Raw genomic sequence first — 57,028 nt, forward strand, 5'->3', positions numbered from 1 at the left:
CGGCCGGGGCGCCGCCCCCGCGCGGGGCCCCCGCCGCGGCCCCCGTCCCCGGGGGCGCGGGGCCCGTGGGGGGGGGGGGGTGCGCCGCGGGGGGGGGGGGGGGTTCGCCCCTGCCGCCTGGGCGGGCCCCACCACCGCACTGCCCGATCCCGCCCCTACCTCCCGGCCAGCGGGGCAGCCGCGGCCCGGACCGACAACGGCGCCCTGCGGGGCACCCCGGGCCCCGCAGGTGCGCGCGCCTCGCTTCCCTTCGTGCTCCTGGTCCCCGTCCTGATCCCGCTCGGGCCGTCACGGGTCCGTCGGCTCTCTGCTGCGCCGTTCAGGCCGCTCCGCGGCGGCACCACCTCGAGTGGCGGCTGCGGTGTGCACCTTGCGGCCCTGGGGAGCGCCATGGGTACACGGCCGCTCCGCGGCGGCCTCAGCCGTCCGTTCGCCGCCCCAGGGACCGCCAGCGCGCCCAGGAGCACCTTCGAGCCCCTCTCGTGCCCACACCGCTGCCCCGGGACGTAAGGGCACCGGTAGGTGAGCCGGCCGGCCCCCAGGCGAGACCGCGAACCACCGGGCCCGACACCAGCCCACCATCAGCACCACCCAGCACCCTCGCCGCGCAGCGGCCCGACCCTGCCCGCCGGTCGCCTCCGCCGCGGAGCGGCCCGGCAACCAGCGCGCAGCGCACCACCGCCTCCCAGCCGAGCCCGTCAGGGCGCACGGCGCCCCGCGCCGACCCCGCCAGGCCCGGAGGGCCGCCCTCTCCTCTCCGACACTTCCCTTCAACCCTTACTTCTCTCTGTTCCGACGTCTCGGTGATCGGGACGAACAGCCTCTGACCAGGCTCGTTCGCTTCTTGCCGACGATGTTTTGTCCATCACGAGGTGATGGACCTCCTGATGGAGGGTTGTCCGGTCTGGCCGGTACTTCTCGATCGTGCCCAGAAGGACGAACGGTTGGAGAAAAAGTGCCGAATACAGCGCCATCGACAGTGCAGCCCCTTCCCCCGGGTCTCCCCCCAGCGACGCCGCATCGGCAGGGTGCAATGCGCCGTCGGGCTGCAGCGGCCGGTGCCTCAGGTGGGCTGGGAGTAGTCAGGGGAGATGGATGGCGGAGGACGGTCGCCGACGATCAGCTTCTGGCTGGGGCGACTCGGTTCGGGGTTTTCACGGCCCGTCAAGCAGCCAGGCGCTACTGGCGAGGGGTCCAGAACACAGCGCGACTGCGGATCGGGTGGCTGCGTGAAGCCGGCTTCGTGCTGACGACGATCGTCCCGTCGGGCATCGGCAGCTGTGTGTGGACGACCACCCGAGGAGCTCGAGCGGCGGGCGTCGAGCTGCGGGCCCCGAAGTGGCCAGGGGAGCGTCTGCTTCATCGTCTTGCGGTGGTCGACGCGGCGATCACGTTTGAGCTTGGTGGGGCACGCGTGCTGTCGGAGCGTGAACTCCGACGAGCTGAGGCAACGTCACGGGGCCGCGCCGAGCTCGTTGCAGCCGCATTGGCGTCTCAGCCTGGCTCAGTCCTCGATGGTCGAGGCCGCGAGCGGTTCCTATGCACCCCGGTGGGCGCTGACGGCCGTGTTCACTACCCCGACCTGGTTGTCGGATCGCCTGTCGGCCTGGCGGCGATCGAGGTGGAGGTCACGCGTAAGGCACCCGCAGAGCTGAGGCAGGTGCTGCGGTCGTACCGAGACGCCCGGAACGTCTTTCAACAGGTCGTCTACTTCGCGACGGAACCGGTGATGGCCCTCCTTCACGGCCATGCTCATCCACGCACCGGTGTGTGGACAGATGGGGTGGCTCAGCAGGTCGGGCTACTGCCTCCTGGGCCACCTCAGTACCGGCCCGATAGCCCGTTCCTGGTCCGGCATTTTCAGCCGAAGGACGTCGGGGTCGCGTATCAGCTCGATCTGCGGCAGGTGCCGGAGACCCGGTGGGTGTCCTTCCCGCAGTGGCGAGAGCTGCGAGCTCGGTGGGAGGCCGAGCAGCAAGGCGCGGGGTTCCTCTCCTGGTGGCAGGCACAGCCGTGAGCACGGCGGAGAAAGCAGATCGAGTACAGAGGAAAGCGGGGATGCCGTGGATCAGATGACGGAGATGAGGCGGGCTGAGGACGAGTCCGTAGCTGCGTGGCTGGGTGCGGTTTGGGGGATGGCGTTGCTTGCGGTGTGCGCGCCAGCCATCCCGATCGCGGTCGTGGGACGGCTCGCGGTGCGGGTGGGCAATCAGGCATGGCGAGTCCTGTCGGCGGCCGCTGCCGTCTGTGCCGGCGTGCTGTTCGTTGTGGCGTGGGTGATGGAGGGAACCGTTTCCGGCGCGGTCGACTGGCACGTCGCGGCAGTGGTCGGACTGTGGCAGGACATCGCGGTCGCGGTGGGGTGGAACCTGCCGCACGAGATGTCCGTGACGGCTGCGTTGGGCTGGATGGTGCCGCTGTCGGTCCCGGTGGGACTGGCTTCGGCGGCCGTGTGGATCGCGGTGGCGGACTTCCAGGCGGGGATCGAGCCGCAGTTCGAACTCGACGAGGTCCCCGCGGTGGCGGAACTCAGCAAGGCCGAGCGGCGTGCTGCGGGCAAGACCGCCGCACGGATGCAGACCGGCGCGTACACGGACGCGACGACGGTGCGCCGTGACTTCCTCGGCCGGCGGGTGGAGATACCGGGAACGGTCGGCTTCGGTACCGGTCTGGCCGGTCTGCCGGTCGTCGCTGAGCACGATGGGTTCCTGCGCCCGACGTTCGTCCAGGGCGTGCCCGGCTCGGGTAAGACCGCCGTGACCAACTCGGTCGGCGCGCAGCTCATCGGGCTCGGGTCCGGCTGGGTGGTGGTCGACTTCAAGGGCGGCCGGGACGTGGCCGCGCACTACGCGGAGGTCGCGCAGGTCCACGGGCGACGCTTCCTCCACTTCGATCTGGCCGACCCGAACGGCTCGCCGTACACGCCGGTCGCCCCTGGCGCACCGTCGTCGCCAGCGTTCTACGACCCGCTGGTGCGCGGCAACGCCACGTCGAAGTCGGACATGCTCCTGAACTCGGTGGGGCGCGACGGGGACGCTGCGGTCTACTTCCGCAGCGCGTACGAGTACACGCAGCTGGCGTACCAGGTCGCCGACTGGTCGGGCTACAACGTGGGCAAGGGCGGCTTCGAGTGCCTCGTTGACCTGCTCGACATCGAGTTCCTGCAGAAGGTCGCGGACGGGATCGACATCGACGCGGTCGCCTCTCGGGTACCACCGGCTCAGCACGTCGCGGCCCGCCGGGCGGTGCACGAGGTGCGTGAGCGGGTTGCCACGATGGTGGCGAATTGGCGGCGTGATGAGCTGACGCGGTCTGCGGTCGCGGATACGCAGCGCCTGATCTCGACGTACAGCAACGGTCCGGCGGCCGGGCAGTGGCTACGCCCGGGGCCGGTGGAGCAGACGATCGACTTGCGGCGTGCGGCGCACGAGGGGGACATCGTCGTCTTCTCGCTGAACGTCTCCACGTACGGCTCGCTCGCCAGGACGCTGGGAACGCTGGTGCTGCTGGACATGCAGAACACCACGGACATGCTGCGGCGCGACATCGCGTCGGGCGTGGCCCCGCAGTGGCCGCTGTACATGCAGGTCGAGGAGTTCGGTTCGGCGACCGGCGATGCGGTGCTCGGCCTGTGCAACAAGGCCCGTGACGCCATGGTCCGGCCGATCCTGTCGACGCAGTCGTGGGCGGACCTGGTGGCCGTGGACGGCACTGGAGTGTGGGCGAAGCGGGTGCTGGAGACGTGCGGCAACTTCCTGTGCCTGCGGGTCAACGGGGCCGAGGACGCCCAGGTGCTGTCCGGTCTCACGAGCCAGGTCACGAAGATCTACGCCCGGATGCAGCACCAGCTCGACCGTCACGGCCGCCGTCGCACGAAGCGCGGCGGGCTGATCCAGCGGGATCCTCGCAGGGAGCCGCGGGTGCCAGCTTCCGTCTTCCAGGACCTGCCCGACCACCACATGGTGTGGATCACGAAGCATCCGGGGCTGGCGACCGTGCACACGGTCGAGGAGGGCCCGAACCGGTGGTGGGAGGCAGTCCACACCGTGCTGGTCGACGTCGCCGCGCTGCCGTCGGTCCGGCCACCGGTTGTGGAGTGGAGGCCCGACGGGAGCTGGGGGCGTCCCGGGCAGGAGCCGGTGGCGCTGGTGAAGCTGCCGCCGGCTGCAGTTCCCATGATGCAGGGGAGCGCCGTGTCCGGTCAGCAGGCTTCCGTGGCCGACGGGTGGGGCACGGCTCCGGCTGCTCCCGCTTCAGCGCCCGGTCGTACGGCCGTTGAGGTGCCGGGGCAGCAGGCCCGGCAGGCGGGCCCCGTCAGTAGCGGGTCGGACCACTCAGACGGTGATGCCGACGGTGGTTGGAGCTCCGTCATGTCGCAGTTCGACTGACCCTCCGGCCGACGCACTTCAGCGGGGTTGGCCGGTCGGCCCCTGACACTGCTCGTCGCAGTCATCGCGCTCGCGCCGGGGGTCTACGTCCCGACACCGACCCTGTCCGCTTTCTGTACTTGGAGATCACGTGACCCATCCGCAGCCCCCGTACGAGGGGGCGACTCCTCCCCATCAGCACCCGCCGGTGCAGGACCCCTGGGCGCCGCAACAGGGCCCGGCCATGCCGTCCGGCGGGCCGCCCCCGGCTGGTCCCGGACCGTGGGGTGGGCCCGCTGCCTCGGGACAGGCGCCCTGGCCCGGCCAGCAGGCACCGGCACCTGCCCCGGCAGCACCGGCCGGGTACAACCCGGTGCGCGCAGCCGAAGAGCTGTTCGCCCAGGGGGCCCCACCGCAGGGGCAGCCCCCTCAGTACATGCCGGGCCCTGCGCCGGGTCCGGCGGCGTCCGCGCAGGCAGCGTCGGCTCCGACGGCCAAGGAGAAGAAGAGGCAGGAGAAGGAGGCGAAGCGGAAGGCCAAGGCCGCAGCGAAGGCCAAGCCGGGCAAGTCGAAGGACTCCGCCGCGCCCGCGGCCGCCGGGGAGCGGTTCGATGTTCCACGGCCTGGCGGACGCCTGAGCGGCGGCCGGGCAACCCACGTGGCCGCCCGGATGACGGCCATGGTGACGGTCTCGCTCCTCGCGCTGGGCACGGTCGGTGTGATGGCGTACAACGCCGGGCACCCCGCTCCGGTGGAGACCGGCATCACCGACGAGCAGGTCTCCCAGTACCGGCTGACGCAGTTCCCGGTGGAACGGGCGATCGCCTTCGCGGACCGCTACGCCCGGCTGTGCGCGAACCAGAACCCCGAGCAAGCCGAGCAGCGTCGCCAGGCCATCGCGCGTCTGTCCTCCTCCGGGGTGGACACCACGTGCGGGTGGGACGGCAAGGGCAGCCAGGTCGTGGCGTACTCGGTGTGGTCCGGCTACATGGAGCCGATCGCCGAGTACCCGCAGCACGGCTACTACATCGGCATTCAGGTTCAGCTGACCACGGGGGCGCTGCGGACCTTGTCCGTACCGGTGTGGGTGGAGGACCTGAAGTCAGGCAACGGCATGCGGGTCGTCGGCGATGTGGGCACGCTGCCGCAACCGGACCAGGCCACCGCGCCGGCGGTGAAGGACCCGCTGCAGGTCGACTCCGAGCTCTCGGGGGATCTCCAGGGCAAGCTGTTCGCGGACTTCTTCACCTCCTGGGGCTCCTCGAACGGCACGACGCTGACGCGCTACGTCGCGCCGGGAGCGAGCAACGCAGCCAGGGCGGGCCTTCGCGGTGCGCTGGATTCCCCGAAGGTGTCCGACGTCAAGGTGCTGCTCCCCAAGGGGGTGTCGGCGACGGACGGCCACAAGTGGAAGGTCGACGACGTCACCTGGGCGCGGGTGAGCGTGCAGTGGAAGACCGGGAGCGCCCACGTCACCGAGCGGTACCGGGTCCAGATCGTGCTGACGGATCAAGGCTGGTTCGTGAAGGACATCCGTGCCGGCGTCCCGGACGAGGCGGGCGGCAAGGCCCCCACCTCCTGACGTCCGCAGCTGCCCCCGGCCTCCAGTGAGCCCCGTCTCTTGTCTGCCTGTCCCGGCGTCGAGAGGCGGGGCTTTCGCACGGCGGCCGGGGCCGGCAATCCGCGTCCAGAGGGGGTGTCCGCTTTGCGATCTACAACGTGAGCGTCGGAAATCCGCAGCTCACGCAAGGTGAACGCTCATGTCTCAAGCCCTCTCCACCGTCGCGGCCCTCAGCCCGGCGTCTCTGCACACGCTCGCCGCTCCAACAGTGGGCGGTGTGCTGACCAACCTCGGCACCGAGGTGAAGGTGATCGGCCTGGCACTCGCCGGTCTGATGATCGTGGTCCTCGGCATCAAGGTCATCATCTCGATGAAGGGTGGCCAGAGCCTGCGCGAGGCGATACAGAACCTCGGCGTCCTGGGCCTCGGCGTCGCGATCATCGTCAGCGGCGCGGTGATCCTCACCATCATCCAGGGTCTCGCGACCAACACGCTCAAGTAGCGGCTGCCCCCAGCAAGGCGCAGCCGACTGGGGGCAGCTCCACACCAAGGAGCTTCATGGACTGGCACGACGGCGACGGGATCGTCGCCCACGACTACACGCGGATGAGAGACCGCCCGAAGCGGATGTTCCGGCTGGGTGGTCCGCTGCCGCAGTGGATGCCAGGCATCAACATGCAGGCCTGCGGCGTGGCCTTGCTGGTGGCCCTGTGCTGGGGGCTTCTGCTCGGGCTGATCAGCCTCGTGATCCCGCCGATGCGTGACGCGTGGTGGGTGACCGCCGCGTTGTTCGCGCCTCCTCCCATCCTCGTCGGATGGATGTGGTCCCGGCCCATCCCCGGCAGTCAACTGCGGCCCGGCTCGGAGCTGGTGGTCCGGCTCGACTACGCCTTCCGGCAACCGCGCCGGGTCCAGGGCCTGGGCCGGTCCGAGGAACCGCACCGCCTGCACTGGCAGGTCATTCTCTGGTCCCCACCTGGCGGACCTTCCACCCGCAGTACACGAAAGGAGGTCTCCTGATGGGGGCGCTCATCATCGGATTCGTGGCGATCGTGGCCGTGCTGGCCCTCGCGTGGTTCCTCGTGCCGTCGAAGAAGGACGACCTCGCCGACGAAGCGAAGAAGGACAAGAAGCCCACCAGCGGCACCAGCGTGCAGACGCGTGAGGACGCCCAGCGGCTGCCGTACCGGTACGCCGACGACACGATGTTCATCCACGGGGACTCCGTGTGGACCGCGATCCGGCTGACGACCCACCCGGAGGAGCTGGCGTCACCGGAGGAGCTCACGGCCATGGCCACAGAGCCCGGCCGGGTCTTCGCCGCGCTCGGCCGGTCCGGCCGGCCGGTGGAGTGGCACCTGAAGATCGTGGAGAAGCCGGTCGACGCGGCCGCCGAGACCGCGAAGATCGTCGACGCGGCGTGGCTGCCGACGGCCAACTTCCGTGCCTACGTGGAGCGCATCGCGGAGTACCAGCAGCGGCTCGGTGCCTCCGAGCGTGAGGTCGCGCTGTTCATCAAGCTCGGGTCGCTGGCTCACGGACCGGCGGTGGATCTGGGGGAGACGGCTGCTGAGGCACCGCGCGCCCGCGGTGAGGCCCGGTCGGGGCTGACCGCGCGAGCGGGAGAGTTCGTCACCGGCGTGGCGGAGGAGGACCTGGCCCCGTCCACGATCGAGCGGTGGCAGGCGGTCGCGGCCTCCGTCCACCAGGCGTTCGGCAGGCTCGGTGAGCCGCTTTCGCGCGCCGATCTCGTCTACCACATCCGCAAGCCGCTCTACGGGCACCTGCCGGTCCCCAAGGAGCCGCTGATCCACTCCAGGGCCTGGGGCCGCAGCCAGTTCGACCTGGTCGTCGACTTCCGCGGTGACAACTCGAGGCCGACGCACATCGAGATCGAGCAGGTCGACGAGGAGACCGGGCAGCAGCTCACCTCGTACACGACCACGCTCGTCGTCGCGTCGTGGCCGGAGAACGTGCGCTTCCAGCAGTACCAGGCGTGGGCGCGGCGGGTGGGGGAGCTGGACTTCCCTGTGGACGTCTCCTGGCGCGGCACGCTGCTGCCCGCCGAGCGGTTCACCAAGGAGATCAGCAAGATCCACAACAACCTCAAGGACGAGTACGAGGACATGGTTGCCGGTGGCCGGACACCGGACCAGCAGCTGACCGACCAGGTCGCCGTGTCCAAGGACGCGGTCGACATCGCCGTGGACAACCCGCGTCCCGGGTTCGAGGGCCGGATGCGCTTCACGGTCTCCGCGCCGACGGTGGAGGAACTGAACCGGCGGGCCAGCGAGCTGAAGAAGCACCTGGAGCGGCAGGCCGGGGTGGAGGTGCTGCGTGCCAAGCGGCTGCAGTGGCGCCTGATGCAGGAAGCCCTGCCGGGCGACGACCCGAAGCTGCCGATCGCCCCGTACCAGCGCATCCAGTCCCTGGAGACGTTCGGGATCGGCCTGCCCACGGCCGGGGTCAACATCGGCGACCGCACGAGCCGGGACCGCAGCGGTCACGTCCTCGGCTGGAAGGGCCCGTTCATCGGCTGGTCCGGCCGGTTCCCGGTCCACTACGGCCTGCACGTCGGCCCGGCCCGCAACATGGGCGCCGGTGTCGCCTGCGCCGGTGCGTCCGGCGGCGGCAAGTCGTCGCTGGGCCTGCTGAAGTTCTTCCAGGAGTCCGAGTCGGGCACCGAGTGCGTGGCGATCGACCCCAAGGTCGACTTCGCGCAGATGTGCTACTACCTCGCCTTCGGGGCGCAGGTGAACGACCCCGACTTCGAGCGGGAGGCGGCCGAGGGCACCATCGGCACGGCGTACTCGAAGTTCCAGCCGGTCAATGAGGAGTTCTGGGCCGAGACCCGGGTCATCGACCTGCTGAAGTCCCACGACGGTGTGCTGGACCCGTGGTCGATCACCTCGGACGTCCACGCCGGCCGGCTGGTGGCGGAGACGATGTTCGCCGGGTTCATCGGCCAGCAGATGTGGCAGCGGATCCAGGTGCCGGTCACCGTCGCCATGGAAGCGGTGCTCGACCGGTACGACCAGCGGCTGCAGGCCGCCATGTCGCAGGGCGCGAGTGCCACGCAGGCCTCGGAGACCACACCGCGGCCGACCGCGTGGGAGGTCGTGCAGAACATCGAGGAGCAGCTCGCGGCCGCGCAGGAGGACGCCGCGAGCCGGGCCGACAAGCTCGCCGAGCTCGAGCTGGCCGTCACCGTGCTGCGGTCGCTGCGGAAGATGCCGTACGCACGGCTGGCGTTCGCCAAGGAGCCCCGGCCGTTCGAGACGGTCCGCCGGCGCCGGACGGTGATCACGTTGCGCGGTCTGGAACTGCCGCAGGACGACAACCCGGACAACTGGCAGGCGCCGGACCGGCTCGCGTCGACGATCCTGCAGATGGTCATGCGGATGGCCAGCCAGATGCTGGACGTCAAGCTGGAGCAGCACCCCGTGACGGGGAAGATGGCCACCCGCCCCAAGGCCCTGTTCGTCGACGAGAGCTACGTGGTGACCGCGACCCCGGCGGGCCGGTCGCTGCTGCAGCGCGCCCTGAAGCAGGGCCGGTCGTACGCGATGGTCGTCTACCTGATCACCCAGCAGGTGACCGACCTCATCCGGATCGAGGACGCGGAGTCCCGCGAGGGCGGTACGAACCAGATCCACTCCGCCTTCATGTTCCTGCAGAAGTCGGTGGAGGAGGCCCGCCGGGTCGCGCCGATGCTCAAGCGGGACCCGGACGACCCGCGGGTGATCGCCTCGCTGATGGAGCCGCACCTGGAGACCGGCGTGTGCATGTACCGCGACGCCGACAACCGGGTGGGCACGACCGAGATCGACTTGGTCTTCGCGGAGCTGCTGCGGGCCACCGACACCAACCCGAAGACCAGGCCTGCCCGGCAGGCGGTCGATCCGCCCGCCGACGTGGCGGACTGGTCGTTCCAGAGCGAGATGAACGACCTGGAGGTGGCGGCCTGATGAGCGTCGCACTCACCGCTCGGCTGATACCGCCGAAGCCCCGCCGTGGTTCCGCACGGGCGGGCAAGACGCCCCTCGCCGTCCCCGCCGGCAGCCTCCCCGCGCCCCGGCGCCGCGGACTGCTGGCTCGCGGTGTCCGCCGGACGGGCGCGGCGGCGCGGGCGGGTGTCTTCACCGTGCTGACCGTGCTGGCCGTGGTCCTCGGAACGCCCATGTCCACGGCGCAGGCGGCCCCGTTCGGGCTGGACTGCATCGGTGTGCCGGGCAAGGGCAACTGGGGGCCCGAGTTCTACGCCTCGGCGTCCACCGTGCTGCTGCCGTCGGCTCAGCCGGAGTACGGGCCCGAGCCGACGGCTGACATGAGCAAGAAGACCGTCGCCCGGAACTACACCCTCTACGAGCTGACCAACGGCCGGGGGCTGCTGTGGTCGACGTACAAGAAGAACGTCGACGGTGACGACTCCTGCTCGATCATGGACGTCGCCGGCAACTGGATGGCCCAGACCGTCTTCGAGTTCAGCAAGTCGCTGGGCAGCTTCAGCCTGGCGATCCAGGACCTGGCCATGAACACGGCGCCGTTCCAGGACCTGTACCAGGGCAAGGACGGCACCGCCAACAGCTTGGTGGCGAAGCTGTACGCGACGGTGTGGGCCCCGCTGGGCACCGTCATGATCATTCTCTGTGGCGCGTGGGTGGTGGTGCACAGCCGGACCAAGAGCCGCTCCAAGGTGTGGCAGGGCCTGGGCGGCATGGTCGCGTCCCTGTTCATCAGCGCGCTGCTGCTTCAGGGGTCCTGGTACACGACCGTCACGTCGGAGGCCGACAAGGCCATCAACGGGTTCTCCTCGGCGATGACCGAGGTCATGCTTCCGGAGAACGCCGGCACGAAGACGGCCGACCCCTGCTGGCTCGCGGAGGGCGTCCCGAACCGGGCCAAGCGCATCAGCTCCTGCACCATGTACAAGGCCATGATGTTCACGCCGTGGGCCGCAGGGCAGTTCGGGCAGAACGCCAACACCGTCATCGACAGTGGCTGGAAGGGCGACGCGAGCGGCGGGTGGGACACCGACGACTGCTCTCTCGGTTACCGGTGCACCGACATCCGCACGGCCCAGGTGATGGCGCAGACGTACACGCGCGCCGACAACCTCGACTCCCTGGGCAAGAAGAGCGACTACTTCGAGAAGGTCGCCGACCAGATGGCCAAGGACGACCGGAAGAGCCGGTTCAACGACTGGCGGGGAGCCAACCCGTCGTCCCGGATGCAGGTCGCGCTCGCCTCCGGTGTCTCCAACGTGATCCTCGCGCCGTCGATCGACATCGTCGCCCTGTTCAAGCTGTTCTGGGAGGGGTTCATTCTCATCTTGATCATCGTGCTGCCGATCGTCGGCGCGGTGGCAGCGTTCCCGCCGGCGACGTTCGCAGCCAGGGAATGGGCGAACGCCTTCACCATCTCCTTCGTCCTCAAGGCCATCGCCTGGGTCGCGCTCACCCTGCTGATGGCGATCTACACCCTGATCCTGGGCAGCAACGCCTCCCTGGGCGTCCAAGTGCTGATGATCATCTTGACGGCGGCCGGCTTGTGGCACTTCGCGATCAAGATGGGGAAGGGCGCCAAGCGGAGCGCTGACCAGGCCTTCGAGGCGAAGGCCGCGTACGACGATGTCACCAGCCGTGCGGGGAGCTTCGCGAAGACCCGGGCCCGGTCCGCGGCCCGGCGGGTCATCGGCGACCGCAGGCCCAGCCCGCGAGGAACACGACGGCCGCAGGGACCGAAGGGACCGAGCGAGTCAACTTCTGGACGCGGCGGTTCGGGTCCGTCCCGGCCCGGCACCTCCGGTGGCAGGCGCCCTTCGCCGAGCACCACGGACTCCCCGACGGACACAAGGCGTCCGGAGCCTGTGTCCGGGCGTCGTCCGGATACCGCGAGCGGTGGCAGGTCCCGGGCGGACACACGCGGCGCCGACCCGGATGCCACGGCGAAGACCAGCAAGCGGGCGGACGGAAGCGACAGCAGGGCAGGGGTGGGCGACGACGTCTCCCGTCCGGCCGGAGGGCGGGGCCGGACGCCCGCGCCGACGTCCAGGCCGGACGGGAGCGGAGGCTCCGGTGGGGAGGCAGCGACCACGGCTCCGCCGACGCGGGCGCCGTCCCCCCGGGCGGGTGCGAGCCGTCCGGGGCCGGAGCCGGTGTCCATCTCCGGGCCGGACCGCTCCGATCCCGTCCCTCGCCGGCGTTCACCGCGGCCTGCTCCGGCCCCGGCCACGGAGTCGGGTGAGCTTCCCCGTCGGCCGACGAGCCCCAGGCCGCCGGTCGACGAGACGCCGCCGAGGCCTCCGGCCCCGCGTGAGGACTGAGCGGGACACGTAGGCAGATGAAAGGGGGCTCGGCCACGGATTATCCGTGGCCGAGCCCCCTTTCCCTTGTCCCGGCCGGTGGTTCAGCGGATCGCCATGGCTGTCGCTGCGACGCCGCGCTGCCGCCGGTCTCCGTGCCGGAAGGCAGCGGCTCGTTGGCCTGTGGTCGCCAGCCGGCGCCGCCTCACAGTGAGGTGCTGGAGGTGGCCTGTCGCTTCCGCGGCGGCCAGCAGGGTCACCCGGCGGTCGACGTACCGGTGAGCGGCCTTGTCCCACAGGCCGGCGAGGTCGATGGACACGGACTCGTCAGCAAGACCGGCGTGCGGCGCCGTGACCAGGGTGACGACGTCGGCCGTGTCGATGCTCAGCTCCCGGGCCAGCGCCTGGTCCTCGGCGGCGAACCGGCCCAGAACCTCGGCGAGTTCGTCTGCGGAGCCGTCGAGCGCGTAGGCCTGCACCTTGGCTCCGGGCTCATCCTCGACGCGGGTGAGGGTGACACGACCGGGCGGCAGCTGGTGCACGACTGCCACCACGCCTCCCTGGCCGACGTAGACCTGGCGCTCCTTGGGGCCGGACTGCATCGCCGAGAGCCACAGACGCCCATCGCCGTCGAGGACCTGCTCCGGGGTCCCGGCGACTGCGGACCGGACGCGGCGCAGCCGTGCCCGTACGGCCGCTGGGACGCCGGAACGGATCACGACGACCAAGAGGGTCAGCGCGGCCGCGGTCGACAGTGAGGAGGCGGGAAACACCGCGGCGGTCAGCGCGGTGACACTGATCGCCGCGTGGCACAGCAGCACGGTCACCGCGCGGGAGCCGCGATGGCGGGTCGGCAGCCAGGCGCCGGCCGGTACCGCGAGGGTGAGGGCCCACATCGGAACGACTTCCCATGAGGCGATCGCCTCGGGGACGCCAGCGGCCTCGCCGACCCGGCTGATGACAGCGGGGATCCACATCATCGTCAGACAGGTCGACATCATGGCCGTCGCGACGGTGCGGTTCGCCCTGAGCCACAGGAGGAAACCGCCCAGGGCGCCCACCGCACAGACGACGAGTCCTGCCGTGGGGCTCGCTGCTGCCAGCTGCAGCGCGACGAGAGCGGCACCGAGCGCGCCGACGGTGACGAGTAGACGACGCGAACGCGGTGAGATGCGCGCGGTCTGCGGGATGGTCATGCCGGGGCCGTCCTTCTGCTGCGGGGGTGGAGCCGCCTGGGACGCTAAGGACGGAAGCGGACAGGGTCCCCGAAGACGCATCTTCGGGGACCCTGTGGCCGATCGGTTCAGGAGGTCGTGAGGACCTCGGCATCCAGCAGCTCGTCCGCCCACGGCCCGATCTTCTTCCACTGCTGGTCGGCGGTGAGGATCCAGCCGGTGGCGGTGTCACCGTTCTCGACCTTGGCCACGGCCTGGCCGTCGGAGAAGACCCACAGCTCGGTCTCTTCATCGCTGCTCGCCGCCGCCGGGAGCGCCTTGGGCAGCTCCTCCAGCTTCAGCAGGGACCCCGCGGTGGTGAACCGCCACATCTTCCGCTCGCCCTTGGCCGCGGAGCCGCTGTCGACCAGGCCGGACATGCCGTCCGGGGTCGAGGCGCCGTTGCCGCCGGCGCTGACGCTCAGAGGGAGGGCCGGCTTGCCGTCGCTCCCCTTGACGTAGCTGAAGGTGACCTTCTCACTGCTTGTGCCTGAGGCCGGGTTCGTCCAGCCGGTGTCCACCGTGCCGTTGACGGTGCGGGCGTCGGCCGGACCGCTGGCGACGGGGACCCCCGCACCGTCGACGACCCAGCAGCTCCACGGGGTGAAGCCCTCCTCGCCGGGGTTGCGGGAGAACGCCGTCTGGCACTCCTGGCTCTTCCAGTACGCCTGCACTTCGGCGGGGACCTCGTGCTTGCGCGCCGTGCGCTTGCCCGCCTGCCAGTCCTTGATGTTGACGGACCACAGCGACGTGATCTTGTACTTGTCGGCGGTCGAGCTCGACCAGGTCTCGCTGGCGGGGCTGTCGGCAGCGGTGGTCTGGAACCAGAGCTCCGGGGACTTCGGCGCCCCGGTGAACTGGGTCCCGGACACCGCCCCGGTCACGCCGGCGGCGGTCAGCTGCTCGCGGGTCAGGGTCACGACGGCCTTGTCGCTGCCGGCCGCGGCGAGGTCGGCGACCTTGAGCGCTCCGTCGGGCCCGCTGGCGTTCATGCCGCTCTCGCCCAGCAGGGCGTACTGGAAGGAGCCGTCGAAGACGCGGCTGCGGCTGCCGGTCCCGGCGAGCTGGCCCTGGGCGACCGGCTCGGGAACGGTGACCTGCTTGCGGATCTGCAGCGTCTGTCGGTCCAGCGCGGCGACCGCGACGCCCTGGTGGGCGACGAGGTCCTTCCCGGGACGTATCTCAAGGCCCGGGCCCGGCGCCTGTGAGGGTGTCGCGCTGCTGTCCTTGCCGGGCGTGCTCTTACCGTCGTCCCCGGAGCTGGAGCAACCGGCCGCGAGCAGGACGACGGCCGCGGCCGCCACGGCGCGGGTGGGGAAGCGGTTCATGTACCTCTCCTCGAGCTGGTCCGCCGGCACCTCGGGCGACGGAGTGGTGATCACAAAGTCGCGGCCATTTGACCACTGACTGTCCACGCGGGCGAAACCGGCTGTGCCGGTGACCGGTGAGTTTCCGCAACAACCGGCGAGAGGGCGCTGGCCAGCCGGGCCGACGGGCCAGTCGCCGCGGCGGGGTCATCCGGACAGGATCAGAGCCTGCACCTCCGGAATCGAGAACGCGGTGCTTGCCGCGGTCAAGACAGCCAGGACGGGAACGAGGACGGCCTTCTCGAAGCTGCCTCCGGCGCGTATCCGCAACGCCGCCGGCGGTGCGAACTCCCACCACCTCTTGCCTCGGTGCACCAGCGGCCAGGCCAGTGGGCAGCCCTGCTTGGTGATCATGTCGCCGAGGCAGTGGGTGAGAGACCCGACCGCGACCGCCAGGCCCAGCACCGGATAGCCCCGCCCGGGCGGCAGCCACCAGACTGCACCTGCCGCCGCTGCCGCAGTCACCAGGGTCGTGACCATCCACCCCTGTCGCCTTGCCCAGCGGCCCATCAGGCCCCGGATCGCCAAGCCGAGCATCAGGAACAGCACGGTCACCGCCGCCGGCTTGCCGAGCAGTCCGCACGCCGTACTGACCAGGCCCCCGGCGGCCGCGGCGAACACAGCGGTGTGCGTCAGGGTCCGGTGCCCGCCTGTTCTCGGAGCTTCCCGGGCCGTACGGGTCAGGTTGTAGACCGCCGTCGCGGCTCGGTCGACCCCGTGCGACAACGCCGTGGAGACCGGCCCGAACGTCCTGGCGACGGTCGACGACGGGTGGTCAATGTCTGGCAGCAGGGCCGCCCCTGCGGAGACAGCCGCGCCCACCGCGACCTCAGCCCCTGGAACGGTGACTCCGCACATCTGCAGGCCTGCGGCACCGGCCATCCACACGGCCACGCCCGACAGGGCGTGGGTAGGTCCCATCACCATCGTCAGGCCGCCTGTCCGAAGAGGTCCGACACGAGGTCGGCGAGGAACTCGACGGTGGGGGGCACCCACCGGTAGGTGACATCGGCGATGCCCCCCACGAACGCTGTGACGAGGTCGCGTATGCCGCCCGCTCCGTCATCACGCACATATCTGAGGACGCCGCATACGAGGCCGATGGTCAGCATGGCGGTCAGCAGCCACCGTGCAACACGTATCACCACTGGGAGATCCCTTCGAAGGTCCGTTGACGCGTCATCACCCGACCTGGTCGCCGAGCTGACTGATCAGGTCCTTCATCGACTCCCCGAAGTCCGTGACCGTCTCGGTGGTGCGGTCCAGCCAACCTGGATCCGTGACGTCGCTGCCCTGTCCTGTCCACCGCCAGAAGCCGATGACGACACCTGCGGCTACGAGAGCAACCAGGACGCGCTTCAGAACCCCGACCGGACCACGAGATGGTGATGACATGGTCGGATCGTGCCTTCGAAAGCGGACACCCCAGGGAGCGGCAGGTTGAAGCACCGGAGGATTTCGTCTGTTGGCGCTGCTCTCGCGCGCACGCGCGCGTCCTGTGGTTGCTGTTACTACATCAGGTAGGACGTCAACCACGATGGTGAGCAACCTCAGGTATCAGGGGGCATGGTTCAACGGAAGGCCCCCTAGGGCCTGGAGTGGTGCGCGAAGCGCAGAACCATGACCGGTGGATGGTCCAGCGCATCCAGGGCGCTGGCGCGGGGTGGCCGGGGGCGGCGTTAGCCCCCGGCAGTTGATGAGCCCGCGTAGCGGACGAATCTTTGTCAGGTTGAAGCTACGTGTGGTTGAGCTTCGTCTGGGTTGAGAGTTCGTCTGGTTAAGGCTTCGTATGGTTAGGCGCCAAATTCTGGCATCTGCGGAGGTCAGAATCTGATCCTTCGGAGTGCCAGTGGTTGGTCCTCCGGAGGACCAGAATCTGACCTCTCGGAGGGTCAGAAAATGACCCTCGGGCCAGGCGCTCAGGCCGGAGGGTCAAAAAATGACCCCTGGGGCTGAGCTGTGCTGATGCCAAGCACACTGGAGTAGGGAACGCGAGGGCCCCCGTCGTCGATGACGACGGGGGCCCCGATTGCAGTGCTGTTCAGTCCTCGTCAGCAGCGTTGTAGGCGTCGTAGAGCTCTGCGAGCGAGGCGGCACCTGTGTAGCCGGCTTCCGGTTCTTCGTGGACCACGTACACCGTCTGCGTGCGCAGAGGGTTCCTTGGGTTGCGTCCGGTGCGCCAGTCAGCGGCACCGATGCCGCGGAGCTGCTTGAGGTACTTGCGCAGTGTGGTCTTGGACTTGATGCCGGAGATGTACAGGAGCTTGGCTTGCCCGGGCCAGACCCGTGTGTCGCCGAAGTTGTCCTTGCGCTCCTGATTTACGTGCACGAAGAGAGCCCAGTAGAGCGTCTTCGCGCCAGGGAGGATGTCGGCGAAGAGGACCCAGTCGGGCAGCTGGCTGAACGGGTACCGACGCCGGCGGCCGCGTTCGAAGCTGGCATCCCCTGCGAGATCCTTCGGGAGGCCATCTTCCGCGATCTCCTCCGCGGGGGCACCCCCTGCAGGATCTTGCGTGTCCTTCGGCGGGTTCGTTTCCTTAGCCATGGAGCTTCACCCCCGTAGGAGGGGTGCGGTTGAGGAGGTACCGGTTGGGCAGTCGGTTGCCGTTGTCATCGTGGCGCGGTTCGACTGAGATGGCTCCTGCTTCGCGCAGGGTGCCGATGTTCTTCTGCAGGGTTCGGGTGGAGACTCCAGTGAGGGCTGCAAGCTGGGTCAGAGGGATGTTCACCTCGTCGTCCTTTGCCAGCAGCGACATGTGTCCGTAGAGCCATGCTTCGCTGCGGCACTTCTGGAGCACCCACTCGGGGATGGTGGCAAGCCTGACTCCTGAGCGGTCAGTTGTCCTGCCCAGTTCGACCACCATTTCTTCCGTTTGGTCCTGTTCTGTCACTGCTCGACGTGCTCCTGTCCTTTCGAGAGTGACCCGCTTCATGGGGTAGAGCCCCGCATCCCGCGTTACTCTCGAAGTCGCAACCAGAAACGAACGGTCCCCTGCCGGCCAGCATCGGGGGCCGTTCGTGTTTTTTGATCACCTTACACCCCTGAACGATGCTGCACGTGGTGAACGAGCGTGCATGGGGTGAGCGTGTCGTCCTCTGGTGCAGATCAGGGGGAGCCCTCAGCTCGGAGACCGTCGAGCATGGGCTCGGGGGTGGGGGGCGGAGTCCGTCGTGATCACCAACCCCACTAACCGCAGAGGGGCTGAAGGGGCTGAAGTCTCGGGTCCCGCCTGCTTCGGGCTATTCGGTGGCGGCGACCCCGGCGCGCCGCCAGGACTCTAGACCTCGAAGTTCAGCCCCTTCAGCCCCTGTTGGAACTGGGAGCCCCCTCTGATCTGGGGCAATGCCGACGCAGCTTGAAGGGCTAAAGGGGCTCGTCAGACACAGCGTGGGCCCGGCAACGGGGATTGTTGCCGGGCCCACGCTGTGACGTCCGCCAAGGGCGGGGGGAGGGCTTATGCCCCTGCGGGAGTTATCGCCCGCCCCTGGGAGCGGTTGGTCTTCTCGCCCGTCCGGCGGGCGGCCACAGTAAGTGGGTCAACGGCCTCACCGGGCGACCCCGTCCGATAGTCGCCCCCAGGTGCAGAATCACGGTCGTGGGGAACGAGGTAGAAGACCCGCCGATGAAACAAACTCGTCTCAGGATCTCGCTGCACGTTGGGAGCGAGTTCCGCGTAACCCACCAGGCGTCCGAGGCCGTCGAAGGGGGGCTTGCCAACTCGGTAGGGGGTGCCGTGGACAGCCTGGCGCACGTACTCCAAAGTCGTGATGTCCTCCAGCCACACGATCGTGGCCTCCCCGGTGACGTCCGTGTCAGTGAGTAGTGAGCTCATGGTGTCCGCACCCCTTTCTGCTCTCGGTTTCCTCGGTCGGTTGCTCAAGCCTCACGCCCGCGTCCACCGTCCCCCTCTAGTTTAGTGGGGTGTGGCGGCACCGCGTAGTGGCCGCTCACTGCCCCAGCGCACATTTCCCCACAAAGTTCCGTGACTACTCGTCCTCAGTCCGCAGCGCCAGGCCCGGGTAGAACCGGACACCGTTCGATTTGATCATCTCCTCTGCGGACTTCAGCCCGAGCTCCTTCCGGACTCGATCGGCGAAAGCACGACCAGTGGCCGGCTTCTCTTCCTCTCCTTGGCACCAGAGCTTGTAGAGCTTGTAGAGCTGAGATTGCAGCACCTTCGCGCTCGGGTGCTTCTCTGTGGCCTCGCCGAGGAACCGGCCGATGTGGTCTTCGGTGGCCGCATAGCCTGCCGTCGCCGTACGGACCCTCTCGGGGCCGTCAAGATTGTCTCGATCGGCCCCAGGGGCTCGAGTCGCGAGGAAGCGACGTGCTCCCTCGATGAGCCACGCAAGGATCCCCGGTCCTTCTTCTTCAACCAGGATTCGGGCCAGGTTGTCGATCTTCTTGGCGTCGGGGACCTTGCGCTCGAACGGGATCAGTCGCAGTCGACGCCAGAAGGCGTGACCACCCGTGGCAACCTCGGGATAGTGGTTGCCCAGGAGCCAGAGGTGATGGGTCGGCGCGAAGGTGAAGTAGTCCTGCCTCATGCGGCGTGCAGTCACCGGCTCGCCACCGGTGAGTTGTTTCATGCGCACCTCGTTGAACTTGTCCGTGGCCTTCAACTCGCTACATACCACGAGGCGGCGACCGTACAGCTCGGTCAGTTCCGTCGAGTGCTCGTTGTAGCCGCCACGGTCCATGAGGAAGCCAGGGGGTGCCGCATGTGCGTAATCGCCGAGGATCTGCACGACCAGGTCGAGGAGCACACTCTTGCCGTTGGCGCCGTCGCCGTGGCAGAAGGGCAGGACCTGTGCGCCAACGTCGCCAGTAATTGAGTACCCAAGCAGGATGTGGAGGTACTCGATCATCTCCTTGCCGTCAGCATCGTCACCGAAAGTATCGGCGAGGAAGGCGAAGAAGCGCGGGGTTTCCATCTGCGTAAGAGGGGCTACCCGGGTGCAGCGGGAGTTGAAATCGTGGAACGGATCGGCTGTCCGGACCTCGCCTGTCTTGAGGTCGACCACGCCGGACGGCGTGCAGAGCGTATACGGATCGCCATCAAGCTGGGTGGCGTCCAGTGACAGGGCAGGTGATGCCTTCGCCTGGTGCAGCATCGCCTTCATGCCGCTGGTCGACGATGAGTAGCGGCGGTGGCGTACCACATCCTGCTGGGAGAACACACCAGTCGGGTCGACGGTGGGCATCTGAGCGGCCATGTCCCCAGCGGCCCAGATCGCAGCGCCCTCGCCACCGCGCAGCTTCCATCGGCCAGCCTCCCAGACGTACCAGCCGTTGCCGTCCACGTAGCGGAACTTCCCGCTGTACATGGAGGCGAACAGTTCCGCATTTGCTCGGTCAGTGAGATCGTGCGGAAGGACCCCTGCCGACCGCCGGCTCGGCGGAGGGCTGGTGGGCCCGCTGACTTCGAGGCTCGCTTTCTGCACCGGCAAGTTGGGCCGGTCAGCTCCGACGACCGGTGTGTCGAGGTCAAGCATCTGCTGAGCGACGGCTTCTGGATCGAAGCCAACCTGAGTGCGGTCGCTGGGGATACTCATGAGCGTCCTTCGAGATGAAGCGGGCGCATGGCCCCCGCCGTGAGTCCGTCGCTGATGATCCGGGCGATCTTGACCCGCTGCTGGGGTCGAGCTGCTTCCGCGGCGTACGTCAGACGATCGACTGCTTCGGTCCTTGAGAGGCGGCCGGCCGCTACTAGACCTCCGGCGGTGAAAGCGGCCTTGTTGAGTTTTCCGGTGAAACCGGTCCCCTCGTCTGCTGCAGCACAAGCTTCGATGTCCTCAAGCAGCCTTCTGAGCCCGTCAACGGGTCCTTCGGTCCGACGAATCAGAGGGCGAATCGTCTGGCTTGAGGTAGCTGGCGAGGAGGCTATACCGTGACCGGTCCGAATCAGCTCTTTCGCCAGCCACTGAGGGAGCGGTGCTGGAACCCGAACTGCGCCCACCGGCATGTAGGTGCCCTTCGATGTACATGTGAAGGGTGCGACGACGTAACCCTTATCCGCGCGCACGTCCACCTGCCAGGCCAATGCCGTCGTAGCGTCCGCTCCCCGGGAGGACCTCAGCCTCAGGTCTTTCGGCAGCGAGTACCAGATGTGCATGCCTCCAGACGCCGTCTCCACCCGGAGGGTCGTGTCGTCATGGCAGGGGTCCTGCTGTCGACGGTAAGCGGCCAGCAGTGCGAGCGTGTGGAACCCGTTCCCCAGGCCCGTCAGGTCAATTGACGGATGAATGGGGATACCTGGGAGAAGTCGGTCACGTTGCGGTTGCTTGCTCGCGTGCGCGTCCACGTCGAGTACTACTACGTTTGCCGGGCCGCACGACACTGCTACCCCGAAGCGAGGTTGGGCGCCCCACCATGCTCGGATGCGGTCGAGGTCGGTCGTAGCAGCGTGAAAGCCGTGGCACCATCGGCCGGCTTGGAGGCACGGACAGTCTGCGGGAGCGTGATCTTGCTTCTCGCGACAGTGGGAGCAGTTGGCAGCCGGGATCTTGCGTCCAGGCACCAGTGGATGTACTGGCCAGCCCCTCTGTGCGCACCAGATCGCCGTATCCACCGGAGACGGCCCTGGCGGTACCACAGAGGAATCTGGAGGACAGGACATTCTTGCTGATCCTTGCTGAGGGTCTGTACGCATCGCACGTGTCATCGGTGAATACGCAGGTCAGGGCTGCTTCGATGGAACGGGCAGGGGCTATAGGGGCTGAAGTCTCACGTCTGCTGCCGCGAGCCTAGCGCAGCGTGGGCAAGGCTTTGGGACGCGCGCGCTAGAAGTTTGCGCAATGCCTCATGTTCAGCCCCTTCCGCCCCTGTCGGTACCGAGAGCTGCGAGGCGTCTGAACCCAACCGGCAGGCCTCAGATCGAAGTTACCGCCTACAATGCGCCTTTTATTGCTCTATTGGCTGATTTGCGAGGGATCGTAGGAGCTCGATTTCCGGCATGCGTCGGCGGCCGCATGCGGCTGGGCACTGTGGTACGCAGCGACTGACTGGAAGCTCGTTCCATGAAGCTGTTTGGCGCCCTCGAGGAGTCCGTCCGCGACCAACCAGGGTCCTCTGTGTAAGGCAGGGGCTGTCCTTTAGCCCCTCAGGGTCTAAGCGCAGCCCTTGAGCAACTTGGCATTTGTGCAGGTCAAACTGCCTCTAACTCCTCTAGCAGTGGCTGAAGGGGCTGAACTTCCCAGTTATCACGCTCCGGAGCATCTCACGTACGCGCGCGGGCATGTATGTCTGCGCGCGCCCGCGCGCGCATCTATGTCCGTACACCAGACCCTTCAGCACTTACGCGCGGGCGCGCATACGCCTGCCCGCAAGTTCCTTCATAACCTGGAAGTTCAGCCCCTTCAGCCACTCTGAGGATAGGGAAAACGCTCTGACCTGCTCTTTTGCATAGGGTCAGACGGGCTCATACAGGGGCCCAGGCGGCCGCCCCCGCCCCCCAGGCTCGTTTGAGCCCCTGCGCAGACGAAGCCGGTGGACGAAGTTGCAGCGGTCTGCTGCCGCCCGTCCCGGCAGGGCGGCGAGCCTCTGTGGTTGCCCTGGCCGTGTGCGCGGGAGCGATCTGCAGAGAGAGTCCGGCGAGGGCGCCGCCCGCCTGGCAGGCTGAGACCCGAACTCTTACGGAGAGAAGGGCGATCGATGCCACACGAGGACGCCCAGCTCCTGGACCAGGCTCTGGGGCAGTACTCCCGTGACTCGGTGCTGACGCTGCTGCGTGCCGCGTTGGACTCGCCGGGATGCGCCCGACTGCATGAGCATCTGCTGTTCGCTTGGACCCGGGCCTTGACCAGCCCCGCTGCGGAAGAGCAGCAGGCGGGCGCTGGTGACCTCCCTGGCGTTCTCCATGCCGCTCTGCGAGCGGGCCCCGCGCGCGGCATCACCACCGGCTGGATACCCAACGACCCGGCGGATGCGGTGAGGTTCACGCTTGGGGAGAGGTCCTACCTGATTCACCCTGGCGAGCTCGACCATCCGCTCATGGTTCTACGGGCACTCCGTGACACCGCCGATGCCGCGGATGGGCACTTGGTGGGCGTGCGCGGATTCGGTATCCAGGACGTCCTTGAACTCTCGCTGCGTCACACTGACCACACCGTCAGGCACCTGTCGCCGACGTGGCCTCCGGCGACTGACCTGGAATTGGTACCCGAGCAGATCACGTGCGAGGTCACGGCCGCCGAGGTGACCGCTGCGGGCGAGATCGGGACCGACCATGTGACCGGAGCTGACCCCATGAAGGAGCCGGACCGGACATCAGCTGCGCTCGCCTACCTGACCCGCGACATTACCGAGCTGCCTCTCGCCTACGCACCCGGTCTCCCCCTGCTCGGTCCGACTCTGCTTGTGAGGAGCGTGGACGGCCGTGCAGAACCGGTTCCTGCCTCGACTGCCCTGGAGGCTGCGGCCGCGGCAGCAGGTGATCTGCTGCAGGGGCACCCGATTCCGGATGATGCCCAGTCGTTCCTGCGCCTTCGCGCCGTCACACGCGTCGCACGACTCCTCGGCCTTCGGGAGGCACCCACCCAGCCCGACGAGGTATGCCGGATCAGCTCACCGTCGCACCGCCTGGAGATCGCCGTCGTCGCCAGCCTCGCTGACGATCTGGCGGTACTCGTAGAGAAGGCGCGCGCCGAGCTCTTGAGGGCACCGTCCGGGACGGGCCGGCTGGTCGTCTATGCGGGGCCGCGCTTCCTTGGCCGGGAGGTGGTCACCGACACGGTCTACGTCCACGTGGAGGAGCTCACCGAGATCTTCGCTGCGGCCAGTGGCGACCTGGCCCTGGTTGCGTTGTGGGTCCTGGAGCTCACCCAGCACCCTGGGGCGGACGCCGTCGCGTACTACGACGTGCTGGACGCCTGGAGTACTTGGCACGCCCAGGCGACTCTCCTGCCTCCTGGCCCGTCACAAGAGGGCGTGGCCCTGGTGGAACCGTACGGCCGGGACGTGTCGTGGGAGCGCGCTGCGCTGTGGGCCACGACGGACACACTCCTGGACTCGGCCGGGCTCCCACAGGCGGTCGACTGGGAGGGCTCTCGCCTGATAGTGGCGCAGCAGGGCGAAGGACGGTGGGCTGACCTGGCACAGAACCCTCCAGGTCGAAGGGTGCGAGTCTGCGTCAGCAGTCACCCGCCGCTGATCATCGTCACCACCATCAATCCCGAGCCAGGTGCGCTGCTTGACGAGACCGCGTTCACGGGCCTCGCCGACGGGATCCGCGGCACCCTCGCCGGCCACGCCGACCTCACACGCCACTTCACCTTGCCTGAACGTCGACCTGTTACCTTGCACCTCACCGAGACCATCGCCCCTCACGATCCGCCTGCGGGCCGCCCCACGGACGTCCCAGCCGACGCGCTGGCTGTAAGAGTCGGCGTGGACGAACAGGCCGCCCGAATCGACCTGGTGCTCGACCCCGCCCTTCTGGAGCGGTTCGCCGAGGACGGTCACCACATCCTCGGCCGGATCCTGCACCAGACCATCAGCCGGATCCGCACCTCCCACGGCGCTGACAGTGGTCTGGCAGCCGACGCGTTCAGCACAGCTTGGGACACAGCCGTCCCGGTGATCACCTGGTACGGCAACGACCCGTTCGCTCCACCTGCCGCGCCGGCCCACTACCTGCCGAGCACACCGCATGTCCGAGCTCGGGCACTGCGCATGGCCGCTGAAGCCGTGCGGGACGCAGGTGTACTGGCAGGCACGTTCACCGGGGCCGAAGCGTTGCGCCGGGGAGGCCCGGCCGAGCAGCTGTTGCATGCCCTGGAGGGCGCACTCGACAGACATCTCCGTGCCTACCGTCCGGCCTTGGTCCCGACCCTGACCCGACACCTCAACGCTGCCCTCTCCGCACGGAGCCGCGGCCAGCAGGAGGCCATTCCTGGAATCGTCCGCGCTGAGGGGAGCACCTGGGAAGAGGAGGCGCGCCGACGGGAGACCGATGGCGCCGCAATCACCACCGCCCTCCAGGTCCTCCTTCAACAGGCCCTCGCCACACCGCCCGCAGGCGATCAGGCTGCCGACCTCATCGCCGTCGCTGATCTCGTCGCCTTCACCGAGCTTCTCCTGCGCACCGCGCTGGTGGCCGTCCCAGCAAGCCGGAAACTGCACTCCGTAAAGCTCACTGTCGACACCACAGGCGTCTTCACCTTCGAGATCCCCACCGCCGCGGCCAAGATGAACCCGGCTGAGGCCACCGAGGCTGGGCACCTCGGCTTTGACACGCTCGCCTTCCGCCAGGCACAGGAACAGGCGTGGCTCGCCCGCGCCCGGTCCTCCGACCCGCAACCCATCACCGCGCAGGAGCTGTTCGCGGCCCGGCGCGCCCTTCGCACTCCGACCGAGTTCACGAGTCTCAATCCGCCGGCCAGCAGCACCCTCGCCCGCGCCGACCGGGAGCTGACCACGCAGTGGGGCTGCGGGCTCGACGCCCTGGCCGCCGTCCTCGCCACCGCCTCTGACTGGCCCGTCGAGGCTGACGGTATTGCCGCGACCAGCAGGGAGGACATAGCCCGCGAGGCCGCCGCCTGGTCCCAGTTGCCAGAAGGCCAAATCCTGGCCGCCGTCGACCAGCTCCTCCTCCACAGCGGCAACGCCACCGCGACGCACGCACATGCCTACGCCGAGGTCGAACGGCGAATCCGGCCCACGACCCACCCTCTGATCGCTCATGCCAACGGCATCCTGATCGCGCCCTGGCTCGTCCACACCGCTCAGCAGCTCTACGCCGCTTCCTTGAGCGACAGCCGACTGCCCCGGCCCGACACACCGCCGAAGGTGGCCGACCTTCTGGACCGTTACCGCCAGCAGCAGAACAACCAGCTCGAGACGGACCTGGCCGATGCGGCAGCGCGTGCCGGCCTGCCGCATCGGCCCCGCTTCGATGTCGGACCGGCAGCACGCGCCGGCATCCCCGGACTGCCGGGTGAGATTGACCTGCTGGTCGCCGATCCGGCCCGGGGACGGCTCTGGGTGGTCGAGGCGAAGAACCCTCACAGGGCGATCAGCAGCCACAGCGTCGCCCAGCATCTCGACCGGTTCGTCCGCTACCGCAAGAAGCTCCTGGCGAAGGCCCAGGTCCTCTCCGCCCATACGGAGGCAGCAGCGCGGGCATGCGGAGTGGACACTCCACAGGACTGGAAGCTCGTCCCGATCTTCGTCACCCGCAACATCGACCCGGCCGCCTTCACCGCCGACCCGGGTGTCGCGTTCACCAGCATCAGCCACCTCACCGCGGTACTGGGCAGCACCACGGAGCCGGACATCGGGTGGAACCCCGGCCCCAGCAGGTGAGAACCGTTGACCTGCCCGGCGTGGCGTTCCTCCCGGAGCACCGAAGCCCCTCGTGTCCGCCCGCCGCGCGGTCCTACGCGGCCGCGCGGCGGGCCCGCGACCCGGCGAGCCCTCAGGAAGTTGCGGCGCCAGGCGCCTGAGCGAACGTCGAGAACAGGGCCCCAGCGGTCAGCTTGTGGTGGGCCAACTGCTCGGCGACAGCGTGCGGGTTACCCCAGCGGTGCTGGCCGTGCGTGAGTGCCTCTGCCCAGCTGCGCACCGCGGTCGCCAACGCTTCCCACCGCTCCAGGGTGACGACCCGCATCCCTTCGACGGTGATCGCCTGGAAGTGCGGCGTGCGACTGGGGTGGACGATCACGGGGAGCTGCTGGGTGACCTCGGGGTACGCCTGCTTGTCCCAGCGGACGCTTCCGCCCAGCTGGTCCAGGTCGTGCTTATCGATCGTCTCGGCGACACAACCCGTCTTCAGCTCGATCACCGCGTGCCGGCCGCCGCCGAGTACCCACAGGTTGTCCGGCCCGGTGTCGTACATCTTCTCCGGGCGGGAGCTGGCGAATCCCAGATGGCGCCCCAGGGCTTCCCACGCGCGCTCGGCGTCGTCAGAACGCTCCGGGTCTCCCCACACCACTTCCTCAAGCAGCGCCTGCACGCCCAGGAGCAGCGCGGTGCCGTCGGCGTACGTCTCGGACAGGAACGCTGCCGCTGCCTCCGCCTGTACAGCCGCGGGGCGGAGCTGGGCGGGGGTGACTCCGCCGGCGGGGCGGAGGACGAACGGGTTGTCGTCCAGGGCCTTGGAGAGCAGCTTCTGCGCGGCCGCGGGTTCGACGTGGTGCAGGTACGCGGCACGCTGTTCGATCAGCCAGCCTCGTACCGCGCGGTCGCTGACCATGCCGATGGCCTTCTGCAGCCGGTCACTCGCGTCGATGTAGCGGCCGGTCGCCGCGAGGTTGAACGCCTCGCGTACGCCGATGGCTTCGTCCCGGACGGTACCGGTGGGGGCGTAGTGGACGGCAGCGAGTGCTTCACGGCTCAGTGCCCGCCACTGCGGGTCCCGGCTCAGGCACAGGCCGATCGCTTCCCGGATTCCGTCCAGCCCCTTGCCGGTGAGCTGCTCGGCGAGGCTGCTGCTCAGGTCGATCTGGGCGCGGGTCGCCGGTGAGAACAGGGCCCGCTGCCTCGGGTCGTGCAGAGCGACGGCGAGTTGGCTGCCCAGGAGCAGTACAGCGCAGTGGTCCTCGCTGTCGCGTACGCCGCGTCCCATGCCCTGCTCGATGCGCTGGATCTGCCGGGCCAGCAAGGTGGGGCTGCCCGACAGGAGCGCGGCCTCCCGGCGTTCGGTCGGGTCCATCGGGCGCGGTACGCCGTCGAGGATCAGCAGTTCGCAGGCTTCCCGGGGGAGGTCGACGCCGTCGTACTTGTTCACCATGACGACGAGTCCGACCCGCCCGCCCTTGAGAGCGCGCACAGTGCTCGGCAGCTCTCCGGCGTGCACGACCACGTCCGCGTACGACCGCCACGGCGCGGCCGCCCGGGTACTGGGAACCAGGACCACCACGTTGACCGGTTGCGCTTCTGCCGTGCCGTCGCCGTCCCGGTCACCGTCGGCGAACTGCCGGGCCAGCTGGCGGACGGCTTCCTCGTCGAGCTGAGGGTTCAGGGCGATGGGCGCGAGAATCATCCGGTCGCCGAGGTCCGCCGCGCTACCCGGAGTCACCGGCTGCTGCACGTCCTTCGGTCCGGCGTCGAGGTCGGTGACGAGCACGCTGTCGTCCGCGAGCGTGGCCGTGAGGTAGACGCGCCGACGCGCTCCCGCGAACGCGGGGATCATCGCGATCGGCGGACACGGGGGACTGACCTGGATCTCCTGGCTCGTCACGGTCGCCGAGCACAGGTGCAGCACATCCGCGATCAGCGGCCAGGTGAACTTAAAGCCCTCCTCCCCGGCGTGCGGGTGGAGGATGTCCATGATCCGTTGCTGCTGGCCGATCCACGACCAGAACGGCACGGGCACCGAGGCGGTGTGGTCGTACGCCCGGATGTCCGCCCAGCCCTTGGGGGACTGCGCCTGGAGCTCGGAGGCGAACAGAGCACTCAGCGCCTCGTACGCGGCATGGCCGGCGGGCACGGTGAGACGGAACTGCGCCTCCGTCGTGGTCAGCGCAGCGTGCGCGTCGTCCACGATGACGATGCCGACGTCCAGCTTCTCCCGGCTGTCACCGACCACGCCGAACACCGACTGCCCGTTGACCAGCTTCTGGAAGGTGGTCACCAAGATGGACTGCCCGGCCCGGAACGCCAGGTCGTCGACGCGGTCGGTGACGGCCAGCCCCATCGACTCGGCCTCTGCCCGGACCTGCGCGGCGAGATAGCGGTCCGGCGCGAGGTAGACCGCGGCTCCTACTCCCTCGTTGAGGGTGCTACGCGCGATCAGCAGCCCGACCGCCGTCTTCCCGCCGCCGGTGTTCTGCTTGATCACCACGTCGCGGCGTTCGCGTCGCCCGAACCACTTCTCCAGTACCTCGCCCTGCTCATGCCGCAGGTACGGCCACGGCCGGCGAGGCAGTGCGGCGTAGATGTCCCGGGGCCGCAGAAGCGGTTCGCTGCGCCCGGTTCCTACGCGGCTCAGGTCCAGTGGCATGGTCCGTTCCCCCTCCACGCGGCGCAGCCCGGGAAGTGGCTGCTGCCACCGGACATCTTCCACCGCGCCGTCGGCCGGTCGCGGCGTTTTCGAGGAGGCGGACCCGGACTGGCGAAGGCGCCCCCGGAAGCTGCTGTGCGCTGGTGCTCCGCCTGGCGGCTCGGGGGCCGGGCGGCAGCCGGCGTATCAGTCCTCGGAGGTGGTGCTCGTGTGGACGAGTGCTTGCACGGCGAGCTGATGCCAGGAGACGGGCACGAAGGCAACGACCTCGTACCGGTCCACCTTGATCACGATGTGATGGCCGTGCTCTGCCACGTCCGTGAGGATGCGCGTCAGTTCGGTCCGAGCGTTGTCCGAGCTGAAGAGCTGGACCTCCGGCGCAGCGCCCAGAGCGTTGCGCGCTTGTCCGTACCAGCCGGTCGAAACGATCACTGCAGCGGGCCTGTTGTGGCGGGAGACGAGCTGAGGTCTGGGGCCGGTGAGGGTGTCGTTGCAGGACAGCGCCAGAACGTCTCCCCACTCTCCGCGTAGGCGGCCGACGGCGAGCTCCCGCTCGTAGGTGGGCATCGTCGGCGGCTCCATTGTCATGGCGCGCATCGTCGCAGCGTATCGCGTCACCCTGCAAATCTCACGACAGCGTTAGAAACTAACGATGTCGTGTTGCGACGTCGTTAGTTTCTGCGCTACGTTCCATGACGGCAGAGATCAACTGCCGGGCCTCAGAGCCACGTTGCTTCCGAACTGCACAGAGCGCATACGAACGGCCCGCTCATCGGCGGGCCGCTGAACTGAACGGATTCAGTCCCGCGCATGCCACCACGGATGTGCGGGAGCTGCGCCCGTTCAGGGCACACAAAGGGCCCTCCGCCCCCAGCGATTGCAGCGCTGGACGAAGGGCCCTCCAGCCCCGGGAGCAGACCCCGGGGACCGTCCGCACACCTCAGTCAGCGAGGAGCACGGAACATGCAGCACTCTACGGCCACCGAAGGCGACCGGTACGCCGCCTTCGAACACCCGGCCCACCCCGACGACGAGAAGCCCAGGCTCCTCACCCGTGCCGAGCAGCGCCGCGCCGCTGAGATCCGCCGGGCCGAGTTCAGCCGCCGAAGGGACCGCATCGGTCTCGGTCTGGGCCTCGGTGGCGCCTGATGGCCGCCGATCCGATCACGACTCTGAGCCGTCGCACCCTCAAGGCCGTCCGCACGGTCCCGCGTTCCGACGCAGGACGCGCGGCCTGCGCCAGCAGGGTCGACTTGTTCGAGCGGCTCGGCGGGAGCGGCACTCCGAAGTCCGCCGACAAGATGGCGGCCGCCAAGGTCTGCGCCGCTTGCGTCCTCGGCGAGACCTGCGCCTTCCGCGTGAAGGGCGGTGGCCGCCGATGACGTACGCCGAGCAGAAGCGGCGCGCGGACGAGGCGCGCCAGGCCGCCGAAGCGGCGGAGCGGCAGACCGGCCGCCTCACCGGAAGGGGCGCGTGATGGCTCCGCTGAACTTCAGCTTCTCCGACCCGGGCCGACACGGATCCTCCGGCGGCAGCACCTTCCGCGGCCGAGCACCGAGGAACGCAAGGGCAGCCTCCGACGCGGGTGCCCGCTGGGAGGCGTCCGAGCGTGGCCGGGAGACCGGGCGCCGCGAGCCGGACCCGGGCCGTCGTGGGCTCCGTGGCTGGAGGCGCGGCTGATGGATTGGGACCGGTACTTCAACCCGGGCCCCCGACGGTCCTCCGCCAACATCACCACCACCCGAACCGCTGCCGTCCGCAGTGAAGCCTCCAAGGCCGCCAGCCGCATCGGCGTCCTGCGCAAGCTCGACGAGCCCAGCAGGCGAGGCAAGCGCACCTGAACACCCGACAAGGGGCGGGGCCTTGATGGCCCCGCCCCAAGGAGATGACCACCGATGACCACCCATGGCGGCGAACACACTCCAGACCGCCTGCTCGACCTCGCTCGCCGAGCGCACTCCCTCGCGCTCGACTCCATCACGAACGGCGACTTCCCGGAGGCGACGGCGTGGGCCTCGGTCGGCCGGCTGCGCATGGAGATGTACCGCGCCGCCCTCGCCACCCACTGCCCGGACTGTGAAGGGCGCGGAGTGGTCGCCGTGCCGTGCACGAACGCCCACTGCACCGAAGACCACGGCGACCTCGACAACCACCGCCAGCACTGGGGCCCCTGCCCGAACCGGGTGACCCACCCCTGGATCCCCGACCCGGCGGCGGACACCGCTCCGGCCCCATGAGCACACCCCACGCACACCAGTAAAGGAGCACGCCGGTGTCCGGCATCAACCTGACCAGCCTCGCCACGTCCCCCGTGGTTCTTGTGGCGGTCGTCATCCTCGGACTCGGTGCGGTCATCGGCATCTCCAAAGTCCTCACCCGCGACAAGACCAACACCCCTGGCCCCCTCGACGAAAGCGAGGACCAGCGCAGAAAACGCGAAGAGCGAGAAAGGACTCTTCGCGTTCACCGGGCGAGGCGAGTAGCCGATATCGGCACCTATATCTTCGCCAGCATCGCCACCTTCGCCGCGCTCCTCGGAATGTGGCCGATCGCCCAGAACAGCGTGAAACTCGCCGGAGTTCCCACCGACTGGGTCAACCTCGGCGCACTCATCGCGGTTGGAATGGTCGAGGGCACCATCATCATCTCCGGGATCCGGGCCCGGGCGAACATCCTGGCCGGCGAACCCTCTGGAGCCGACGGGATCGCCATGTGGGTCGCGGTCACCGTCTCCGCGATCCTCGCCTCGATCGAAGTGGCCGTCGCCGACCACAACGGTCTGAGCGCAGGCGAAGTCTTCGTTGCGGTGCTGGCACGTCTGGCAGCACCCGTCATCGCGGGCTTCCTCTGGGAACGTGGCCTCGCTCCGGAACGGCGTGCGACCGGCGTCGAGAAGGTTCACTCGCTCATCACCCTGCGGCGGCTCCTCGTGCGCCTCGGGCTGGCCGCTCCGCACACCGCCGACCTCGGCGCCCTGGACCGCGACTTCCGCCTCGCGAAGGTCGCCCGGCACATCGCCAACGCCAAGCGCCGGCGGCACGGCAGTGTCACCGGAAGCCGGGCCAACCGCCGCAACCCGCGCCGGCGCCGTGGCCCTTCCACCCGCTGGTCCGAGTGGCGCGCCCGCACCACCCTCATCACTGCCGTCCGGTACGGGGCGATCCAGCCGCCAGACGGAATGAGCCTCGGGGATCACGTCGGACTGCACGCGCTCACGGAGGCGCTCATCGAGGGCGAAGCCGCGGTGCCTCTCCACCTCGCAACCGCACGCCCCCGATCGGGCACCCCGACAGGCGTCCACCCCGACGACGATTCACTGCCCCCGACTCGGCACCCCGATCACGCCCCCCAACCGGCCGGCCCGATCATCGGGGCCGACGCCCAAACCCGATCATCGGGCCGAACCGATCCCCGCCCGATGATCGGGCCGACGCCCGACCCCGACGCCGCCCCGACGACCGGGGCGACGCCGAACCCCGACTTCGCTGCGTCGGCCCCGACGCCCGACCCCACCCCCGATCTCACCCCGATCATCGGGCCGACACCCGACCCCGACGCTGACCCGATGATCGGGCCGACGCCGCTGCCCAGCTTTGCTGCGTCGGCCCCGATGCCCGAACCCGACCACGCCCGCCCCGACCCGAATGCCACCCCCGACGACGTACCGATCGGGCACCCCGATCAGACCCCGATCAGCGGTCTCACCAGCGGAAACGAAACCGATCGGGGGGAGGAGCCGTCGCCCCCGACGCAGCCCGCTGGCAACCCCGATCCGCTGGAACTGCGTCGGCCGACCAGCTCGGCCCGCCACCCGATCAACGCCGCAAGCGACGGCACCCGATCGGCCCGCACCGACGTGCCGGCCACCCCCGACGCCACGTCGGGCACCCCGACTGCACCCGCGTCGGCCCCGACGGAAGACGCCGAGCAGACTCCCCGATCGGGGCCGACACCCGACGCCGTCAAAGGCAAGTCGGGGGGCCGACGCACCCGCGAGGAACTGATCGCGGCGGTTGAGGCGCTCGACCCCGACCAGCCCACCCTCAGCCCGAACTACGTAGCCAACGCCATCAACTGCTCCTGGAAGCGGGCCAAGGAACTGCTCCAGGAGACCGGCCGGCTCCCCGACCCCGAACCGGCCGAAGGGGAGTAGCCACCCCTGCTCACTCCTCCGAACGTATGTACGATCACGGATGAAGTGAGCCGCCTCGGCCGCCACCTCATCCAGCGCCCCGCGTTCGCCGCCCACCGGCACGCCTTGGCGCTTCGCCCGGCCCCCGGGCCCCCCACTACCTGCCGCCGCCAGTGGGTCTAGTTGTGCCAACAGGCTCCCCAGACCCGCTCCCTCCTTACCGCTTGGAGGCACGCACCCATGCCCATCCGTATCCCACTGCCTCGAGCGGCCCGCCGTTCGGAACCCACTCCCTCCCGGCCCTCCCCGCTCAGCGCACTTTCCCAGCAGCGCCACCTGACGGTCGTTCCCGACCTCGGCGTCTGGGACCCCAACGAAGAGCACATCCGCCAACGGCTGATCGCCTGCGGGGTGTGCCTGTGACCAGCAAAAACGCGCCGGAAGACGAGCGGGGGACCAACTGGCGCTCCGTCGGCGACGGAGTGATGCGCGCCTACGACGAGACACGCGACGAGCTGGCCGACGTCTACACCGAAGCTCGCACCGCTACCGAAATCGCCGTCCGGCAGCGAGCCACCGCATGGGGCTGGAAGACCCACATCCCGCTGAACTTCCAGTGGATGCGGCTACCGCTCAACGTCCCCGCCTTGCTCATCGCCGGCGTCACCACCGCGATGGACGACGACCCCTGGTACCTCCTCGGCCGGGCCCTTCCCGCCCTGGTCATCGGCCTGATCCTCGCGAAGACCACCCTGGGCGGAATCGTCCGGCTCGCATGGAGAACACCGGGTCTCGGCTACCTGCTACGCGTAGCCGCCACCAGCACTCTCTGGTTCCTCCTCATCGCCCTCGTCATCGGCTACCACCGTCCCGCCCTTCATTACCTATTCGGAGTCTGACCAGCATGAACACCACCGGAGCAGCACTCGGCGGGACCGGCACCGTCATCATCGGCATCGCCCTGCTGGCCTACCAGGTGGGCCGGTGGAAGGGCGGCGACCCCACCCCCAAGATTCACTACTTCCTCGGCCTGACCATCGGCGTCCTGCTGTTCCTCGGCGGCGGAATCCTCGGCGCCATGGGCGGAGCCGCAGCAGCCCTCGGTGACGGGGTCGGGTCGTACGTCCTCGCGGGAGCGGCCGAGATCGACGTGACCGGCCAGAAGCCGGCAGCCACCGGCGCCGAGAAGGTCGGCCTCGGCGGTGTCGTCACAGGCATCGTCCTCGTCTGCTTCTACGCCGGACTGATCAAGTCGGGCCGTGCAGACGTCACCGGCTCCCTTGTCCGAGGCGCACTCACCGGCGTGTTCCTCGGGCTCGGCGGCGGCCTGATCGGCAGTGCCATCGGCCTGATCACCACGAGCGGCAACACGGTCGGAGACCTCCTCCTCAACTCGGCCTGAGCTCCAAGGACCTGTCTGGGGCCTGGAATCGGCCTGTCTGGCACCTGCACCCGGCCAGGTGCCAGACAGGCCCTAGAACGGGCTCTGACCTGCTGAAACGGGTCAGACAGGGCCGCAGGTACACCCCCACCTGAATCACCGAGAACGGCAGAAAACCACGATGACCCGCCCCGCTGACGAAAACGAGATAGTCGACGCCGAACTCCTTGAAGATGACCATCCCGGCCCGGGCGCCATCCAGGACGACGAGGACCCGGACACCACTCCGTACGTCCGCATGCTGCTGCACCTGGCTCGACGGCTGACCGCCCGCGAGGCCAAGGTGCTCGCCACGGGCGCCCGCCACACGGCCGGTGAGTTCAGGCGCTGGCGAACCACCGAGGACCTCACCGACGCGCACGTCGCCCGTGACCTCCTCAACACCCAGTACCGCCTGTGGCAGACGGCCCAGCGGAAGAAGACCGGCCTCGCCCGGGCTCAGATCAGCCGCCTGGAAGCGCACAACAAGCGCCAGATGCAGCTGATGCTGCAAGGCCGCGGCCCGGGGCCCACGCCGGCCACCGCGAACGCGATCGAGAAGTGGGCCAAGTTCCAAGCGAAGGCCGAGATGGTGGAGTTCGAGCCCGCCATGCCGACACCCGTAGCCGTCACGGTGGGGCGCGGGCAGATACGCCGACGGCGCGCCCGCCGCTTTCACGCCACGGCCGTGGGTCTCACCGTGGTGGACGGTCTCGGGCTCACGCTGTTCACCGGCCCGGTCGTGGTCACGGATCTCGTCCTGGCGGCGGCCACCGCCACCGTCCTGTGGGCACAGGGACGCGTCCGCACGACGCTGGCCCCCGCGCTGCCGCGCCTGCTGTTTCCTTACGCAGAACTTCCCGGGGAAATCGATCCTGCAGAGGTACCGGCTGCCGAGGACGAAGGAAAGCCGTTCCCGATTCGGCAGGCCGAGAATGCGGAACAGGTCGAGGACTGCCTTTTCCGCGCTCTTTCTGTCGATGCCGATATCGCACAGGTCACGGACGCTTCACGCCTCGCATACGGCTGGCAGGCCATTGCCGTTCTCAACTCCGGTACCCCGGCGGACATCGTCCGCCTGCTGCCGAAACTCGACGTTGCGCTGCGCGTCGGGCAGGGCCGCACCATGGCCCAGGGGGGATACAACCCCAACGACAGCGCAGAGGTGATGGTCCGGGTCCTTACCGAAGACCCGTTCGCCAACCCGCCGGCCTTCCCGCTGCGGAACCCGTTGTCGTGCTCGATCCTCAAGCCCGTCTCCATCGGCATCAGCATCGACGGCGAGCCCACGGACGTCATCCTCGCCGGCCAGCACGTCCTTATCGTGGCCAAGTCCGGCGGCGGCAAGTCAGCGATGGTCCGCACCCTCGCCGAGTACGCCACCGCCTGCTCCGACGCCGTGGTCTGGGACCTCGACCCGACTGGCCGCGGACTCGGACCCCTCCGGGGCCTGGCGGACCGGACCGCCTATACCGAGGAGGAGATCGAGGCCGCGCTGGCCGACCTGGTCCGCTACGCCGAGAACCGTATCGCCGCCCTCGACGAAGGCGAGGACAACTGGGTCGTCACCGACGAAGAGCCCGCCCTGATCGCCTTCCTCGACGAGTACTCCAAGCTGTCGAAGAAGGCCAAGGAGCACGCCCTCGCCCTCATCAGGATCGGCCGGAAGGCCCGGATCACCCTGGTGATCTGCACCCAGGACGCGACCAGCGACATCATGGGCGATGCCGTCGCTGACTCCTTCGGCATCCGCGTGATGCTGCCCTGCCGCATGGACGACGTGCCGATCGTCGTCGGGGACAGGAGCGCGATCTCCGCAGGCTGGCTGCCGCACCTCCTGGTGCCCAGTCCGGGGGAGTGGGACATCGCCGACGCGGGACGCTTCTACTGCCTGACTCCCAGGCACCGGGCTCCGATCCTCCGCTACTGCCCCCACCTCGACGCCGGCACGGCACTCCTGCGGGCCAAGGAGCGCCTCAACGTCGGGCTCCCCTCGCTGAACGCCGTCACGACAGGCGAGGCGACCCGCAGGCCCGTCCCCCGCATCGCCCAGCTGCTGCTGGACGCCTTCGAAAGCGAGGGATGGCCTGCGCAGATGACCGTCGACGAACTCCACGGCCACCTGCGGGCCGCCGACGTCGCCACGTGGGGACGCTGGGATGACCGGACCGACCGGCTGGCCATGGTGGGCCGCACCCTGCAGGCCGAGCTGAAGAAGGCAGCGCTCACGATCCCGACCGTGCGACTCACCGACCGCCCGAACAAGCCCACCGCATACCGATTCCAGGACATCGAGGAGGAGATCAAGAGATCGCGTCAGTGACCACCACGCAAGCGCCGGGATCGGCAGGATGCCGGTATGACAACCCACAATCCCACCATCCACCTGCGCCAGTCGGCGGACGCTCTCGAGCGTCTGGTCCGCGAACTGACCAGCGGAACAGCCGGATGGCAGCACACCCGCCTCGCGGTGACCAGCGCGCATGAGCTCGGGCGGATCGCTGCTGCTCTGCCTGCTGTCACCGAGCTTCTCGGCGCGGCCCTGCACGCCCACGCAGGGCCGCGCGCGGACACCGCCACGGGAGCTCTCTCACAGGCGACCACCACAGCTCGGGAACTCACCGGGCACCTACAACGCGCACGAACGCACGCGCAAGCACTGCGCTGACCCGTCCACTTGGGGGACCACCTTGGAATCGATGCACGACGCCGGGCAAGCCGCCATCGCTCTGACAGCCCTTGTCGGCTTAGGGCTGCTGAGGCTGGTCGGCTGGCGACAACGACGGATCTCCGCCCTGCGCCACGAGATCGAACGCCGATCCGAGATGGTCCGTTCCTACGACAAGGACAGCGAGGCCTACCGGCTCTACCGCGACGAGACCGACGAGATGGCAACCGAGATCCGGCGCCTGAAAGCCGGGACCGGCCCCCTCACCGTCACCATCGCCGTGATCGCTACACTCTGCGGCCTCGGCGCGGCAGGATACGGCGCCGTGGCCGGATCGCCCCTGGTCCTGCTCCTCGGCGGAGTGTCAGTGATCACCGGGTTCCTCCTGCTCCTCAGCTGACCGGACCGCACACCGCCCCGCTACGGTGACCTCGCGTTTCCGACGCTGTACCTCTGTGACAAGGGCGCCCTCTTGAAGAGGGCGCCCTTTCGTCGTTCGGGCCGCTCCCCGACGCCAGCAGTGCGGTAGCCTCCCGGAGCGGCGTGCACGTACGCCGGAGCTCCCAGGAGAGGCGGCCCACGCCCGGTCTCCGAAGGGCGGAGCAAGGTTCGAGGAATCGCGTGCTCCTGGTCGATGCCGTCCTGCACAGAACTCCAGTGCGGCGTATGCGTGGGAAGCGCCGCGGCACGGAGCTGAGCATGACGAAGGACCGCACCCGCAAGTTGAAGATCCGCGCGGTGATGGCGGCATCGGGGCGTACGTACGGCGAGGCCGCGGCCGCGCTGGAGCAGTGGACCGTGCCCGACGCCGGCCGGCGGCCCCCCGCCGGTGTGCCGATGGCACCCGACCCGCTGGGGCAGGCGGACAGCGGGGAGCTGTTCACGGCTCCGCTGATGGTGGTGGCCATGCTGCCGCGTGGCCAGGCCGGTCTTGACGCGGCGCAACTGATCGCCGACGCCTGCGATTACCTGATCTCCCACGACGGCTGGTACCGAGCCAGGGCCGAGGTGTACGGCCCGCGGCCGACGCGCGAAACGGGCATGCCTCCGCTGGCCGGCCACACGCCAGCGATGCTCCTTGCGCGGGTCTCCGCCCGCCGACGCTGGAGCGCCGACACGCTGCACGCCTTCCTCCGAGACGCCAGCACCGCGATCCTGACCGCCCTCGTGAACAAGCACCCACGGATCACCGAGCGGCACGTCTCCGTCCAGGCCCTGCCCCAGGAGACGGGACAGCAGATCGTGGCCGTACAACAGGGAAAGCCCGACGCGCTGACCACTGAAGCCCACCCCAGCCTGACCGAGCTTCATCCTCTCGACGGTGAACTGGAGGAGGCGAAGGAGTACCCGTTCCGAGTCGTCGACAACCAGGACGTCGGCTGGTTCGCGGTCGGACCCGCCACCTACATCAACACCCTCCTGCAGAGCAACGGAGGGGAACCTCAGAGCCTTGGCGCCCTGGATGCCGAACGGGGCCCGCTGCGCACCGTCGTACCGGTTCCGCAGGAGGACCTCGAGCGACTGCGCGACGCGCTCACCGCGGCCGGCACCAGGGCGACGGCTTCCTTGCTCGTGGCGCTCTACCGCCTCGCCCGACAGCACGCTGACCAGGAGTACGAACGGTCCGAGCGGCGCCAGAGCAGCCGTCTGTACGCCGGAGGAGATGACACCTGGGAGACCCAGGCCATGCGCAGCCTCATCTGGGGCCTGGGCGTGGACCTGGCGGACAAGGACCGGCGCCTCGACGAGCAGGCGATGCAGGAGGTGATGGCCATCGTCGGCCAGTGGGTCACGCCCGAGGCCGACCTGTACGTCGAAGTCGCCGGCAGTGTGGCCCGCGCCTTCCAGGCCGCGGCCGCGCACGCCGGAGGCTGGGGAGCACTGGCCGACCGTCACTTCCAGCCCGGCGACCGGTTCGCGCACTCCCCGAACGCGGTAGAGGGCGCCTACGCATGGCTGATGGGCGAGCCCATGCCATCCACGAGCCGGAAGATGCTCAGCGACTGAAGCGACTCACGGATCCGGGATGAGCGCGGGACTTGGATGTCCAAGCCCCGCGCCCGGAGCAACGTCCTAGCCGCGGCCGCGCAGCGCGATGACGGAGACGGCCGCCCAGGCCAGCGTGGCCACACCCACGGCCACCGAGCGGGCATCCTGCGGAGTGCCGGCCGAGACCATCGCTATCGACCAGACACCCCAGCAGCACCAGAGCAGACGCGCGGGCCATGACCGCAGGAGAGCGCTCGTCAGGAAGGCCCCGGCACCCAAGCCCATCCACCAGTCGACGAGGTCACCGGCCGCCATCGGCAGCCCCGTGCTGTTCGACCGCAGGTACGCGACCACAGGCTGGTGAACCGTCTCGGCGAGCCCACTGCGCCGGGCGTACTCCCACGCCCAACAGGCCGCTCCGTAGACGAGCCCCACCTTGAGCAGAAAGAGGAAGATCCGGGTCGGCGACAGGTCGATGGGCACGTGCGGTTCAACGCCCCACCGGCATGCCCGCTCCTCCTGGTCAAGCGGCTCGGTGACATGCGTAGCCATACGGGTCCCTCTCTACGTCCGGAGCAAGCTGCTGCGGCAGACGGCATGTCGGCATCCGGCCGGGTGCCGTCAACGCGTGTCCGCAGCAGTGCACTCTGACCGGAAGACCGGACACCGCCCAGGACAGGCCCGGCTCGGGAGCTCTAGCGCCGGCGTACGGCCGGTGGCTCCCCGGACCTCTACCGTTCGCTCATGACCACAGCGATCACCCGGTATGCCGCTCGCGACCAACCAGAGGTCGTCCGACACGCAGCCTGGCTGCTGTGCCGCTGGCTGACCGAACACCTAGACGGCGCGGCGCTGGCCGAGATCAAGGCCGACCCGTACTTCCGTGAACGCGTCGATCACGCAACGGGCGAGGACGTCACAGCAGATGTCATCCAAACTGCCGCCCGGGTTCTCGTCGAGGAGCGCCGAGTCGTTACGGAGGGCGGGGTCTACCGGCTGCAGCCCGCGCTCCGCACCCCGCTGGATGTGACCACCTTGGAGTGGAAGGGGGCTGTCGTCCCCGGATTCAAGCGGAAGCGGTACACGATGAGGCTGTCGCTGTGCCCCTCGGGCTGGCCGCTGCCTCCGGAGCGGGCCGGCTTTCCCGGTCACGAGATCTGCGGGTCGGTCTTCGACCGTGTCCGTGACCCGAGTGGATTCTGTGACGCCCTGCCGATCTGGCGCATCACCCGGGGCAACGGACGGATGACTGGCACGCAGTACTGGTGCGACGGGGAGCTACCAGTCGACCTCCGGGACGCCGCTGTGGCGCTGGAGAACCAGCCCGAGACCGGCTCCGTATAGCTCTAACCCGGCGCCGGGGCGCCGGGTCCCAGTCCTTCGCGGCACGGCTCAGGGCGCGGCCGCCCGCCGCTACCCCTCGGTGCCCCATGAGATGTGCACGAGGTATGGGCGCTGCTCCGGAAGCACCTCGAAGGTCCACTCCAGCCCCGCCGAGTCGGTGACGCGGGACTCGCCTTCCTGGGTGGGCAGCGAGATACCCGCCCGGGCCATGTAATCCTGCACCTGCTCGATCACCTCGGCGGCGTTGTTCTCGGTCATCTCGAACCCGAGCTCCAGGCGCGCGAAGAGCCGCGCGGTCATCACGCCCATGCCGAAGGGCAGCTCAGTCTGCAAGGCCAGGAACCACTTCTTCCTCTCGCGACGGTGAGGAGACGCCACCCGGCTGGGGACGCCAGCCTTGATCTGGGCGTAGGTCCGATCCACGTGACGGGCCTTGTAACCGGTGACGACGGAGGCGTCTCTGCTGAGGGTGACCGAGAACTTGTCCCGCTGGGTACGGAGCCGCCACCGGCCGGTCTCGGGATGCCGCAGCGCCGGGCGGGCGTCGGCGGCGAGTAGATCTTCGAGCAGCGAGCGTATCTGCGCCTCTGCCGCCCGGCGATCCCCTCCGTGCGCGGTGATGAAGTGGTTGAGGGCCGCGTTGGAGACGCCGACCTCGTACGCCTCGTCGGACTCGAGCGGACGCGCACTGGCCTCCCGCCAGCGTGTCTCCTGCCGCAGGTCGGGCTGTGCCTTCGGCTGGGCAGCTTGCGGGCGGCCGAACCCGTCGCAGGACCGGCACCAGCCGTCAGCCATCGAGGTCTTCCCGGCACAGCGTGAGCCGTCCTTGTTGTATCGGGTGCACTGCCTGGTGGGCGGCTGGGGGATCGCGGCCATCGTGAAGTCCCTGGGCGTAATGGGGAGGGAGCAGGCGGAGAAGCTCCTGACCTGCGTGTTGACGCCCTGACTGTGTGGCGGACCCCGCCCGATCGCCGCATGCGCGCGAATCCCGCTGCCCTCGTGCCCTACCGGCCGTCTCTTTCGCCCCACTCGCCGGTGGACAGCCCGCTCCCGCCTGAAGCCTCGGCGCCCCCGCGGCCGCTGTTCCTCAGCAGGAGAATGGGGTGCTCCGCCCCAGGGCCCGGCGGATCGTCAGGTGGTGCCGCGCCCGCAGGCGCTGGAGCTCCCACACCGACAGCAACGTGACGGACACCGGCGGGCCGGCCACGAACAGTGCATGGACCGCCGGAGGGGCAGCCACCGGCGGGCCGTCCAAGGCCTGGACGACGAACAGGGACCACACCAGCACGGGCGACAGCAGGGGCGGCAGGACCTCGGAGACGTCACCGACGCGGAAGGTGTAGTGCACGCTCAGCACCACAGCCGCGGCGCCGAAGGGAACGCCGAACAGTACGCCCGCCGTGGAGACGAGCGCGCCGATGATCGGCATGCCGCCGAGCGCCTGGGTCACCTGCACAGCGCCGCCCAGGAGCAGGAACCACAGCCCGACTGCCGACCCGAGCAGCGCAGCGAACCCCGCGGCCGGCCCGGCAAGACGCCGACAGTAGACGGCGCGCACGGACGGCCGCGCGGACAGCACGAAGCAGGCCAGAGCGATGGGGCCCGCGACGAGCAGGACACCAGCGCTGAGGAACAACTCGAGCACCTGGTCCGCCGCGACATCGGCCGCCGACTCCTGGAGGGGGTAGGACCGGATCAGCCACAGTGTGGCCGCTCCGCCGACAGCCGTCCGCGCGACCTGCGCGGCCGTGATGGCCGGGTCCGATATCCGGTCCTGGCGGCTCGGGCGGAACAGCCGGTAGGCCGTCCGGAACGGGAGAGTGAGCAGCCGGAGGCACCCAGCGGTCCGGGTGCCCCCGGTGTACCGGGTGCGTGCAGCGATGCTCATCGTGTGATTCCTCGTGGAAGCGGTTGGTCGGGTCTGGACGTGCTCGTAGGCCTCGGGCAACCGGCGGCGAATGGCTGCTCAAGAGAGAAGTGCTGAACTTATGAGCAGATGTGATGAATAGCGATGGTTGGCGAGGATTGCCGGTGCGATGGCATCGGGAGGGCTCAAGGGCTGGGGAGATCGGCGTAACAGCCGGACAGCGTGCAGGTGAGAACGCTTCTGATCGCAGGTGCCTGCTGCTGCCCCCTCGGTCCACCGAGGGGGCAGCAGCAGCGAGAGCTGTTCAGGGGCAGAGCGCTTCGCCGGTCGTAGGCCGGAGGGCAGTGCGGCGACAGCCGGTCACATCCAGAACGGGATGAGTCGCTGGTGCTCATGGGCCTGAGGAACCGGGTGATGGCTGCGGCGGGATCTCGCCCGGGCACTCCGGCATCCGGCAGCCCGAGCGCGGTGACCACCACGGCGCGCAGAGACGGGTCCAGGAGCGGTGCGTCCCAGAGAAGGCCGGTCACCGTTCGGGTGGAGGCATGGACGTCTTCTTCGATGTCGGCGATCTGGGGGTGGAGGGACCCAGGAATGGCGTACCGCTGCCCCACGCAGACGCGGTCGGCGTCCTCGATCAGCCGCGCGACGGTCTCACGTGCTTCCCCCAGCTGCTCGTCCAGCGCGACCAGCCTCGTCCACATGTCGGGGCTGTCCACGGGGACGCCGAAGAGGTCGGTGGCGCTCTGGCGGCCGGCCCTCCACAGGAAGAGCGCATCGTCCGGCAGGGGGTACAGATACGTGTGCTTCATGATCGTCCTTCTTGGTCGGAGTGCCTGGTCTCGTCGGCGGTCGCGGACGCCCAGAGCCTCCTGTGCGCGTGGGCCTGCTGACGGGCACAGGAGTGGCCGTCTGGGGCTGCGGCAGCCCGCACGTCAGGCCCCGCCCGGCGCAGCAGAGGGCCGGAGCGGGAAGGAGACGCGGAGCCCGCCCTCAGTGAGAGCGGGCTCCGCTGGATGTACGGCCGATCGGGTCAGCTGGTGAACTGGGCGACCAGGATGGCGAACGCCTCCTCGTTCATCACCTCGATCTTGTACTTCTCGGCCTTGGCGAGCTTGCCTCCGGCCCGCTCCCCGACGACCAGCAGGTGGGTCTTGGAGGTCACGTCGCGGCCGGGCTTGCCGCCCGCGTCCTTGATCAGCTGGTTCATCGCGACGCGGTCGTAGGCAGCCAGCGGCCCCGTCATCGTGCCGGTGACGACGACCGTCTTGCCTGCGAGCGGGCCGCTCACGGGGGCGGACTGAAGATCGGCCGCCAGCTTCACGCCTGCCGTGACGAGCTTCTTGACCACCGCAGCGACCTGGGGAAGCTGCCGGGCGATCAGCTCGGCCTTCTTGACTCCGATGCCGTCCACCTCCATGAGCACCTGGGCGTCGGCCGTGACGAATGCGTCCATCGACCGGAAGTGAGCGGCGAGCCGCTCGGAGAGTTCCACTCCGGTACCCGCGATGCCCAGCGCTGCCAGCACCTTCTCCAGCGGGCGGCCCTTCGCCGCCGTGATCTGCTCCAGCAGGTTCGACGCCTCACCGCTGCCCCGGGTCGCCTCGGTGAGCTGATCCAGGGTGAGGTGGAACAGGTCGCCAACATCGCGCACCAGACCAGCCTCGACGAGGTTGCCGATCACCGCCGGGCCGAGACCGTCGATGTCGAACTGCTCGCGTCCTGCGGCGTACAGCAGGGCAGCGGGCAGCCCGCAGGAGCCGCCATTGTTCGCCGTCTCATCGCAGGTCCAGCGACCCTTGTCGGTGTTGATCTTCCCGCCGCACACCGGGCAGGACGCGGGGAAGGTGATCGTCTCCTCGGTCCCGGTGCGCAGGTGGGTCACCGGCCCGACCACCTGCGGGATGATGTCGTTGGCCTTCCGGACGTAGACCGTATCGCCCTTCATGAGCCCAATTCGGGTGATTTCCGAAGGGTTGTGCAGGGTGGCGGAGGTGACCATGCTGCCGTCGATCTCGACCTCCTCCAGCACGGCCCGGGGGGCGAGGATGCCGGTCTTGCCCACGGCCCAGACCACGTCGAGGAGCTTGGTCATTCGCTCCAGACTGGGCAGCTTGTAGGCGACGCTGTGGTGGGGGTGCCGCGAGCCGGTACCTGCGGTGGTCTGCTCGGCGCGGCTGTTCGCGCGGATGACCACGCCGTCGATGTCGAACGGCAGGCTGGGACGCATCGCAGCGATCGCCGCGACCTGCTTCTGCACCTCGGCCATCGTCGCGACGACGTGGGCCTTCGGCGGGGTGGCCTCCGTGGTCTGTATGCCGGTGTCGGCGACCCACTTCATCAGGTCGGCGTGCGAGGTGTGGGCGAACACATCGCCGCCCGGCAGCTCGACGGCCTGGAAGGCGAAGAACGTCATCTCCAGGGTGTAGGCCCTGTTCCTCGCCCGGATGGTGCCAGCGGCGGCGTTGCGGGCGTTGGCGAACGCGTCCCCGCCGTGCTGGGCGCGCACTTCCTTGGCCCGTTCGAACTGCTTGTGGGTGAAGAGGATCTCTCCCCTGACCTCGAAGGTCAGTGGCCGGTCCAGCTGCTGGGGAAGGCCGGTGATCGTGCCGATGGCATGGCTCCAGTCCTCGCCCTGACGGCCGTCGCCTCGTCCGACGAGCTTGACCAGGCGACCGCTCTGGTACCGCGCGGCGACCGCGAAGCCGTCCAGCTTCACGTCCACGACATAGCCGCCGGTGACCGGGCCGCCCAGACGCCGCTGGAGCGACGCCTCCCACGCCAGCAGCTTGGCGGGCGTGTTCACCTTGTCCAGGGACTGCATGGGCACCGTGTGCGGGACCTCGCCCGCAGGGACCGCCCCGTCGGCGACCTTGCCGGAGGGGGAGTTCGTAGCCACGTCCTCCGGGTGGGTCTCCTCCCATGCGACCAGCTGGTCCCGCAGCCGGTCGAAGGTGGCGTCGTCCAGCGGGCTCTCGCCGGTCGCGTAGGCACGCGATGCCTTCTGGATGGTGGCCAGGGCCTGGTGGTAGGCGGCGGTGCTGCTGATCGTGGTCTCGATGACCGACATGGGCACGGACCTTTCTGGACGCGGTGCAGGACCCGTCCGGCAGTGCGGGGCCAGCGCCGCACGGATTGTCTGTGCGGCGCTGGCGGGTGGGGTTGACGGGCTGAGCCTGCGTCCCGGAACCGCGATGGCCTGCACGCTCGCGAATTTCGGCCCGCAGGCCCGCACCGCCACGGCCCACACGCGGCTGCCGGCGTTCTCGCCTGCTTCAGACGGGACAGCGCGTCAACGGCCGGCCCGGCGTCGCGCATCGCTGAGGATCTCGTCCCGCGCTGGATGCGCGTCCACCGCCGCCCGCAGCGCGGCCCACCAGGTGCTCGCATACCTTTCCCGCTCCGCGGCTTCCGCCAGGCGTTCTTCGGCCCTGGTCAGGCGGGAGGCGAGGGTTCTGCAGGTGCAGGCGGCGTCGGGGTCGTTGATCCGGGCTAGACACCCCGGTAGCAGGCACAGGGCCCCGTCCGGGTCGGTCCACCAGTAACAGCCCTGCGGAATCTGCTCAGCAGGAACAGCGATGGGCGCCTCTCGATCTCCGGGTCTGCTCATCGCGGTGGGGTGGCGCGGTCCAGGGCGGCAGCCAGTATCGGTGGGAGCATGCTTGACCTTCCATGTGGCAGAGAGGCTTCCACCGGCCGACGGAGATCCATGGTGGGCCCGGTGGCGGACAGTCCCGCTGCAGAGCCGATTCGTGGCGCCGAGGGTTGTGGTCCGGGAGCGGTGTTCCCGCCCTACGCAAGGAACCGCACAGCCGGGGTGGAGGCCGGCCAGGGGCCCGTCGCGTCCCAGGGTCGACAAGAGCGTCATCCTCCGCCGCGCGGGCCCTGGCTGCTCCGGCAGTCCGGAGCCCGGCACGGAGGGTGTGTTCTACACGGGCTCGCTGATCTCGTCGAAGAACGTGGCGGCGCGCTCCAGCACGTCCTTCTGAGTTTCGCTCAGTTCGTCGTTGACGTCGCCGTGCGTGCTGAACAGCTCCACGGCGGTGTGGGCGAGAGCAGCCAGGTCCCAGCCGTTGAACGTCCCCAGAAGGGACGCCAGAACGTCCTCTCCGCCCTGAGGACGGGAGGCCCGTGCGCGCGTGGCTTGGCGGGTGCAGGGCTGCCCGGTGCGGGCCTGGGCGCACTCCTCGGCATCCCCATGCGGCAGGCAGTCGGCGCAGGCCAGTGTGAAGGAGCCACAGACCACGTGTTCACCGCTGCGGCGCGCCGAGTGCCGCCACTGCGGCAGATGGCAACGGGTGCACCGGCGCTGACCGAGGCGGCCAAAGCCGTCTCGGAGCGCGGCGAGGACCTGGGCCATCTCGTCGATGCTCAGCTCGAAGAACCTCACGTCCGCTGTGCCGTCGTCCCGGATGACCAGCGAGTCCTCGTCTGAGGTGTCGGTGTACGAGCCCGGCGCGGCGGCTCGGGGCTCTTCGACATCACTGCCATCGGCGTCGACCAGGACGAAGTGCTCACCGCCGTGCAGGGCAGAAATGGCCGCGCTCCACAGTTCCCAGTGCAGGCCGTGGGCGCGAAGGGTGGCCCGCTCGGAGTCGGTGGTCACGAACACGCTCCCGCAGCCGGCACGCTCGAACGTCAGGCCGGGCTGTTCCGCCGGGCCGCCAGAGCGACTGACTTCAAGATCAGAAAAGGTGGTGGTCAGGTAGCGGGCGGCGTACTCCTCGGCCCGTGAGAGTGAAGCTGCCCATGCCTGCCGTGCAGCGGTCTCCGGGCAGTGGGAAGCGAAGGTGATGGGGTGCGGCATTGTGCGCTCCGGCGTGGTCGGGAAGTGGGACGCCGGAAGACTGCTGCCGGACCACGACGGAACCTCATCCGTCGCGAATCTCCGTGACGATCGCGCCAGGTACACGAGGCTGATGGCCAGCCAACTGAACTACTGCGTGACCTGCCACTGTTGGAGGAAGAACGGGTCCGAAGGGGCAGCGTCCCTCAGCGGATGACCATCGGCCGAGAGCTCGTCCCGGGAGACCAGCATCGGGAGGGCGCGGGTGTCGCCACTGGACAAGTGAGGGCAGAACTCCAGCGCCAAGTCCTTGCACTTGGCGTGCAGCGCGGCTTGGAGCACCTGGCCCTCAGGGGTTGCCAGGACCCACGCCTCCTCGGGCAGCTCATCGCCACACACCTGGCAGAGCCACCGGTTGTGCGCGAGCGCGCAGCGTGCCGCATCGAGGGCGAGCCAGAAGACGTAGCCCGCGGTCCGGGGAGCGACCCAGGGCACCGGCAGGCCCTTGTGGACCGGGCGGGGCAGCCCGGGCGGGTCCGAAGCAGCGAGCCCGGACTGTTGCAAAGCGCGCCAGATAGGGACTTCCATACCCAGCGCTGAGCACTGGAGGTTGCCGCAGACGAAGCGGCGTATCTCCACGTCGTACTGAAGCGGTTCGACGCACTCTGCGCAGGGTGGTGCAGGGAAGCTCACAACCCCATCCTCTCCGAAGGGACCAGCGGGCGTCCCCATGGGCCCCGAGCGGGTCCACGGCTGACGATCACGGATTCTGGGATGGGACGCAGCAGATCTGTGAGTGCCCGCGAGGCCTGCGAAGCCCGGCGAAGGCGGAGGGCGATACCGCAGGGCACAGGCCCCCTGGCCGTTGGACAGGCCAACGGCCAGGGGGTACACCGCCGCCCGCCTGGCGGTGACGGGCGGCAGAGGATCTCAGTCCAGGGTCTCCAGCCAGGCAATCAGCCCACGCTCGTACCGGTCACGGGCCGCGTCGGCGACGGCCCGTAGTGCGGCCAGGCCCGGCACATGGGCGTCCACGGCATCGCGCATGAAGTCCGGCATTACGGCGGCAAGCTGCTCCTTGGTCCGGCCGGCTGCCAGCCCGGGGCCCCGCCGCTGGGCGCTGACGGCGAGCTCAGTGAGCTGCTCCGCAGTCATCGAGGTCTGCACCGTGCTGGCCGTGCTGGCCGTGTAGCCCGGGTCCTTGTTCAGGACCTCGAGTGCGTGCGCCTGCCACAGCGTGACGCCGTGGCCCCGGAACTGCACCTTGCCGGACTCCCACCCACAGGCACAGAACAGACGAGTGTCGTCGTCGCTGTGGTGGTGCCAGTTCGGGATATGCCTGCCCGATGTCCAAAGAGCCTGCGCATGCTCGGGGCACGCGTGACCGCTCAGCGGCCGGTGCTGGAGCCAGCCATCACTTGACCAGTCCTCGCGTTCTGGAGGTGCACCGGAGAGGGAGGCGATCATGTCGAACTGGCGGAGGCAGCCAGGTACCAAGCACGAGCGCAGGGATACTCCACTGCGCTCCCAGTCCTGGTGAGCGAGCAGCATCTCCTGCGCGAGTACGTCAACGACGGCGGTAGCGACCATGTCGGCCTCACCCCCGGATAGGCGGATCGGCTGCTGTGCTGATGCCATCGCGAGAGCGTTGGGGCCGAGCCTGATGGTGATCGCGCGGGCGGCTGCCGCGACGCGAGCGCGCAGTTCGTCGACGCGCTCCGGTTCGATGTGAGGCATCTGGTCTCCATTCGGGGGGCGGGCTGCATAGTGGCCGGTGAACCGGCCACGCTCTGCGGGGCATCGGTGGGGCGTCGGGTTCATGACGTGCCGTGGCCCACCGCGGCTGGGGTATCGGTGGGAGTGGCGCGAGGTGGTCACCAGCCAGGTGGGGGCGGCGGCTCCCACACCGAGGGGAACTCCTCCTCGCGGGTGTAGCTGGGATCGATGGCACCCAACTGGCAGTCAGGGTCGCAGCACTGGCCGACTGCGGCGCGGCAGTAACTGCATTCCTCATCGAGGAGTAGGGCCATCTCGGCGTTGTCGAAGTGGCGTTCGGTGTGAGACATGGGGTTGGGCCTCCCGACCTCTCGATGGCCCGGGCAGACACTGTCGGTGCGGCGCCGCCGCCGCGTGCTACGTCCGCAGGCACAACCCGGGGCCGATACGGATCAGGACGGGGTGACGTCCGGCTGCGGATGGTCGGCGTCGGGACCCGAGCAGGCGTCGACGGTGCACCAGTGCGAGCCGGCGAAGGTGACACCACCGTGTGTGACGATCGCGGCGGCTGCCAGCCCCCTCGCGAGCGCGTTGAACGCTTCGGCTGCCGCCCCTCGCTTCGGAGAGTGGAACTGGAGAACGTCGCCCTTGGAGCCGACGACGCTGGCCGACCGGCTGGCGATGGCCACGAGCACGTCAGTGGGACGGTCGCGGAGCTCGGCGATATGGAGGGGCACTGCAAGCCGCAGTGTCTCGACGAGAACGACGTTTCCCGCGGCAGCGTTCTGGGTCGACTCGGAGCGGCGGACCGGACGAATGGACATCGGCTTCCTCGGTCTGGGGGGCGTCAAGGAGGCCGATGTTGCGTTCAGAAGGCTGGATCCATCGCACCGTCGCGAATTCCGGGACCGTTACGTCGTCAGGCGCCAACTGACAGTGCAAGGGGCGGGGTTGAAACACGGCGGCTGTCAGTGGTGCCCCATAGGGTCGAGACACCGCGACTCTCTCCTGCTTCCCTCACCTTTTCGAAGGACAGCGATGAGCCTTATGTCGCGCCTGCGGTGAATACCCTCGGCCTGCCATTCGGAGCCCGGCCGCGGTCATTCGCCACCGCGAGGATGCATCCGCTCTCTCAGCACCCAGGAAGATCATGCTCACCGCCTTCGGACCACCCATCGACCTCAGCGACTTGTCGAACTACATACAGGTGGACACGCGACCGCGCCGGTCGGCCTTCGTCGGCCGGGTCTCCACCAAGGATCATCAGAACCCGTCCTCGTCCATACCCCGGCAAGTGACCCTTGCCGCCCAACGCCTGGAACCCGGCGAGGAGTTCGCCCAGTACTACTGGGACGTCGAATCAGGGATGCTTCCCCCGGAAGCCCGGGGTCTCGGCCCGCGCGAGATGTACGAAGCGCTGCGCGTCCCTACCCCCCGAGACGGCGGTCTCCAGGATCTCCTCGCACACGCCGAGCTGATGGGGATTACCCACGTCCTGGCCGAACGCTCCGACCGGGTCGCGCGGGCCATGCTGACCAGCCTGACCGTGGAGCATGAGCTCCAGAAGGCCGGCGTGGAGGTGGTGTACGCCAACGAACCGACCGGCGGCACCGAGTCCGGCCGACTGCGCACCCGCCGCTACGGCCAGGTCGACGCGGAGCTCTACAAGATCGCCATGAACGAAATGTCCATGGGTGGGCAGGTCCAGCATGCCGTCGGCGGCTGGAACCATGGCATCCCGCCGTACCCCTACGTCGCGGTCGTCGATGAGAACGCGCCGCCACCGACCCGGGGCCGGTTCGGCGAAGCGCGACCGAAGAAGAAGCTCGTCCCGCACCCGGACGTGCGACGCTTCGACGCGACCCGGGAGCTGTGCCGCCTGCGACGGGAGGAATACCTGAAGGCGGCGGACATCATCGCGATCCTGTCGGCCGACCCCGAGCGGTACCCGATCGAGGGCCAGTGGACGCACAACCGGGTCGAGGGCCTGATCGGGAACCCCAAGCTCACCGGCTACCAGGTCTACAACCGGAAGGCGTCGAGGACCGGGCGGCCGGGCTACTCGCGGTGGAACCCGATCTCGAAGTGGGTGTGGTCACCAGGCCCTGTGCACGAAGCTGTGGTGAGCCTGGAGCAGTGGAAGCAGGCCCAGGAGGTGACCGCCATGCTTCAGGCAGGCACGGAGGGCGGCCCGCTGCTGCGCATTCAGGCTGCCGCCGGCCGACGAGGGTTGACGGTCACGCTGGTCGACAGCACCGGTAGCCACACGCGGTACCGGATCGGCGCCCAGCAGGTAGTCCTGCCCACCCCCATCCCGGACGCGGTCGCCCAGCAGATCATCGAGAACCTGGAGTGTGCGGCGTGAGCGAGGTCATTGAGTGCCGGGCCACCCGCCGCGGCCGGCTGTGGGTGGCGCACGAGCCCGAGCACGGCGTGTACGGGAGTGGGCGGACGCTGCGGCTGGTCCGCGAGAGTGTCGAGGATGGCCTCGCACTCGTAGGCGTGACTGCCGAGGTGGAGATCATCCCCGTGACGCCGGAGCTGGAGACACTGCGTGCTGCTGAGGATGCCCGTACGACGGCCTTGGCCGAGGCCGTGGAGGCCCTGGCTCTGCGACGGGCATCCAGGAGTGACATCGCCCTGGCGACCGGAGCGTCAGTCAAGCAGGTGAAGCTGCTGCTCGCCAGACCAGCCGAGGATCCGAGGACCCAGGCGGACCCCGACTCCACTTCGACGGGAATCCGCTCGTCGACTGCCCTGCCGTGATGTGAGGGAAGCATGTCGTGGGCGATCGGTCCTTCCCAGCGAAGCACGCTAGCCGACTGACCGGTCGGCGATGCTGTTCTTGCTGCGTGAGGGGCCGAGCGCCCAGCTTGCCTATGGCCGCCGGCTCTGAGACTTCCTGTGACCGAGGGCTACTCCAGAGGAACCGTATGGGTCGGGCGCCCCTGGCGCAGCTGGATGGTCGCAGCCGTCGCCAGGGCGGAGCTGACGAGCTTGGCGTGGCCGCCGATGGTGATCCGTGCGTCGTCCAGGGTCGCCAGCCGGGCGTCGATCAGAGTCCGGCGGCTGACCAGTTCCACAGTGAACCTGCCGGGACTGTACTGCCGGGCCACGTAACTTTCGGCACCGATGGTGCACTCCCAGGTTCCAGCCTCGGTCTCGGCCATGTCGACGAGAGTGCGGACCTGGTCCAGCGGACTCTCGACTGCCGGGTGGTTCTCGTCGACATGTTCCTCGAACCCTCGCCGTGCCAGCAGCGCGAACCGGTACCGGCCGACCTCGCCGCACAGCGGACACTCGAGCTTGTACCTGTCCGGGGCAGTGTTCTCATCCTCGGTGATCTTCGGCTGGAGGCCGTTCACCGAGGGCTCGGGTGCTCTCTGCTTACGAGGTCGTGGGCTCACCGGCTCATCCCTGGTGTTCTCGGTGTTGATGGCATTCGCATTCTGCCTATGAGGGAGGCGCCGCCGGACAGTTTCGACCCGCTGGTCTGGATGCCGGCCGGGGTGTGCACTGCTTTGCCAGCAGGTCGCTTACCTGGACGGTGCTGAGCTTCCGCTCGAACAGGTGAGGCCGCGGGGCGGCCCGGCGACCTCGCCTTGTAGGCCTACGTGTCACTCCACGCTGGACCACCCAGGAAGAGCTTCCAGGCGGCGGCGCCGCTCGGCGGGCTGCTCGCCCTCGCGGACGAGGGCCTTCTGCTTCAGCAGCCAGCGGTAGAGGCCAACGCCGTTGATCGCTTCGTCGAAGGGGACCTTCAGGTGGCCGTGGGCGGCGGCCCAGTCGGCCAGCACCTCGAAGCTCGCCTCCCAGGCGGCAGCGTGGCCGTCCCACATCCATTCGGGCCGCTGTTCCAGAGTCTCCGCCTGACCGGCGGGTAGCGTCCCCCTGCGGTAAGCCGTCCGCTTCCGCGAAACGGCGTTACCGAGGGCGAACTGGATGCCGTCCTTGTCCACCTTGTACGGCTGTGGAACCCGCGCATGCCCGTGCTCGCTGATGAAGTCGTCGAGGTGCTTGAGAAGGAGCTCGAACTTCGCGTCGTGTACGTGCCACATCCAGCCGGGCAGGGCTTCGTAGTACGCGATCTCATCGGCGTCCATCAGCTTGTCGCGGTATCGGTTGCGAGCCAGCGTGACGAAGTTGTCCAACCGGTAGCCCGTGGGGGAGACGAAGCCCCGTGGCACCCTGGCGTGACCCCTGACTGCGACGAACGCTTCCAGCTCCGTTCGCCCCTGCTCGCGCTTGGTGTCGGCAAGGTTCCACGTCCATCCAGGCTGCCCCGACAGCAGCTCCTCCCGCCGGGGCAGGAGCTTGCCAGCCGTGCGCAGGGACCTTTGACGAGCCGCCCAGGCCCCGAGGCTCCCGGCCTCGGTGGAGAAGGGCACAGTGGCGTGTCCGTGCTGTGCGACGTAACGCTCCAGCAGGCCGAGCCACCGGTACCAGTCCTCGGTGGTGTTCTCCAGGACGTGGACGCCCAGGGCCTGCACGAAGCGGGCCCCCACCGTCGCGCTGCCGTAGATCTTGACCTTCTCGGGCAGTATCGCCCGGGCGTCGATGCCGTCCGCCGACGGCTCACTGCTCAACCGACGGCGAGCGGCAGTGAGGGCAGCGTCCATACGCTCGTCCTGATCGCGGAGCGTGGCCAGGACCCGCCAGACATGCTGGAAGGCGCTGGCTTCCAGGACCGCCTGCGGATTCTCGCCCGGCGCGACGTAGACCGGGAGGAGGATCGTCGCCGGACGGTCGTGCTCGGGATGGAGCCTCAGCGCCCGGCCGACAGCCTGCACGATGTCTGTCTGGGAGGACTTCGGGTCCACCAGGCAGACGCCGTCGACGCTGGTGACGTCTACCCCCTCGGTCAGGGTACGGACGTTATTGAGGACGACCCGTTCACCCCCGGCGGGCGCGGCCAGCATGGCCAGTTGCTCAGCGCGTTTCCCTGCCGGGGTGGCGGCGTCCATGTGCAGAGAGGTGATCGACACGCCTGCTGCTGTGCTGATCGAGCCGAGGGAGGCAGAGAAGCGCTTGGAGCGAGCTACCCGGCTGTGGAAGGCGATCACGCTGCGCAGCTCACGTTCGCGCATGGCCCGCGCAAGGGCGATCTGAGCGGCCACCGTCGAGGAGTCCCCGGGGCCGGTCCGGGACGTCGCCTCCTTCTGCAGTGCGGCGTGCACGTCCTCGTCGGAGACCAGGACGATGGCAACCTCGTAGTCGGCCAGCAGGTTCCGCTGGATGGCGGCGCCGAACGTCAGCTCGTGAACCCGAGTGCCGTACTGCGCCTCGTCATTCATCGAAATGACATCCGCCGTGCCGTCCGCGCCCTCGTGAATACGACTCGTGGCCGTAAGCGACAGACGGAACGCCGCCGGAATCCGGTCATTGTCGAGCACGACTGCATAGGACTTTCCCGACGGCCCAGCGGTGTGGTGGGCCTCGTCCAGAACGATGAGGTCCAGTGGCGAGAGGGAACGTCCCGCGTACGCCTCGGCTATCCGCCCCACCGACTGATAGGTCGAGATCACCAGCCGTATCCGCCCGGCCTCCGCCGTAGCGAGGAACGCGGCGACCCGCTCGGGGTCGACGGTCACCGGCACGTCCGCCCCGCCCACCGCGGAGTCCGAGCAGACGATGAGTGTGTCCAGAGTTCCGGGGAAGTCAGATGCCCACCCGCGATGCACTTGCTCGGCGAGTGCGAGGGTCGGCACCGCGACGAGTACCGAAGAGGCCGCCCGCCTTCGGGCCGTTTCACGTCCCACAAGGGACTTGCCCGTCCCGCACGCCATCACCACCAGTGCGCGGTCCCCAGCGGTCCGCATGATGTCGTGCAGCGCCTCCTCCTGATGAGGGCGTGGGGTGAAGCGGAATGCACTTCCAGCAGAGGAAGCGCGGGACCGGCTGGCATACATGCGGGCTCCGTGGGCGAGGTGATCTGAGTAAGGGAGCCGATGGTGCGCCGGGTGCATGAAGCGGCCAGAGTTTCCGCGAATTCCGGCCGAGCAGGGCCGCCAGATGAGCAAGTGAACTGAAGACGTTGTCCCACGTGGCGACGGACAAGGGGCCAGCCGCGCAGTATGGTGTTCATGGGTGCAGGTTCGTCTCAGCCCTTCTACCGTTGGCCTCATGAATGGGAACGTCGAGCCGTTCGGGGATTCCGGACCCTCGCTGAACACCGTGGAAGTTGAGACCGCCGACGGAATATGGATGCTGATCTACGGCGACGGCCCCGACTTCACCACCATGGACACCGCGTTCGTTCCAGCCGCGCTGATTGAGCGGCGCGGGGACGTGAACTAGCGGCTGGCGTCAGTAGCCGACCAGCCGCACAGGGCAGCGGAACCTGCACTCGCCTTCCATGAACGGCCGGCACGTCCTGGCCACAGCCCGCAGGGCCCAGGAGCGTGTCCTGGGCCCTGCCGGTGAATGACGGATCAGCACCCAGCTCGCAGCGGCGTGAAAGCGAGCTTGTCGCCCTCCGCAGCGGCGGCCGCCTTGGTGTACGTCGCGGAGTCCACCTCGTACCAGACGTCGTCCCTGCCTGTGTTGCCGTCGACGTCGTCGAGTTCGACGCACCACCGGGGCCGCCGGACGACCCGGTCAAAGGTCTCCGTGCCCTGCTGCACCTTCCGGCAGGTCCGGGTCGGTTCGGTCGTGTACCAGGTGCGCGTCTTCCCCTTTGTCGTAGAGGTGTGCTTGACCTGCTTGGTGCCGGTAGTGCACTGCTCGACCATCCGGGGGCGAGTGTCGGTCACGGTCTTCTTCGTGACGATCCGAAGGTCATCGCGGGCACCGGAGACAGAGCCGTCCCCGGAGCCACCGCAGGCACTGAGCGCGCAGGCGAGAAGAGCGACGCCGGTTGCCATCCGAGCGGCCATGCGGACGGAACGAGACATCGGCTTCGACTTCCCGGTGGTAGCGGTAGAGGAACGGATTGATATGGGCACGAACAACTGCTCCTGTCTCCACAAGGGGTGGGGGTGCGCTGCACTTGGCTGGCGCTTACGGAGCAGAGGGTCCTCGACGAATGCGGTGGTACCGAGTTCTGGCGAATCCCCCTCGGCACCATGAGCTCGGAGCCATGCCAACCACCTACCGGGCGGACAGGAACGCCTCGGAGCCCAGAACAAGCGTGACCCGTGGACCTTGCTCATGCGCACTGCTGAACCGAGTTGCCCGGCACCCGGTTCTCGTCGGATTGGACGCTGGAGCCGCACGTCCCATAGCCGAGCCTCATGGCGCCGCACCTGCAGGAAGGTGAGACCTCGTCCAGTGAGGGTGGGAAGAAGTCGGCCCAAGCCAGCATCGAGGCAGTCCACCGGTGCTGGAGTAGCGCCAAGGCTTCGCCCTTGGTAGCTGGACGTCCTTCGTGCCTTCCGGTGACGACGTACGCCAGCCCCTGGCGGGCGACATCCACGAGCATCTCGCGCTGCTGGCAGGACCGGCCAGGGGGAATGTCTGCGGCCAAGCTCAGACTTCGGTACCCCTCCATGAGGTAGGGGCGCTCCGCAACCTCGCATGAGTCCAGTGCGGCAAGCAGGTCGTCGGCGAGCTGGTTGATGTGCATGGTGGTGAACGAGCCGGCGGCGCCCGCGGTGTGCGTCGCGCGAGCGTCGAAGATCAGGCAGGCCCGCTTCAGGAGATCGTTGAGTGCCTCATCGTCTGTCACGCCGCGAACTTAGGCATGGAAGCGGACAGTCGTAGTTGCCGACCCCTACCGCTGGGTGCCCAGAATGCTGACTGCATTGCTCGGCAGAAAGGTACGGCCCAGCAGGGGAGGAGAGGGCCGGTTCCTAACCGGGGCAATACCATCGGCGCCGGCAGGGTGCTGGAGGCCAGCTCAGACGGAACGCCCGAGGCGCCTGGTGGCTGGGCAAGCCACCAGGCGCCTCGATAACGCGTTCCACCCGAGGGCGGAGCACGCCGCGAGCAGCGTGCTCTGCTCCCTCAACGGTGGCTGGGGGATGCTACTTGTACGCGTTACGCGGCCCCGCGTCCATGTCGATGGCTACCACCTCGGCCTTCTTCATCAGGCCTCGGCGCACGAGGCTGACGAGCGGCCGGTTCTCGGACCTCGGCTTGGAGTAGTGCTCCAGGGCGTGGACGTTCACCCCGCCCGGGGTGTTCTCCAGCATGCCCGGCACGCACGTGTAGATGCGGCTGTTGTTGTTGGCGTTCTCCGCCGTGATGACGACCCGGTCGCCGAGGCCGTTGTCGAGTTCCATGGAGACGCGGTACTCGAAGAAGGACCCGGTGCCGTTCGACTGAGCGGAGTAGGCGACTGGGATCACGGCGCGTATCGAGTCGTCCAGGGCGATCTCGATGATCTCCTCGGCAACTCCGACCGTCTGGC

The 57,028-nt window shown here is 68.8% G+C and carries 51 protein-coding genes (1 of these 51 cut by a window edge); 24 read left to right on the forward strand and 27 right to left on the reverse strand.

The annotated features are described in order from the left end of the window. Nucleotides 1-1,243: 1,243 nt before the first annotated feature. From ACIP93_RS31260 to ACIP93_RS31290, 7 genes are all read left to right on the forward strand, one after another. The gene (locus ACIP93_RS31260) at nucleotides 1,244-2,017 is read left to right on the forward strand and encodes a hypothetical protein (protein WP_358250438.1); all 774 of its coding nucleotides are present in this window, start codon (nucleotides 1,244-1,246) and stop codon (nucleotides 2,015-2,017) included. Between the two features lie 118 nt (nucleotides 2,018-2,135). Then, complete coding sequence (locus ACIP93_RS31265) at nucleotides 2,136-4,388, forward strand: hypothetical protein (RefSeq protein WP_401764256.1); 2,253 nt, start codon at nucleotides 2,136-2,138, stop codon at nucleotides 4,386-4,388. A gap of 352 nt (nucleotides 4,389-4,740) precedes the next feature. After that, nucleotides 4,741-5,949 (forward strand): conjugal transfer protein, encoded by a 1,209-nt coding sequence (locus tag ACIP93_RS31270; RefSeq protein ID WP_401764258.1) that lies wholly within the window; start codon nucleotides 4,741-4,743, stop codon nucleotides 5,947-5,949. Nucleotides 5,950-6,127: 178 nt separating this feature from the next. Further along, nucleotides 6,128-6,430 (forward strand): hypothetical protein, encoded by a 303-nt coding sequence (locus ACIP93_RS31275; RefSeq protein ID WP_325750560.1) that lies wholly within the window; start codon nucleotides 6,128-6,130, stop codon nucleotides 6,428-6,430. Nucleotides 6,431-6,486: 56 nt separating this feature from the next. After that, on the forward strand, nucleotides 6,487-6,948 hold the full coding sequence (locus ACIP93_RS31280; RefSeq protein WP_325750559.1) for a hypothetical protein: 462 nt from the start codon (nucleotides 6,487-6,489) through the stop codon (nucleotides 6,946-6,948). Beyond that, complete coding sequence (locus ACIP93_RS31285) at nucleotides 6,948-9,896, forward strand: ATP-binding protein (RefSeq protein ID WP_401764261.1); 2,949 nt, start codon at nucleotides 6,948-6,950, stop codon at nucleotides 9,894-9,896. The genes ACIP93_RS31280 and ACIP93_RS31285 overlap by 1 nt, the downstream gene beginning before the upstream one ends. Continuing rightward, on the forward strand, nucleotides 9,896-12,253 hold the full coding sequence (locus ACIP93_RS31290; protein WP_401764264.1) for a hypothetical protein: 2,358 nt from the start codon (nucleotides 9,896-9,898) through the stop codon (nucleotides 12,251-12,253). Before ACIP93_RS31285 ends, ACIP93_RS31290 begins: the two co-directional genes overlap by 1 nt. An 83-nt stretch (nucleotides 12,254-12,336) precedes the next feature. Here ACIP93_RS31290 and ACIP93_RS31295 read toward each other — a convergent pair whose 3' ends face one another. The 10 genes from ACIP93_RS31295 to ACIP93_RS31340 form a co-directional block, all read right to left on the reverse strand. Then, a complete protein-coding gene (locus ACIP93_RS31295) occupies nucleotides 12,337-13,428 on the reverse strand; it encodes a hypothetical protein (protein WP_401764267.1) in 1,092 nt (363 codons plus the stop codon). Nucleotides 13,429-13,535: 107 nt separating this feature from the next. Then, nucleotides 13,536-14,774, reverse strand: a complete 1,239-nt coding sequence (locus ACIP93_RS31300; RefSeq protein ID WP_401764270.1) for a hypothetical protein — start codon at nucleotides 14,772-14,774, stop codon at nucleotides 13,536-13,538. Nucleotides 14,775-14,960: 186 nt separating this feature from the next. Further along, on the reverse strand, nucleotides 14,961-15,734 hold the full coding sequence (locus ACIP93_RS31305) for a metal-dependent hydrolase (protein WP_401764273.1): 774 nt from the start codon (nucleotides 15,732-15,734) through the stop codon (nucleotides 14,961-14,963). An 8-nt stretch (nucleotides 15,735-15,742) separates the two neighbouring features. Continuing rightward, on the reverse strand, nucleotides 15,743-15,961 hold the full coding sequence (locus ACIP93_RS31310) for a hypothetical protein (RefSeq protein WP_325750553.1): 219 nt from the start codon (nucleotides 15,959-15,961) through the stop codon (nucleotides 15,743-15,745). Between the two features lie 34 nt (nucleotides 15,962-15,995). Next, nucleotides 15,996-16,208, reverse strand: a complete 213-nt coding sequence (locus tag ACIP93_RS31315; protein WP_325750552.1) for a hypothetical protein — start codon at nucleotides 16,206-16,208, stop codon at nucleotides 15,996-15,998. 646 nt (nucleotides 16,209-16,854) lie between these two features. Further along, nucleotides 16,855-17,358, reverse strand: a complete 504-nt coding sequence (locus ACIP93_RS31320) for a hypothetical protein (RefSeq protein WP_401764276.1) — start codon at nucleotides 17,356-17,358, stop codon at nucleotides 16,855-16,857. Then, a complete protein-coding gene (locus tag ACIP93_RS31325; RefSeq protein WP_401764279.1) occupies nucleotides 17,351-17,704 on the reverse strand; it encodes a hypothetical protein in 354 nt (117 codons plus the stop codon). The genes ACIP93_RS31320 and ACIP93_RS31325 overlap by 8 nt, the downstream gene beginning before the upstream one ends. 564 nt (nucleotides 17,705-18,268) lie before the next feature. Continuing rightward, nucleotides 18,269-18,646, reverse strand: a complete 378-nt coding sequence (locus ACIP93_RS31330) for a DUF6009 family protein (protein WP_325750549.1) — start codon at nucleotides 18,644-18,646, stop codon at nucleotides 18,269-18,271. A gap of 154 nt (nucleotides 18,647-18,800) precedes the next feature. Then, the gene (locus ACIP93_RS31335; protein ID WP_401764282.1) at nucleotides 18,801-20,369 is read right to left on the reverse strand and encodes a phage/plasmid primase, P4 family; all 1,569 of its coding nucleotides are present in this window, start codon (nucleotides 20,367-20,369) and stop codon (nucleotides 18,801-18,803) included. Further along, nucleotides 20,366-21,478 carry a bifunctional DNA primase/polymerase gene (locus ACIP93_RS31340; RefSeq protein WP_401764284.1) on the reverse strand — a complete coding sequence of 371 codons (1,113 nt, stop codon included), beginning with the start codon at nucleotides 21,476-21,478 and terminating at the stop codon, nucleotides 20,366-20,368. Before ACIP93_RS31340 ends, ACIP93_RS31335 begins: the two co-directional genes overlap by 4 nt. 989 nt (nucleotides 21,479-22,467) lie before the next feature. On the opposite strand from ACIP93_RS31340, the gene ACIP93_RS31345 reads away from it, so the two are divergent. Next, on the forward strand, nucleotides 22,468-26,118 hold the full coding sequence (locus ACIP93_RS31345; RefSeq protein WP_401764286.1) for a hypothetical protein: 3,651 nt from the start codon (nucleotides 22,468-22,470) through the stop codon (nucleotides 26,116-26,118). Between the two features lie 112 nt (nucleotides 26,119-26,230). Here the strand turns inward: ACIP93_RS31345 and ACIP93_RS31350 are convergent, their stop codons facing one another. Then, entirely contained in the window at nucleotides 26,231-28,756 is a 2,526-nt protein-coding gene (locus ACIP93_RS31350) for a DEAD/DEAH box helicase (protein ID WP_401764289.1), read from the reverse strand. Nucleotides 28,757-28,942: 186 nt separating this feature from the next. Next, nucleotides 28,943-29,353, reverse strand: a complete 411-nt coding sequence (locus ACIP93_RS31355) for a hypothetical protein (protein WP_401764291.1) — start codon at nucleotides 29,351-29,353, stop codon at nucleotides 28,943-28,945. Nucleotides 29,354-29,719: 366 nt separating this feature from the next. Between ACIP93_RS31355 and ACIP93_RS31360 the strand changes: the two genes are divergently transcribed. From ACIP93_RS31360 to ACIP93_RS31415, 12 genes are all read left to right on the forward strand, one after another. After that, nucleotides 29,720-29,905: a hypothetical protein gene (locus tag ACIP93_RS31360; RefSeq protein ID WP_325750543.1), complete on the forward strand. Its 186-nt coding sequence runs from the start codon at nucleotides 29,720-29,722 to the stop codon at nucleotides 29,903-29,905. Then, complete coding sequence (locus ACIP93_RS31365; protein WP_325750542.1) at nucleotides 29,905-30,138, forward strand: hypothetical protein; 234 nt, start codon at nucleotides 29,905-29,907, stop codon at nucleotides 30,136-30,138. The genes ACIP93_RS31360 and ACIP93_RS31365 overlap by 1 nt, the downstream gene beginning before the upstream one ends. 297 nt (nucleotides 30,139-30,435) lie before the next feature. Next, complete coding sequence (locus ACIP93_RS31370; RefSeq protein WP_325750541.1) at nucleotides 30,436-30,597, forward strand: hypothetical protein; 162 nt, start codon at nucleotides 30,436-30,438, stop codon at nucleotides 30,595-30,597. Nucleotides 30,598-30,651: 54 nt separating this feature from the next. Next, a complete protein-coding gene (locus ACIP93_RS31375) occupies nucleotides 30,652-30,993 on the forward strand; it encodes a hypothetical protein (protein ID WP_325750540.1) in 342 nt (113 codons plus the stop codon). A 35-nt stretch (nucleotides 30,994-31,028) separates the two neighbouring features. Next, nucleotides 31,029-32,909: a hypothetical protein gene (locus ACIP93_RS31380; protein WP_401764296.1), complete on the forward strand. Its 1,881-nt coding sequence runs from the start codon at nucleotides 31,029-31,031 to the stop codon at nucleotides 32,907-32,909. 219 nt (nucleotides 32,910-33,128) lie between these two features. Beyond that, nucleotides 33,129-33,311 carry a hypothetical protein gene (locus tag ACIP93_RS31385; RefSeq protein WP_401764298.1) on the forward strand — a complete coding sequence of 61 codons (183 nt, stop codon included), beginning with the start codon at nucleotides 33,129-33,131 and terminating at the stop codon, nucleotides 33,309-33,311. Continuing rightward, a complete protein-coding gene (locus ACIP93_RS31390) occupies nucleotides 33,308-33,787 on the forward strand; it encodes a hypothetical protein (protein ID WP_401764300.1) in 480 nt (159 codons plus the stop codon). Before ACIP93_RS31385 ends, ACIP93_RS31390 begins: the two co-directional genes overlap by 4 nt. Nucleotides 33,788-33,792: 5 nt before the next feature. Beyond that, a complete protein-coding gene (locus tag ACIP93_RS31395; protein ID WP_325745227.1) occupies nucleotides 33,793-34,290 on the forward strand; it encodes a hypothetical protein in 498 nt (165 codons plus the stop codon). A 160-nt stretch (nucleotides 34,291-34,450) separates the two neighbouring features. After that, nucleotides 34,451-36,631 (forward strand): hypothetical protein, encoded by a 2,181-nt coding sequence (locus tag ACIP93_RS31400; RefSeq protein WP_401764302.1) that lies wholly within the window; start codon nucleotides 34,451-34,453, stop codon nucleotides 36,629-36,631. A 36-nt stretch (nucleotides 36,632-36,667) separates the two neighbouring features. Further along, nucleotides 36,668-36,976 carry a hypothetical protein gene (locus ACIP93_RS31405; protein WP_401764304.1) on the forward strand — a complete coding sequence of 103 codons (309 nt, stop codon included), beginning with the start codon at nucleotides 36,668-36,670 and terminating at the stop codon, nucleotides 36,974-36,976. Nucleotides 36,977-37,007: 31 nt separating this feature from the next. After that, nucleotides 37,008-37,376 carry a hypothetical protein gene (locus ACIP93_RS31410; protein WP_401764306.1) on the forward strand — a complete coding sequence of 123 codons (369 nt, stop codon included), beginning with the start codon at nucleotides 37,008-37,010 and terminating at the stop codon, nucleotides 37,374-37,376. A 299-nt stretch (nucleotides 37,377-37,675) separates the two neighbouring features. After that, nucleotides 37,676-38,983 (forward strand): hypothetical protein, encoded by a 1,308-nt coding sequence (locus ACIP93_RS31415; protein WP_401764308.1) that lies wholly within the window; start codon nucleotides 37,676-37,678, stop codon nucleotides 38,981-38,983. Nucleotides 38,984-39,049: 66 nt separating this feature from the next. Here ACIP93_RS31415 and ACIP93_RS31420 read toward each other — a convergent pair whose 3' ends face one another. Continuing rightward, nucleotides 39,050-39,517: a hypothetical protein gene (locus tag ACIP93_RS31420; RefSeq protein ID WP_401764311.1), complete on the reverse strand. Its 468-nt coding sequence runs from the start codon at nucleotides 39,515-39,517 to the stop codon at nucleotides 39,050-39,052. 192 nt (nucleotides 39,518-39,709) lie between these two features. Here ACIP93_RS31420 and ACIP93_RS31425 point away from each other — a divergent pair, with 192 nt between their 5' ends. Further along, nucleotides 39,710-40,309 carry a hypothetical protein gene (locus ACIP93_RS31425; RefSeq protein ID WP_401764314.1) on the forward strand — a complete coding sequence of 200 codons (600 nt, stop codon included), beginning with the start codon at nucleotides 39,710-39,712 and terminating at the stop codon, nucleotides 40,307-40,309. A 69-nt stretch (nucleotides 40,310-40,378) separates the two neighbouring features. Here ACIP93_RS31425 and ACIP93_RS31430 read toward each other — a convergent pair whose 3' ends face one another. From ACIP93_RS31430 to ACIP93_RS31470, 9 genes are all read right to left on the reverse strand, one after another. Beyond that, the gene (locus tag ACIP93_RS31430; RefSeq protein WP_401764316.1) at nucleotides 40,379-41,185 is read right to left on the reverse strand and encodes a hypothetical protein; all 807 of its coding nucleotides are present in this window, start codon (nucleotides 41,183-41,185) and stop codon (nucleotides 40,379-40,381) included. A gap of 211 nt (nucleotides 41,186-41,396) precedes the next feature. Next, nucleotides 41,397-42,197, reverse strand: coding sequence for a hypothetical protein (locus ACIP93_RS31435; RefSeq protein WP_401764319.1), 801 nt, complete (start codon nucleotides 42,195-42,197; stop codon nucleotides 41,397-41,399). A gap of 164 nt (nucleotides 42,198-42,361) precedes the next feature. After that, nucleotides 42,362-42,988, reverse strand: coding sequence for a hypothetical protein (locus ACIP93_RS31440; protein ID WP_401764321.1), 627 nt, complete (start codon nucleotides 42,986-42,988; stop codon nucleotides 42,362-42,364). Nucleotides 42,989-43,209: 221 nt separating this feature from the next. Then, nucleotides 43,210-45,246 carry an NAD-dependent DNA ligase LigA gene (gene ligA, locus ACIP93_RS31445; protein WP_401764324.1) on the reverse strand — a complete coding sequence of 679 codons (2,037 nt, stop codon included), beginning with the start codon at nucleotides 45,244-45,246 and terminating at the stop codon, nucleotides 43,210-43,212. A gap of 858 nt (nucleotides 45,247-46,104) precedes the next feature. Continuing rightward, nucleotides 46,105-46,782, reverse strand: coding sequence for a hypothetical protein (locus ACIP93_RS31450; RefSeq protein WP_401764327.1), 678 nt, complete (start codon nucleotides 46,780-46,782; stop codon nucleotides 46,105-46,107). 330 nt (nucleotides 46,783-47,112) lie between these two features. Next, on the reverse strand, nucleotides 47,113-47,526 hold the full coding sequence (locus ACIP93_RS31455) for a hypothetical protein (protein ID WP_401764329.1): 414 nt from the start codon (nucleotides 47,524-47,526) through the stop codon (nucleotides 47,113-47,115). A 366-nt stretch (nucleotides 47,527-47,892) separates the two neighbouring features. Beyond that, complete coding sequence (locus ACIP93_RS31460; RefSeq protein ID WP_401764332.1) at nucleotides 47,893-48,699, reverse strand: hypothetical protein; 807 nt, start codon at nucleotides 48,697-48,699, stop codon at nucleotides 47,893-47,895. Between the two features lie 137 nt (nucleotides 48,700-48,836). Next, nucleotides 48,837-49,028 (reverse strand): hypothetical protein, encoded by a 192-nt coding sequence (locus ACIP93_RS31465; RefSeq protein ID WP_401764334.1) that lies wholly within the window; start codon nucleotides 49,026-49,028, stop codon nucleotides 48,837-48,839. A gap of 102 nt (nucleotides 49,029-49,130) precedes the next feature. Next, nucleotides 49,131-49,502: a hypothetical protein gene (locus tag ACIP93_RS31470; RefSeq protein ID WP_401764337.1), complete on the reverse strand. Its 372-nt coding sequence runs from the start codon at nucleotides 49,500-49,502 to the stop codon at nucleotides 49,131-49,133. Nucleotides 49,503-49,828: 326 nt separating this feature from the next. Here ACIP93_RS31470 and ACIP93_RS31475 point away from each other — a divergent pair, with 326 nt between their 5' ends. Both ACIP93_RS31475 and ACIP93_RS31480 read left to right on the forward strand, forming a co-directional pair. Next, nucleotides 49,829-51,043: a recombinase family protein gene (locus ACIP93_RS31475; protein ID WP_401764340.1), complete on the forward strand. Its 1,215-nt coding sequence runs from the start codon at nucleotides 49,829-49,831 to the stop codon at nucleotides 51,041-51,043. Beyond that, nucleotides 51,040-51,444, forward strand: a complete 405-nt coding sequence (locus ACIP93_RS31480) for a hypothetical protein (protein WP_401764343.1) — start codon at nucleotides 51,040-51,042, stop codon at nucleotides 51,442-51,444. Before ACIP93_RS31475 ends, ACIP93_RS31480 begins: the two co-directional genes overlap by 4 nt. A 149-nt stretch (nucleotides 51,445-51,593) precedes the next feature. On the opposite strand, the gene ACIP93_RS31485 is transcribed toward ACIP93_RS31480, so the two are convergent. Continuing rightward, nucleotides 51,594-52,085 (reverse strand): hypothetical protein, encoded by a 492-nt coding sequence (locus ACIP93_RS31485; RefSeq protein WP_401764346.1) that lies wholly within the window; start codon nucleotides 52,083-52,085, stop codon nucleotides 51,594-51,596. 210 nt (nucleotides 52,086-52,295) lie between these two features. Beyond that, nucleotides 52,296-54,587: a Helicase associated domain protein gene (locus tag ACIP93_RS31490; protein ID WP_401764349.1), complete on the reverse strand. Its 2,292-nt coding sequence runs from the start codon at nucleotides 54,585-54,587 to the stop codon at nucleotides 52,296-52,298. A gap of 214 nt (nucleotides 54,588-54,801) precedes the next feature. On the opposite strand from ACIP93_RS31490, the gene ACIP93_RS31495 reads away from it, so the two are divergent. Further along, nucleotides 54,802-54,975, forward strand: coding sequence for a hypothetical protein (locus tag ACIP93_RS31495; protein WP_401764350.1), 174 nt, complete (start codon nucleotides 54,802-54,804; stop codon nucleotides 54,973-54,975). 134 nt (nucleotides 54,976-55,109) lie between these two features. Here the strand turns inward: ACIP93_RS31495 and ACIP93_RS31500 are convergent, their stop codons facing one another. From ACIP93_RS31500 to ACIP93_RS31510, 3 genes are all read right to left on the reverse strand, one after another. Next, a complete protein-coding gene (locus ACIP93_RS31500; RefSeq protein ID WP_401764352.1) occupies nucleotides 55,110-55,430 on the reverse strand; it encodes a hypothetical protein in 321 nt (106 codons plus the stop codon). Nucleotides 55,431-55,825: 395 nt separating this feature from the next. After that, nucleotides 55,826-56,344 carry a hypothetical protein gene (locus tag ACIP93_RS31505; protein WP_401764355.1) on the reverse strand — a complete coding sequence of 173 codons (519 nt, stop codon included), beginning with the start codon at nucleotides 56,342-56,344 and terminating at the stop codon, nucleotides 55,826-55,828. Nucleotides 56,345-56,642: 298 nt separating this feature from the next. Beyond that, nucleotides 56,643-57,028 carry the 3' portion of a TerD family protein gene (locus ACIP93_RS31510; protein WP_401764358.1) on the reverse strand. The gene runs 226 nt beyond the window's last position, so 386 of the gene's 612 nt are visible here — the last part of the coding sequence; its start codon lies off the right edge, out of view; the stop codon is at nucleotides 56,643-56,645.

The sequence above is a fragment of the Streptomyces sp. NPDC088745 genome, from assembly GCF_044751045.1.
Classification (GTDB): domain Bacteria; phylum Actinomycetota; class Actinomycetes; order Streptomycetales; family Streptomycetaceae; genus Streptomyces; species Streptomyces cremeus.

Excerpts from the sequence above, each read along its gene's own strand:
- ACIP93_RS31265 (WP_401764256.1), top strand. The coding sequence starts at position 2,136 with ATGGCGTTGCTTGCGGTGTGCGCGCCAGCCATCCCGATCGCGGTCGTG.
- ACIP93_RS31275 (WP_325750560.1), top strand. The coding sequence starts at position 6,128 with ATGTCTCAAGCCCTCTCCACCGTCGCGGCCCTCAGCCCGGCGTCTCTG.
- ACIP93_RS31280 (WP_325750559.1), top strand. The coding sequence starts at position 6,487 with ATGGACTGGCACGACGGCGACGGGATCGTCGCCCACGACTACACGCGG.
- ACIP93_RS31285 (WP_401764261.1), top strand. The coding sequence starts at position 6,948 with ATGGGGGCGCTCATCATCGGATTCGTGGCGATCGTGGCCGTGCTGGCC.
- ACIP93_RS31290 (WP_401764264.1), top strand. The coding sequence starts at position 9,896 with ATGAGCGTCGCACTCACCGCTCGGCTGATACCGCCGAAGCCCCGCCGT.
- ACIP93_RS31295 (WP_401764267.1), bottom strand. The coding sequence starts at position 13,428 with ATGACCATCCCGCAGACCGCGCGCATCTCACCGCGTTCGCGTCGTCTA.
- ACIP93_RS31300 (WP_401764270.1), bottom strand. The coding sequence starts at position 14,774 with ATGAACCGCTTCCCCACCCGCGCCGTGGCGGCCGCGGCCGTCGTCCTG.
- ACIP93_RS31305 (WP_401764273.1), bottom strand. The coding sequence starts at position 15,734 with ATGGGACCTACCCACGCCCTGTCGGGCGTGGCCGTGTGGATGGCCGGT.
- ACIP93_RS31315 (WP_325750552.1), bottom strand. The coding sequence starts at position 16,208 with ATGTCATCACCATCTCGTGGTCCGGTCGGGGTTCTGAAGCGCGTCCTG.
- ACIP93_RS31320 (WP_401764276.1), bottom strand. The coding sequence starts at position 17,358 with ATGGCTAAGGAAACGAACCCGCCGAAGGACACGCAAGATCCTGCAGGG.
- ACIP93_RS31330 (WP_325750549.1), bottom strand. The coding sequence starts at position 18,646 with ATGAGCTCACTACTCACTGACACGGACGTCACCGGGGAGGCCACGATC.
- ACIP93_RS31335 (WP_401764282.1), bottom strand. The coding sequence starts at position 20,369 with ATGAGTATCCCCAGCGACCGCACTCAGGTTGGCTTCGATCCAGAAGCC.
- ACIP93_RS31340 (WP_401764284.1), bottom strand. The coding sequence starts at position 21,478 with ATGACACGTGCGATGCGTACAGACCCTCAGCAAGGATCAGCAAGAATG.
- ACIP93_RS31345 (WP_401764286.1), top strand. The coding sequence starts at position 22,468 with ATGCCACACGAGGACGCCCAGCTCCTGGACCAGGCTCTGGGGCAGTAC.
- ACIP93_RS31350 (WP_401764289.1), bottom strand. The coding sequence starts at position 28,756 with ATGCCACTGGACCTGAGCCGCGTAGGAACCGGGCGCAGCGAACCGCTT.
- ACIP93_RS31355 (WP_401764291.1), bottom strand. The coding sequence starts at position 29,353 with ATGCGCGCCATGACAATGGAGCCGCCGACGATGCCCACCTACGAGCGG.
- ACIP93_RS31360 (WP_325750543.1), top strand. The coding sequence starts at position 29,720 with ATGCAGCACTCTACGGCCACCGAAGGCGACCGGTACGCCGCCTTCGAA.
- ACIP93_RS31365 (WP_325750542.1), top strand. The coding sequence starts at position 29,905 with ATGGCCGCCGATCCGATCACGACTCTGAGCCGTCGCACCCTCAAGGCC.
- ACIP93_RS31370 (WP_325750541.1), top strand. The coding sequence starts at position 30,436 with ATGGATTGGGACCGGTACTTCAACCCGGGCCCCCGACGGTCCTCCGCC.
- ACIP93_RS31375 (WP_325750540.1), top strand. The coding sequence starts at position 30,652 with ATGACCACCCATGGCGGCGAACACACTCCAGACCGCCTGCTCGACCTC.
- ACIP93_RS31385 (WP_401764298.1), top strand. The coding sequence starts at position 33,129 with ATGCCCATCCGTATCCCACTGCCTCGAGCGGCCCGCCGTTCGGAACCC.
- ACIP93_RS31395 (WP_325745227.1), top strand. The coding sequence starts at position 33,793 with ATGAACACCACCGGAGCAGCACTCGGCGGGACCGGCACCGTCATCATC.
- ACIP93_RS31400 (WP_401764302.1), top strand. The coding sequence starts at position 34,451 with ATGACCCGCCCCGCTGACGAAAACGAGATAGTCGACGCCGAACTCCTT.
- ACIP93_RS31405 (WP_401764304.1), top strand. The coding sequence starts at position 36,668 with ATGACAACCCACAATCCCACCATCCACCTGCGCCAGTCGGCGGACGCT.
- ACIP93_RS31410 (WP_401764306.1), top strand. The coding sequence starts at position 37,008 with ATGCACGACGCCGGGCAAGCCGCCATCGCTCTGACAGCCCTTGTCGGC.
- ACIP93_RS31415 (WP_401764308.1), top strand. The coding sequence starts at position 37,676 with ATGACGAAGGACCGCACCCGCAAGTTGAAGATCCGCGCGGTGATGGCG.
- ACIP93_RS31420 (WP_401764311.1), bottom strand. The coding sequence starts at position 39,517 with ATGGCTACGCATGTCACCGAGCCGCTTGACCAGGAGGAGCGGGCATGC.
- ACIP93_RS31425 (WP_401764314.1), top strand. The coding sequence starts at position 39,710 with ATGACCACAGCGATCACCCGGTATGCCGCTCGCGACCAACCAGAGGTC.
- ACIP93_RS31430 (WP_401764316.1), bottom strand. The coding sequence starts at position 41,185 with ATGGCCGCGATCCCCCAGCCGCCCACCAGGCAGTGCACCCGATACAAC.
- ACIP93_RS31435 (WP_401764319.1), bottom strand. The coding sequence starts at position 42,197 with ATGAGCATCGCTGCACGCACCCGGTACACCGGGGGCACCCGGACCGCT.
- ACIP93_RS31440 (WP_401764321.1), bottom strand. The coding sequence starts at position 42,988 with ATGAAGCACACGTATCTGTACCCCCTGCCGGACGATGCGCTCTTCCTG.
- ligA (WP_401764324.1), bottom strand. The coding sequence starts at position 45,246 with ATGTCGGTCATCGAGACCACGATCAGCAGCACCGCCGCCTACCACCAG.
- ACIP93_RS31460 (WP_401764332.1), bottom strand. The coding sequence starts at position 48,699 with ATGCCTCACATCGAACCGGAGCGCGTCGACGAACTGCGCGCTCGCGTC.
- ACIP93_RS31465 (WP_401764334.1), bottom strand. The coding sequence starts at position 49,028 with ATGTCTCACACCGAACGCCACTTCGACAACGCCGAGATGGCCCTACTC.
- ACIP93_RS31470 (WP_401764337.1), bottom strand. The coding sequence starts at position 49,502 with ATGTCCATTCGTCCGGTCCGCCGCTCCGAGTCGACCCAGAACGCTGCC.
- ACIP93_RS31475 (WP_401764340.1), top strand. The coding sequence starts at position 49,829 with ATGCTCACCGCCTTCGGACCACCCATCGACCTCAGCGACTTGTCGAAC.
- ACIP93_RS31490 (WP_401764349.1), bottom strand. The coding sequence starts at position 54,587 with ATGTATGCCAGCCGGTCCCGCGCTTCCTCTGCTGGAAGTGCATTCCGC.
- ACIP93_RS31495 (WP_401764350.1), top strand. The coding sequence starts at position 54,802 with ATGAATGGGAACGTCGAGCCGTTCGGGGATTCCGGACCCTCGCTGAAC.